The sequence below is a fragment of the Flectobacillus sp. BAB-3569 genome, assembly GCF_002270355.1.
In the GTDB taxonomy this organism is placed as follows: domain Bacteria; phylum Bacteroidota; class Bacteroidia; order Cytophagales; family Spirosomataceae; genus Flectobacillus; species Flectobacillus roseus.
Map to the genome: position 1 here is coordinate 230,687 of NZ_NJFZ01000017.1, position 50,252 is coordinate 280,938.

The window sequence follows — 50,252 nt, forward strand, 5'->3', positions numbered from 1 at the left end:
GGCGTTTTTAGAAACTCTAATTGAGCGCTTGAGTGATGGAACGAATGAGTGATTATTTTTAATAGATATTTTGAAATAATCACTCATCCACTCAATCACAACTCACTCAACTTGGCATGACTCATGTCGTACCGTTACGATTATGAAACAAAAAGCTATTTTGACAAATAGACTTTATCTATTAATTCTTGGTATTCAGATTCGGCATTGGCAGAAACCGTAATTCCTCCTCCGCTTTTAAAAAGCATTCCTTGTGGGGTATTCTCGATAAAGCGTATCATGACAGAACTATCCAAATTTTGCCCATCAAATATCCCAAAAACGCCTGTGTAATATCCTCTGTCGTACCCTTCTGCCTCCTTGATAATCTCTAGAGTTTGGGGTTTGGGCGCCCCTGTGATAGAGCCCGCAGGAAGCATTTTAAATAGTAATGAACCTATTTGTTGCGCATAATTCTCTGGCAATTTTCCACAAATTTCTGAACTCACTTGCAACAAATTGCCTTCGTTGGTAGCAACTCTATCGATATATCTAAACCGCTCTACCCATACTTTTTCGGCTATAATACTAATATCATTTCTGATTAAATCCACAATCGTAGCGTGTTCCGCCAACTCCTTTTTGTTCTCCAAAATAGTTTTTTCAGCATCAGGAATATTAGCAGAGATAGTCCCTTTCATCGGATGAGAGGAGATGATGCCAGACTTAATCTGAACAAAAGTTTCGGGAGAAAATAAGACAAATTGATTTTTGAATAACAATTGATAAGTGGCTTCACTTCGTTCAAATATCTCTCTCAAGGATAAATTTACCCGAATAGGAGTCGGTTTAGTGAGGTTTACAAGAAAACTATCTCCTCGCTTCAAATGATTTTGTACAAGTGTAAATGAATGTTGATATTCCTCAAAACTTATTGGATATTTCTCAAAAACTACCTCAGTGCTTTCGGAAGTTTTTTGCTTAAAATGATAATTCGTTTTATCTCCAATTTTGTAGAATATTTGGTGCTGTGCAACCTCCTCCAAAGGAATCACCAAGGGCTTTTGCATCAGGTAATCAATCACAAAAAAGAAAGGTTTTTGTGATTGACCTAACTGATTCATTCGCTCTATAGCAACCAAAGCAGCAGGAAGAATTGAATGTTTTTTATAACTCATGTTTGAGACTGACTGATGAAGAAAAACAGGGAACTTAGAAATCATTTTAATCAAAACACAAAAATGCAATTCTTTTCTCCCTGTTTATGTAAAAAATCACCCCTCAAGAAAGGCTCTTGAGGGGTGTGAGAACTTATATTGTTAAAAAGCTTATGCGTTTACAAAAGTTTTACTTTTTTCTATCGCGTTTGCCAAACCACTCACGTCAGAACCTCCCGCAGTTGCAAAGAATGGTTGGCCACCGCCCCCACCTTTCACTTCTTTGGCCAATTCACGAATGATTTGTCCAGCGTTTAAGCCTTTATCTGCTACCAAATTATCCGCAATCATTACTGCTAATTGAGGTTTACCAGCAACTTCGGCACCCAAAACGCAATACAAATCACCCACTTTTGCTTTTAATTCATAAGCCAATTGTTTCAAGGCATCAGCCGAACCAACTTCTACGACCTCAGTAATAGCGTTGATGCTACCGTAAGAAACGATTTTGTTCAACAAACGTTCTTTCGTTGCTTGAAGTTTTTCTTGTTCAAAAACCTCGATTTTCTTCGCTAAAGCATTTTTCTCTTCCAACAATGAAGCTACTGCTTTTACTAGGTCTTTTGGCGCTTTCAACAATTGATTCAATTGGTCAAGAATAGCCTCTTGTTCACGAAGAATTTCGAATGCTTTTTCTGACGTAACCGCCTCAATACGACGAACACCCGTTGCTACCGAAGTTTCAGTGACAATCTTAAACAAACCAATATTACCTGTTGCAGGTACGTGTGTACCTCCACAAAGTTCTACCGAATAGTTTTTATCAAAAGTAATAACACGAACGAAATCACCGTATTTTTCACCAAACAATGCCATAGCACCACGTGAAGTTGCTTCAGAGATAGGAACGTTGCGTTCTTCTACCAAAGGAATATTTTCACGGATTTTTTGGTTCACAATCTCCTCAACCTGAGCAATTTCTTCGTCAGTAACTTTCTGGAAGTGAGAGAAGTCAAAACGTAAAATTTCGTTATTTACTAGTGAACCTTTTTGGTTTACATGACTACCCAAGACTTGCTTAAGCGCAGCCTGCATCAAGTGCGTAGAAGTGTGGTTGTTGTTAGTCAACTTTCTACGTGCTAAATCGATACTTGCTTTTACTGGTTCGTCAGAAACCAAAGATTCAAAACGCTTGTCGCTGATAAAATGCACGATAAGGTCGTTTTCTTTTTTGGTATCCACCACTTCAATTGCAACCCCTCCAAAACTGATGGTACCTTTATCTCCAACCTGACCACCTGATTCAGCATAGAAAGGCGTTTTGTCCAACACCACTTTGTACTGTGTTCCTTGTTTGTTTTGAACTTTTTGGTATTTTACTACAGAAGAAACCGTTTCGAATTCGTCATAACCCACGAATTCAATTTTGTCAACTTCTTGCAAAATCACCCAGTCCTCAGCAGAAGTCGAAGCATCCTTTCGTGAACGCTCTTTTTGTGCTTGAAGGGCAGCTTTGTATCCTTCTTCGTCGATTGACAAACCATTTTCACGAGCGATAAGGGCTGTCAAGTCAACAGGAAAACCGAAGGTATCATTCAACTCAAACACTTGCTCGCCATTAATAACTGTTTGATTATTAGCTTTTAAATCAACCGTGATTTTATCTAATAATTTCAAACCATTTTCAAGCGTACGCAAGAAAGAGTTTTCTTCTTCTAAAATAACTTTTGCCACAAAATCTTGTTGAGAAATCAATTCTGGGAAAACACCGTCGAATTGCTCTGACAACAATGGTACAATTGAGTGTAAAAACGGCTCACGGAAACCTAAATAAGTATAACCGTAACGCACCGCACGACGCAAAATACGACGAATTACATAGCCCGCTTTGTTATTTGAAGGCAATTGACCGTCAGCAATCGCAAAGGCAATAGCACGGATGTGGTCAGCAATAACACGAAGTGAAATATCCGTCCACTTGTCTTGACCGTATACCTTACCAGCTTTGTCTGCGATAAGTTTGATGGTACCTTGGAAAACATCAGTATCGTAGTTGGATTGTTTGCCTTGGATAGCCATACACAAACGCTCAAAGCCCATCCCTGTATCTACGTGCTTCGATGGAAGTGGCACCAACGAACCATCAGCCATACGCTCAAACTGCATGAATACGTTGTTCCAGATTTCAACAACCTGAGGATGATCTGCGTTTACCAACTCTTTCCCAGATTTGGATGCAACCTCATCAGCATCACGCAAGTCGATATGGATTTCTGAACATGGACCACATGGACCAGTCTCGCCCATTTCCCAGAAATTATCTTTTTTATTTCCTAAAATGATACGTTCCTCTCCAACGATAGCCTTCCAAATATCCCATGCTTCTTGATCGAATGGTACGCCATCTTTTTCGTCACCTTGAAATACCGAAACATAGATACGGTCTTTCGGCAACTTGTATACTTCTGTCAATAACTCCCAAGACCAAGCCAAGGCTTCTTTTTTGAAATAGTCGCCAAATGACCAGTTACCCAACATCTCAAACATAGTGTGGTGATAGGTATCAAAACCTACATCTTCGAGGTCATTGTGTTTTCCTGAAACTCTCAAACATTTTTGGGTATCTGCAATACGCTTTGAGGGCGGAGTTCCGTTACCTAAGAAAAAATCTTTGAACTGAGCCATACCCGAGTTGTTGAACATCAAGGTTGGGTCATTTTTGGCTACTAATGGAGCTGAAGGAACAATTAAGTGACCTTTCGATGCAAAAAAGTCCAAGAACTGTTTTCTAATTTCTCTGGAAGTCATTGGTAATTATATGGTTATGTTTAGGGCTAGAATGACTGACAAATGTCATTCCTCACACTAAATATTTTTTTGTACTAAATAGATTCCTGATTTTTCGATAAAAATTTTATCTTTGCTTAAAATCATTTTTTGCAAAATTAGTTGTTTTCAGGCTCAAGAACGATAATGTTGAAAAATCATTTTAGCTAATTATCGCAACTTACCACTCAATACCATTATTAATAGCTAATTATCAAACACTTAGCCTTCAACTAAAAACCAACACCCTCATAGTTTTGTAATAAAATTTTTACTTTGGATTGGGAGAACACATACTATTTTGAGTATAAGGTCCTAGGTTTCTCTCGATTTTTGAATATTATGCAGCAGAATCTAACTAAACGTTATTATTCCATATCAGAGGTAGCAATCATGTTTAACGTAAATATTTCAAAATTACGTTACTGGCAAGAGCAATTCCCAACGATAAATCCTAAGCGTGATCGAGCTGGGGATAGAAAATACACACAAGATGATATTAACCAAATACGTGAAATTTTCATTTTGATAGAGGAAGAAGGTCACACTATTGAAGGAGCCAAAAATGCCTTAGAAAAAAGGAGAGCTCGTAAAAATGCCAATCAGGAGGTAGTAAGAACTTTGGTTGGATTGCGTGATTTTCTAAAAAAAGTACGAGACTCCCTCGAACAGGGAGATGATAGTTCATTGTAATATCCCTAGAGTAACATTCACACACCTGAAAATCTACACTTGAAAGCTCGGTTCGAGTTATTTAATCTTTTTCTATACCATCATTATGCAATTTACCTCAGAAAAGGTATATCAGGTAGGGTTATCACTTATTCCAAAAATCGGTGACATTTTAATTAAACAGTTAGTAAGCTACTGTGGCTCAGCTGAAAATGTATTCAAAGCTCCCAAAAGTAAACTTCTTAAAATTCCCAATATCGGGGAAGTACTTGCTCAAAATATCGTTCAACAAAAGGTACTAACGCTTGCTGAGGCTGTTGTAAAACAAGCTGAGAAGGAAAAAGTACATATTCTTTTTTATTTAGATACCGACTACCCTCGAAGATTAAAATCTCTTTACGATGCGCCTTGCATTTTGTATTATAAAGGCAATCCAGAGGTATTAAACCCTCAACGAAGCATCGCCATTGTAGGAACTCGTCAAATGACCGATTACGGGCGTGTGGTCACAGAGCAGATTGTTGCACAACTCAAAACCTTCAAATGTGTCTGCATCAGTGGATTGGCGTATGGCATTGACATTTGCGCACATAAAGCCAGTGTACAATATCAAATTCCAACGATTGGTGTGATGGCGAATGGAATAGACAAGGTATATCCTAGTCAGCACAAGCAAACTGCCATACAAATGCAGCAATTAGGAGGAGTTATGTCTGAACACCACTTTGGTGTAATTCCAGAAGCGCCATATTTTCCTAGAAGAAATAGAATCATTGCAGGTATGTCAGATGCCACGATTGTGGTAGAAGCCGCCATCAAAGGCGGGGCACTGATCACAGCTGAGTTTGCCAATAATTATCATCGTGATGTTTTTGCTGTGCCGGGACAGCTCGGCAAGAGTCATTCAGAAGGGTGTAATTTGCTTATCAGGAAAAATAAGGCGCAGATCTATACGCAGGTAGAAGACATTGTGGAGTCCTTAAATTGGGACTTGGTACAGACCAATGAGTCCTTAGCCAAGGCTATTGATTTTTCTGGATTAAGTACAGAAGAGAGTCAAATTTTGGCATTACTTCACCAAAAAGGGCCATTACATATTGATGAGCTTAGTTGGCAATCTCAAATTGTAATGGCTCGTTTGGCTTCTCTCCTTTTACATTTAGAGTTTCAAGGATTGGTAAAAGCATTACCGGGGAAAAAGTTCTGTTTGGCTTAGGCTGCCTCTTGGGTTGGAGCAATAGCCAGTTCAAAAACTGCTCCCCCATCATTTTCTACTTTGTACTGACCAGAAACTTGCTTACTCAATGAAATAATAAGTTGCTTTCCAAAAGAACGGCGACCTTTACTATTCCATTTGTCCATATCGATACCTGCGCCATTGTCTTTTACTTTTAAATAGATACCGCCTTCTGTTTTGAACTTGATTTCTAAGGTTGGATCAGGTACTTGTTGATAGGCATATTTAAAAGAGTTAGTCACCAATTCATTCAAAATCAATCCAATAGGAATCGCTAAATCCACATCAATTTCAGTTTGTTCTATATCTAGTAACAGATTGAAATTTTGGCGAGAGTATCCATAGCTTTCCATTATATTTTCAACCAAATCAGTAATGTACTCCTTGATATTCAACGCTGTAGTATGACTAGTCTGATATAATTTTTGGTGAATCAAAGACATAGCCTCTACCCTTTTCTGACCAGTTTGCACAGCCTTTATGGCATCTTGGTCGGTAAGACCGTACGTTTGGAGATTGAGTAGACTTGCCACGATTGACAAATTATTCTTAACACGGTGATGCAGTTCTTTCATCATCAATACCAATTTGTCTGACTGTTCCTGAATTTTATAATTTTGACTCGTCAACAAATCGTTGTTTTGATGAATAATTCTGTTTTTACGAATTAGCAAGAATCCAGCGATAACCAGTACCGCAATTAAAACAAGGCCGAAAAAATAATATTTTGTTTAGCGGTGTTCTGAAAATTGAGCTCCTTAATTTGAGTCTCTTTCTCAATGGTTTTATTACGCTCTTCAAGTTCAACAACTTTCGACTTGATTTCTAAATTGGTGATACTGTCGTTTAGGACTACATGGTTTTTGTAAGCAAAATAAGCTTTATCCCATTTTTTTTCTCCTTCATATAGCTTTGCCAAAACATCATAGGCATCTGCTTGGAAGTATTTCCGTTCAGGGATATTATTAGCGTATTCAATTCCTTTTAGTGCGGAAGAAATACCTTCTTTATACGCTTTTTTGCCATTGTATGCCCAAGCAAGATTTATGTAAATAGCAGCTAAACTAAAAACATCTTTTTGAGTTATTTCAAGGCTTAAAGCTTCTTCATACATTTGAATCGCTTTATCAAATTGGCCTAAATTTTTGTAGTGGATGCCGATATTAATTAAACCTGTAAGATAATCATCCGACATCTCGGCTGACTTAAGATACTTCAACCCTGTAATACTCAAATCCAAAGCTTTTTGAGATTGACCTCTTTTATCGTAGATAATACTAAGGCTATTGTAGGAGTAAGCAATGAGTTTATCATTGTGTAAATCCTTTCCAATTTTCTGAGTTAACACATACATTCGTTCGGCTTCATCCAGTCTATTTTGACGTTCAAACACGTTGCCTAATTGAATATAGGTTGTTCCCACCCAGTATAGATTCCTTTGTTCTTGAAATCTGTGAAGCGCTTTATTGAAATGCTCTAAAGACTTTACATAATCCTCAAGCCCATAATTAGTTTGCCCTAACTTATAATGCAGATGTCCCAACAGGGTATCAGCTGAGTTTTCGGGAATGAGGTCGATAGCCTCCAATAATATTTCGCGTTTTACTTGGTCCTCAAGTTCGCCCTGCTTAGAGAATTGATATATAGCTAAAGCTCTTTTTTCATTTGCGGGTAATTTGTTCCACTTTTCACGGGCACTTTCTAAGCTTTGGGCCTTAGTATGAATCCCAAGGAAAAAAAGTAATAGGAACACAAATAGCGATTTTATATGATTCATGGTAAAATGTGTGTCAGCTTTATAATATTTCAAAATTTTAGACAATACTAAGTTAGTGGGCAAAATAGAATTTAATTTTTGTGCCCAGGGCATTCAGGTATCAGCTTTCGGCGGTGGGCTTTGTAAAAAAGCATGGCTGTGGTTAATAAAAACATTTTAACACTCAGTGCCTTGTGCCTGTTGCCTTGTCCCTAAACACATAACTTAAATCTTATTCTGCACTATTACTTAATTGTAATATTTAGACTTATACGATGATTACTTGCAAAAAGTATTCTTCAGAATGTGGTAACACATCCCTAAAAATAGACTTCTGAATTTGAGAAACCTATCCATTCTTATTCAACGGTACTTGATGAAGTAGTATAAATTTAAACTATAGTATATCTTTAGTTAGTGTGCTAAATAGAATTTAAGTTATGTGTTTAGATACTAGGCAACAGGCACAAGACAAAGAGTGTTAAAATGTTTTTTAATAACTACAGCCATGCTTTTTTCCAAAGCCCATCGCCGAAAGCCCAAAGCACAATTTTAAATTTTATTTTCCCACTAACTTAACTATGTTGAATTATGAAAGCAATTTTGGTAGAAGCGGTTTGGGTAAAAATTATTAGAGAATGTAGAAGGCGGAGATATTTTCAAATAGATTTTTATCCTGTATAAGTTTAGATATTTTTTTATAAGTAAAAGGAAAGATTAAATTAATAGTATATCTGAGGCAAAATCTGACTATAACCTTTTGATTATGAATATCTTCAAATAACCAATATACTGTTAACCAATAACGTTTTCCTACTTAAAGCAAACGGTCGATAAAACTATCGACCGTTTATAGTTGAGCTGACTAAAAGAAGTCAAGCTCCATTAATTATATGCTCCAGTTAGCAGGGTCATGACGCCACTCTTGAAGAGTTATCATTTGACTTTCTGTAACATAGTTTTTCTTTTTAGCTTCCTCCAACAAGGTTTCGTAATCGCTCAAAGTATAAAACTTCAAGCCTTTTTCTGCAAAGTTTTGAGTTGCGACATTAAAACCATAGGTAAAAATAGCGACCATACCCAATACATTAGCACCAGCCTCGCGTAATGCTTCAGCAGCCTTTAATGAACTACCACCTGTAGACACCAAATCCTCCACTAATACTACTTTCTGACCAGCTTTGATTTCACCTTCGATTTGGTTGCCCATACCATGTTTTTTCGGCTCAGGGCGTACATAGCAAAATGGCAAGTCTAAGAAATCAGCTACCAAAGCACCTTGCGCAATACCTGCTGTAGCTACACCTGCGATGATATCAACCTCTGGCCAGTATGCTTTAACAGCAGCAGCCAAGCCGTCACGGATTGCAGTACGTACCTTTGCGTGAGAAAGAGTAATACGGTTATCACAATAAATAGGAGAATTCCAGCCAGAAGCCCATTTGAAAGGCTTGTCAGGGCTTAATCTTACGGCTTTTACGTCTAGTAGCATCGAGGCCACAGATTGTGCAAGTGTTGCGTGTGTCATTGGATTACTGAATTTGTATAGGGCGATGAGATTTCTTTGTCTGTTTTGAGATTGTATTCAAGCAAAGAAGGTTAATTTGGTTGTCGATTTTCAACTTTTATGCAAAAATAGGAAGAGTCGGGCATGTTTTACTAACAAAAATGTAATTTTGCTTTTACAATGCAACAATATGGGTGGCTCAACACGTGCCAAACATTGCCAAATATTTAAAGATATCTATTCAATAAGATGATCATTTTCATTGACGACAGACCTATCAAAGTGATAAGTCAAAAAAAAGCTAAGTCTCTGACAACCACAGATTTTGAACACTTGATAGACGCAAAACTTGAAAGTATTCGTCCTGAGAAATTGCATGGCCATGTCTTGATATTAAACGTAATTTTACCAACAATCAATAAACTTTTTTCAATTTTAAAAGAACACGATTTACCACACTTTCAATCTATCACATTGGTAACAGCCGATAGAGATTTGACAGAAGAGCAAATTAAAGCACAATATAAGGTGATTAAAGCGGCAGGTGGCGTAGTTAGAAATGAAAAAGGAGATTTATTATTGATGTATCGTCTCAAAAAATGGGATTTACCCAAAGGTAAACTCGACAAAGGCGAAAAATCCAAAAATGGTGCGGTACGCGAAGTAGAGGAGGAATGTAATGTAAAAGTACGTTTGGAAGAAAAAATCTGTACCACTTTTCATACTTATACTTACAAAAACGAGCACATCCTCAAACAAACTAAATGGTATTCAATGGAGATTGTGGATGCTTCTAAAATGAAACCACAAATTGAAGAGGATATCGAAAAATTAGAATGGATGGATCGTAAACAAGTACACACAGCCTTGATTAACTCTTATTCATCGATTCGCTATGTCGTAAAAAGATATTTTTACGAGGGTGAAGACAAATGGGAAATATAGGAAGTGATGAGTTGTGAGTTTAGAGTGATTTGTTCTCTAAACTCATCACTCCAAACTCACAACTCATCACTCCAAATTCACAACTCATCACTTAAACACTCTTCAAAGCTTGCTCAATATCTGCTTTAATATCGTCGATATGTTCAATTCCTACAGATAAACGTAGTGAAGTTGGTTCTACGCCAGCAGCTAATTGTTCGGCCTCTGACAATTGCGAGTGTGTAGTCGAAGCTGGGTGAATAATCAGGGTTTTTGAATCGCCAACATTCGCCAAATGACTAATCAATTGAAGGCTATTCACAAACTTTTCTGCACGCGCTTTATCGCCTTTCAGTTTGAATGACAAAACACCACCAAAACTACGATTTAAGTATTTTTTGCCAGTTCGTGATAAGGGCTACTTTCAAGTCCTAAATAATTTACACCTTCTACTTCAGGATGCGACAACAGCCATTCAGCTAGTTTTTGTGCATTTTCCCCAATTCTCTCTACACGCAAAGACAAAGTCTCTAAGCCTTGCAACAATAAGAAAGAGTTAAAAGGACTTTGTGAAGGACCCCAATCGCGCAAACCTTCTACCCTAGCACGAATGATATATTGAATATTACCGAATGGTCCACCGATGCCGAAAACATCGTTCAAAACCAAGCCATGGTATGACGGCGAAGGCTCTGTAAATTGTGGAAATTTACCATTACCCCAGTTAAAAGTTCCCCCATCAACAATCACTCCACCCATCGTAGTACCATGTCCTCCAATCCATTTGGTAGCAGACTCAACCACCACGTGAGCACCATGTTTGAGCGGTTGGGCAATAGCACCTCCTGCACCAAAAGTATTGTCTACGATTAATGGAATTTCGTATTTGTTCGCCAAAGCAGCAAATGCTTCAAAATCGGGAACACTAAAACTTGGGTTTCCGATGGTTTCCAAATAAATCAATTTGGTACGGTCATCAATCAATTTTTCAAAGCTCGATACGTCGTCGCCATTGGCGAAGCGAGCCTCTACACCAATATTCTTGAAAGAATTTTTGAATTGATTATAGGTTCCGCCGTACAAGAATGAGGTAGTTACAAAGTTATCTCCCGCCGTAGTTATGTTGTTAATTGCCAAGAACTGCGCCGCATGCCCCGAACTAACTGCCAAGGCTGCCACTCCTCCTTCCAACGCTGCAATTCTTTTCTCGAATACGTCATTGGTTGGGTTCATAATACGAGTGTAGATGTTACCAAACTCCTTCAAGGCAAAAAGATTAGCTCCATGTTCAGCACTATTAAAAGAATAAGAAGTTGTTTGATAAATAGGTACTGCTCTTGAATTAGTTGTTGGGTCTACTTGCTGACCAGCGTGCAATTGAAGGGTTTCGAATTTCATGTTAAAGAGTTTTTAAGGGCAAAGCCAATAGGTTTCTGTTTTAGAAGTAATTGGTACAACAATACATCTACTGCATTGCCATGGTTTTGTTTCTTTTTTTAATACGTTTTTTCTAAAAGAATAATCACAATCAAATATACCTAAATATTTATTAAACTACAAAAACTATAGATTAAATTATTCCCAAAAACCATTGTAATCAAAAAAGGACAAAATTTAGCTAATCGGTAATTATTACCATTAAAACTACATTTCACACCACATATATTTCTTTTTTAACTTCTACCTTTGACATCATCAAACGAAGCCAATGTGAGTATGTCAGATAAAAAAATAAATTTCCCCATTTTAGATATTTGCACTTTATCCGAAACGAGAGATGAAGATTTTTTGGTGAGTAAATTTGGTGCCTATTTGGAGCGACACAAAAATCTTCATCATGCGCACCGACATAGTTTTTATCATTTGGTTTTCTTTACACAAGGTGCTGGCTTTCACACGATAGATTTTAGCAATTTTGATGTAAAACCCTACCAAATCTATTTTATGATACCAGGGCAGGTGCATAGTTGGAGTTTTGAAGGATCTATAGATGGTTATGTGGTCAATTTTTCAGAAGAATTTTTCCAGTCATTTTTATTGAAAGCAGAATATTTAGCTAATTTTTCATTTTTCAATAATATTGCACAAGACAGTGTCATCAATTTGAGTTTTCCGCTCAATCAGAAGGTAAAAGGCTTTTTTGAAGAAATCCTTGAACAGGCACAACAAAAGCAACCTTTTGCCCATGACATGATAAAAAGTTTGTTGATACAAATGTTTATTGCCATAGACCAGCAAACCATTACTGAGAAGCCCAAAAATATTCCGCAGTTTAACTACACCTTGCTAAAGAATTTTCAAAAGTTGATTGAAAAACATCATACTACCCTAAAATTACCGATGGAGTACGCAGAATTATTATATATTACTCCTAATCATTTGAACGCCCTTTGTAAGGAGCATTTGGGTATGCAAGCAGGTGAAGTGATTCGTAATAGAATTGTATTGGAAGCAAAAAGATTATTGGTCAACAAAAACACGAGTATCTCAGAAATTGCCTATTATCTCAATTTTGCGGACAATTCATATTTCTCTAAGTTTTTCAAAAAACACGTTGGAGTAAGTCCTGAGGAGTTTAGAAAGAAGATTTAAGTTTTTTGTCGAAGGAATAAGGCAACAGGCACAAGGCAAAGAGTGTTAAATCGTTTTTTAGTAACAATAGATATAGTTTTGCAGAAAGCTGAAAGCCGTAAGCTTTATAATTTAATTTTGCCAATCAACTTATTATTTTCTGCCTAATGCCTTCGGCATACAGCTTATAGCATATTATCAAAATTTTGTTTCATATAAATATTTTTAGTCATGAACGAATATCAAAATATAAAACTCGATGTTGAAAGAAGTAAAACTCGTGCGATGATAGAAATGCGTTGTCCGCAATGTCGTCAAGGAAAAATGTTTAAGTACTCTAACTGGCGAATAGATAAATTTGACGAGATGCACGACAATTGTCCTGTTTGTGGACTACATTTTGAGGTAGAACCTGGCTTCTGGTATGGTGCCATGTTTGTGAGTTACGGTTTTTCGATAGCGATTTTGGCCATCATGGGAATCGTGATTTATTGGGGTTTCAACGACCCATCGGTTTTAGGTTATATTATCCCTATTCCGATTGTATCCTTGATTGCTGTGCCATTCAATTTTAGAATGTCGAGAAGCGTATTTTTACATCTCTTTGGTTTTGTCAAATACAAACCAGAGCAAAATGCCTAGAAATCTTTTCTCTTGTTATATAAAAATGAATCCTCAAACAATTGAGTGAATGAGTGATTATGTGAAAATTTGTTTTCAATCAGTAGAGACGCAATGATTGCGTCTCAAGCCAAGTGAAATCTAGCATGATAGCATCAAAAAAGCGGTCGAAAAATAATTTTTCGTACCGCTTTTTATTGAAATTTATAAAGTCATCCAAGTCTCAAAATGCTGAATGAATCATGTTTGAGGGTTCTAAGTTTTAAAACTTTTGAAAAATGAGTCCAAGACTAAGTCTTGAACTAGGATTACTTTACCTCTACATATTTCAAAGGTAAATTCCAGCCTTCAATGGAAATTTGAGTTGGTTGAGTACCTGTTTTTGCTTCTAAAACGATCTTCTTGGTCGTATTTGGTGTAATAGAAACATAGTTATCATCATAGAAAGTTGGCAAGATACGCTCTTTAGTTTGGGTATTTACCAAGGAAACTCGATTGAAGAATGCTATAGTTTTTTCGTCTTTGTTCGTCAGACTCACTTCTATTTTATCTCCTGAAATACGCTTGGCAATAACTTCCAAATTGGCAGATGACATAGTTTGTAAACCAGAATATTTACCTTCAGCATTCGGATACCAATAGAAGTTATCACTTACCAGCTTCTGATTTTCGTCCAATAATTGTAGTGACAGAAACGAACCATCTTTTGCTCCTAACTCATCCAAGATGTTTTTGACTGATAAAATCTTCTTAATGGATGTCGCCTCGATGTAGGTAAATACTTTGGTGATAAGTTTGGAATTACCTTTAGTGTCATAAGCTGTAGCCACCAGCATCAAATTTCGTTTGGCAGTAAAATCATTATTCACCATCATCAACATGCCATCAATTGGATTTGCCATGATATGCACCAATTCACTACCGCTACGCAATCCATACAAACAAGCATTTGGGTCAAGATAATAGTCATACATTTGTCCACGCATGGCAGTCCAAGGGTTTTGGGTTTTCCAAATAATAACTCCTGTGTACCAATCCCACTGATGAGCACTAAAACCTTCCATCAAACCACGATACTGGTCGTAGTTGACTAGCTGTGCCTTCAAACCAAAATCTTTAATGTCCTTTGGCTTACCGTAAGGGTCGATAAACTGATTGTAGCCCACACCCGTGTAAGTATGGTATGTCCAAACGGTATCTGGCTTTGTGCCTAAGTTATGGTATGGCACTTTTAAATTTTCTTCTGGAATAAATCTTTTCAATGATTCATAGTCCCCTGTCCCTACCGAACCTACTTCAGAGTTGAATGGGAAAGTGCGCTGTTGCCAGAATACCTCCAAAGGTTGTATTCCATAAGGGCCGTCGCCGTTACCACCAAGAAAGTTGTAAGACATGGCATCTGAGTTTGAATAGTCTACAAACCAACGAGTTCCGTCTAGCTCAGGTAAAATTTTATCTCGCAATGGTACCAAAATATCTTCAGGCGGCGTAATTTCGTTGCCTCCACACCACATTGCTAAAGAAGGGAAATTGCGTACCATTTTAATCATATCTGCTGCCGACTCCAAAAACAAAGGATGATTGTCTGGGTATTTACGACGAGTCCATTGGTCTTCTTTTTTCATAGGGTCAATCCAGCGACCGTTGCAGTCGCCCGACATCCAGAAATCTTGGAATACCAACAAACCATATTTATCACAAGCTTCATAAAACTCAGGACGCTCTACCAATGCCCCACCCCAAATACGAATCAAATTCAGGTTCATATCTCTGTGGTAGCGAATTTCGGCGTCATAACGTTCCTTCGAAAAACGTAACATCGCGTCAGAGATAATCCAGTTACCACCTTTGATAAAAATCTTTTGACCATTTACGGCAATCTGACGGCTTTGGGTAGTAGTATTCCATGAGGTTTGAATTTCACGAATACCCACTTGTAGTTTCTCAAAATCTGAAACTTTTTGACCGTTTGGCGTAAAACTAAACTCAGCATCATACAAATTCTGAGGACCATAACCCGCTGGCCACCACAACTTAGGATTGCTTACAATCAAGTCTTTGATTTTGTAGGTTTTGCTCGATTTGGCTGGTAATGTTAGTTTTTCGGAGACGGTTTGTCCATTAATTTTAAAAGTCAATAATCCTGAAACTGGGCTATCGCTGGTGTTTTCCAAATCTGCGGTGGTTCTCACCGTAGCTGGTTGTTGCGTACCTTCTGGTGTACGAACACCTGATACGAGAGTGATGACATGCGGATCTTTGAGGTTGACTAAGCCTGTTTTTTCAATCTGAACTTTGTCCCAAATACCTGTATTTCGGTCACGAATCGGGCGAATCCAATCCCACCCTGCGGTGTATTGTATGGCTACATTTTTGGCAATAGTTCCATCGCCACCTTGTCCACCATTTGGATTGCCAGGGGAGTTAGAAGGATATACAATGACTGCCAAGCGGTTTTTGCCATTGTTTGCCAACAAACCCGTAATATCAAATGCTTTGCGCAAAAACATTCCTTCAAAAGGCTCTTTATTGACTTTCTGACCATTGACGAAGATTTCGCAAGAGTAGTTGATTCCTCTAAATTTCAACCACACTTTTTCTCCTGATGCAGGCTTTTTTTCCTCAAAATCCTTTACAAACCAATAAGTATAATACTCCTTCCCGACATGATAAACATCAGGAATTTTCTCATTATTGAGTCCATAAAATGGATCAGGAATTTCTTTGTTGGCTAATTGAGTCGTCAAAACCGTACCCGGAACTACCGCAGGTTTCCAAGTAGAAAGGTCAAATTGAGGACTAGAAATCTGCGTACCCGAAGCCTGAATAGTGTTTGCTTTGGTACATTTCCAACCTTGATTTAGCTCATAACTTTGTTGCGCCATAGCTGGCAAAAAGCCAACTGAAAGCAAACAAGTCTTAAGCGCAAGTTTCATTTTTTGTTTGAAAGAATACATAAATTTAGATTTAAGAAAATTGGGAATTATTGAGAGAGAAACCCTTCCCTTTGCTCGGTGGGCATTTTTCTCAGTATTATTTTTATATTAAATATACCTAAAAAAAGCTTAGACATCGACGGAAAGGAAGTATTTCAAATATAGGTAATCAAGAAAAGTAATTAACCTGAATTGTCTGGAAAATCTATACTTAGGATAATTATTAATGTTAACACATGACACTTTTTATCCGAAAAAATGAAACCTTGTTTCCTCAAAAATCACTCAATTCTATAATCATGAAACGTATTATATCACTCCTCAGCGCTGGTATTCTTTTGAGCAATATTTCTTTATTGGCTCAAACGCAAAAGCTTCGCTGTGAATATTTAGAAAATCCCTTAGGAATAGACCAAACAGCACCACGATTTACTTGGGAGTTTACCACTAAGCAAAACCCAGTCTCTGTCAAAATTTGTGTCGACACCGATTCGCTAGCATTGGTAAAAGGTCGTAATAATACATGGATATCGGATAACATCTCCTCATCCCAACAGTTAGCCACTTATGCAGGCAAACCTTTACAATCTTTCCAAAAATATTATTGGAAATTGGTCGACAAAAACAATCAAACACTGAGTTCAATTGCGAGTTTTGAAATGGGCTTGCTTCAGCCATCCGACTGGAAAGGTGCATGGATAACTGATGGGCAAGGAAAAGAGGAAAAAAATGCGCCCTATTTTAGAAAAGCCTTCGAAGCAAAAAAAGAAATTGCCTCTGCCCGTGCGTATATTGCAGTGGGAGGTTTGTATGAGTTAAGCATCAATGGACAACGAGTAGGCAATCACCGCCTCGACCCGATGTACACCCGTTTTGACAGACGTACTTTGTATGTCGCTTATGATGTTACGAAGCACTTACAACATGGGAAAAATGCCATAGGTGTTTTATTAGGCAATGGCTGGTATAATCACCAATCTACAGCGGTTTGGTTTTTTGATAAAGCTCCTTGGCGCAACCGCCCTACCTTCTGTTTGGATTTACGCATTCAATACAAAGATGGCTCTGTAGAAACCATTCGTTCTGGCAAAGATTGGAAAACAGCTGAAAGTCCTGTTACATTTAATAGTATTTACACAGCAGAGCACTATGATGCACGACTCGAAAAAACAGGATGGAACCTTCCCAACTATGATGACAAAACATGGAAAGATGTCATTTATCGTGCCGCTCCTTCTACACATATTGTAGCACAAGCGCTTCATCCGATTAGGCATACGAACGAAATTTTATGTAAAACATTAAAAGCATTTTCAAAACAAAACTATGTTTTTGATTTAGGCGAAAATATTTCGGGCGTTTCCTCGATAACCGTAAAAGGTAATGCAGGAACTGTGATTAGATTAAAACACGGTGAAAGATTATTACCAGACGGACACGTTGACCAATCTAATATTGATGTGCATTATCGCCCAACCGACGATAAAGACCCTTTTCAAACTGATATTTTTATTTTGAGTGGAAAAGGCGAAGAAACCTTTACCCCAAAATTCAATTACAAAGGTTTTCAATATGTGGAAGTCAACAGTTCTGAACCGATTGAGCTTGTGCAAAATAGTGTAAAAGGCTATTTTATGCACTCAGATGTACCTGCTATTGGAAAAATTACAAGTTCAAATCCAACCTTGAATAAAATGTGGGCTGCTACCAATCGCTCCTATTTGTCTAATCTTTTTGGCTACCCAACCGACTGTCCTCAAAGAGAAAAAAACGGTTGGACAGGCGACGCCCATATTGCCAACGAAACAGGTCTATATAATTTTGACGGTATTACTATTTATGAAAAATGGCTTGCCGACCACCGTGACGAACAACAGCCCAATGGCGTACTTCCATCAATTATTCCGACTGGTGGCTGGGGTTATGAATGGGGCAACGGACCAGATTGGACAAGTACAATCGCCATTATTCCTTGGAATATCTATTTGTTTTATGGAGATAGCAAACTGTTAAAAGATTCTTATGAGCCCATCAAACGATATGTGGATCACATTACAGATATCAGCCCGAACGGGCTATGTACTTGGGGATTAGGCGATTGGGTTCCTGTAAAATCCAAAACACCTGTAGAATTAACCTCAACGGCATATTACTTTGTGGATGTAACAATCTTGACAAAGGCAGCCAAACTACTTGGAAACCAAGAAGATTACCTTAAATATTCAGCTTTAGCAGAAAAAATTAAAAAGGCATTTAATCAGAAATACCTGAAAGAGCAAACTGGCATTTATGGTGCAGGAGTACAAACAGAACTCAGTGTTCCACTTTATTGGGGCTTAGTTCCTGAAGGATTAAAATCAAAGGTAGCGAAAAACTTAGCTGATAGAGTTGCCCAAGACAATTATCACTTAGACGTAGGTTTGTTGGGAACAAAAGCTATTTTGAACGCATTAAGCGAAAATGGATATGCTTCTGTTGCTTACAAAGTTGCTTCACAAGAAAGTTACCCATCATGGGGCTGGTGGATTGTGAATGGTGCTACAAGTTTGTACGAAAACTGGCCTATTGACGCCAAATCGGATATTTCGATGAATCATATTATGTTTGGAGAAATTGGCGCGTGGCTATACAAAGGCTTAGCAGGAATTTTCCCAGACGAGCAAGGGGCTGGTTTTAAAAGCATTATTCTTAAACCCAATTTTGTTGAAGGTTTAGCAACATTCTCAGCGGATTTCGAATCCCCAAGAGGCTTGATTCACTCTGAATGGGAACAAAAAGGTAATACAGTAATTTATAAAATCGTAGTGCCACCAAATGCCTCCGCTAAAGTACAATTACCAGAGGGCTACAAAATCAAGACGATTAATCAAAAAGCCGTTGGAACGTCTCACACAAATATTTTCACTGCTGGTGTGTACGAATTAGGCATCGAAAAATAGAGCTCAGTAAAATTTAATAATAGACTTTATCACTGTTTATAACTAGTAGGTTTAATAAGTCATAATACTTACAGGAAACTCAGTCCATTTGGATAAGTAAACCGTAATAAAGTCTATCAAACTGTGCCAGTAGAAGTAAAATTTAACTATAAAGCATTAATTCATAATTAAACCTAAATACTTAAGTGCGACAGTAAACTTGAAACAAGTTTTTCTATCGCACTTGTAACCCGCAATATTCAGCTTACGTGCTCGCTAATCTCAATATACTACATGGGGTTAAATCTCACATATCTAATATAGCCACTTCCTTCATTCTTACCAGCGAGAGCCTCTGTTGTCAGTGGTATTTCGAGATCTTTTACATGATAGGGTTTATCTTCAACAGCACTTTCAAAACGAATTTTGTATGAGGTATTGATTTTATCGCTATCAATCTCTAAAACAACTACGCTTCGATCTCCTCCTGTTACAGAAGCGCCTGTGATGGCACTAAGATTAGTAGGTTTTTTGGAAAAAGCTTTGTGCCATTCTTTGAGGTCTGGATACCATTTTTTATCCGCACCAAGTATATATAAAGTTTTATTATAGACTCCTTTTGCGTCTACAATCGAAACTACTATGTAGGCGCCCTCTCCCATGTAATTTGTCATTTGAATCATACACTTGTATTTGGTAGTTTGGGCATGAACAGCAAAAGACAGGGATAGAAATGCCACCAATGTCAGGACAAGACCTCGTAATAATTTCATATCACTATTTTAAAAAATTAATAGAAATGTTTGATTTTGAAAGTGTTTCATTTTCTGAGGCCAAGTCAAAGGCAGTTTCTTTGAAATTAGTAGTTACCTCTTTTTGTGCTCCAATCGAAAGAAGATATTTCAAAATTCTGTCATCTTTCGCAGTCATTGCGGCTTTGTGTAATGCCGTAATTCCTTCATTATTTTTAGCGTTAATATCTATTCCTAATGCTTGTACACGCTTGAGTAAACCAATATCTGTTTTCAGAATTGCTAAGTGAAAGAGCGTATTACCATTTTTTTGAGGCGTATTTGCTTGGAGTCCTTTTTCTTGAAGAAGCAATAACTTTTGATCAAAGTCTTCTGGCTTTGGTCCGTTAGGGTTTTGACGACCTTCACCACTCGCATAGGACTGAATTAAATAAGAAAGTAGGTTTTCGCCATCCTTGTTAAGAACTTTTACTTCAGCTCCTTTATCAATTAAGAATTTAACGACTTCAGGAGAGTTACCTTTTACTGCAAGCGATAAAGCTGTTTCTCCACTTTGGTTAGCGAGGTTGATATTCTTCGTTTTTGAAACAATCAATTCTATGGTACTTAAATCTTTATTGCTACCTGCGGCGTTGATTAGTACGTTATTCCCTTCTTTATCAACTTTATTTACATCTACTCCTTTAGAGATAAAGTGTTCGATAATTTCTTTTTGGTTCGGCTTTCGTACAATAAAGTGGAGAACATTCTCTTCATTTTTTGATAGAATCGTTGGTTTAAGTTTTAATTCTTCAAGATACTTGTACACCTCAATGGTACTGGCAGGGCCTCTACGAGCACCTTGTGCGGCCAACAACATAGCGCTTTCGGGTGTAGAGATTCCTTTTTGAACCAAGGTCTTCATCACTTCGATGTTTCCACTACGTGCGGCATAACAGAACACATTGTTACCATTTTTGTCCACACTCTTAATGTCTAAACCTTTTGAAATCAAATAATTGGTTACAGTAAAATCTTTGTCGTTCCCTACTGCCAACAACAAAATATTTGCACCATCTCGGTTCACATCATTTTTTAAGCTGGCTCCAGCTTTGACACATAGCTCTATGATAGGAATACTGAGCTGACCTCCCATACTAGCAAAACCCAATGGAGTTACATCGTGAGCGTCGAGGGCATTGCCTTTAGCACCTTTTTCTATAAGTGCTGCTACAACTTCTTTATCTCCTTTATTGACAGCCCAGTGCAGATAAGTACGACCCTCGTGTGATGGACGGTTTACATCAAATCCTGGCTGAGACATTAAAAATTTAATGGTTTCGGCAGGTGCATTTGAATTGATAGCTAACACAATAGGATCCATATTCATCTGATTAGACTCCAATGGGTTATTCCCTTTTTGAATTTCAGCTTTCACAGCCTCAACCGAAGGCTGATTTTTCCAAAAATTTTGATTTAAAAGGTTGTTTGTACTGTTATTGCCACCTCTTTGGGCATTAGCTACCAGGCTCAATAGAACGATACAGCCTGTAATGAAAATTCTTTTCATAAAATAAAGTAAAATTATAAGTATTGCTTAAACCTGAGTTGTGAAATTGCATCCCGTCAGACAAATTATACGAGATGCTAAATTGATTAGTAGGCAAGTTTTCCAACAGCACCTACGCCATCAGCATTGATTACAAGACCAGCTTTTGCCGTAGCAGTTTTGGGATCTATTACATAGACAGTTGGAGGAGCAGTGGCAGTTGTAATAGGGAAATAAAGTTTACCTTTGTCTGCAAAAGGTATTCCGATTGCGGTAATTTGGTCTTTTGCAGGAAAGCCTGTAGTGAGCCACTTTACTGTTTTGTCGGTCATCTTTACAATTGCATACTGAGTGGCTGCCGTTGAGGTTGTGATAGTAAAATCATTATAAAACTCAAGTAAGAAGTAATCCTCTGAAATAGGCCATACTCTTCTGAATTTATAACCACCTGCTGCTTCCTGAATGTTGAAGTAATATGCGTTATCGAAAGAAGTAGCATTTTTATTGATTCTTAACGCACCTGCTGGCTTAGTAGTCTTTGCATCGTAAGAACCTGAGAAAACATATACGTTATCACTAGCATCTTTTGCAATTTGAGAATAGTATTGCGAGCGGAAACGTCCTGATGCGTAGCTAATGCGGTTATCTCTATAGATACGTTTCAAGGTTAAGTTTTCATCAAATGCTGCAACCCAAACACTATCTTGATGTACTGTAGCCGTTGCTCCTGCTTGATTTAATACAACGCCTGTTAGAAATTCTCCATTGCCAAAGTCAACTACGCCAGAAAACGTAGCAGTACCTCCGTTACCAGTAAAGTTCTCTGTTACGATCTCTTTCTGGGAAATAGCATTACTATTGTTAAGGTCAATAAAATTAAAAGTAGAACCTACTTTTCCGCTAGCTAGAGCAACACTCCCAACGCTTGTAATGACATAATTACTAAAGGGACCGTAAGAGGTAAAACGAGATGCAATCTGAAACTCATTGCCAACAGGTGCTAGTTGCCCAGTTGTATTTAAGCCAAAAGAAACTCCAACGCCAGGGTCACCTTGTGCATAATATAGCCCTACTGCAGCTTTACTTCCATTCATTACCCAAGCTGTATAAGTACGTGGTAATTCTACTCCATTGCCTACTACGGTGGTAGTACCACCAGTCAAACTATCAGGAGTTAATAAATAGGTCCCTGTACCAGCGGTAGCTGCAATAAAGAATTTGTTTTTTGCTTCTGGTACTGTGACAACATTCTCGTCTTCACCAACACAACTTATAAGACTTGTTGCCGAAAGAATGGATAAACTTGAAATACGGAGTATTTTTCTGAGTGATTTCATAAATAGATAATAATTGTTTTGTAACGATAATAGATATACGTAATAGTTCAAAGGCACTATTCCCAAAAAAATTAGCCATATCACCTCCTCTGTATCACGTGTAACAGAAATGGTTTTGATTATTTTTGTAAGTTATTTTTTACCAAAAAGTATCTTAGTTTTAGAGAAAAAGACCGCCCAGGCTTTTGTAAACTAAAATTGTCGTAGAGTAAAGCATCTGTAAAGTTGCGTGCTTCGAAGGCGATATTGTATCTACCATTTTTGAGCATATAGGTAGCATTAAAATCATGGTAGAGTTGTTGAGGCAGTGCATTTTTGGAGCTAGCACTTCCAAGGCTTTCCCAAATCAAAAAGAATTTGCCAACAAAATTCATTGTGTAGCCAAAGCTCAATTTATTGCCTTTTCCTCCTATGTTGTTGAGATAATAAGTAGCATCAGTATTCCCAAAGAAGTAGGGTACATTTGGCATTCTATCGTTGTAGGTCACACTCTGTTGAGTGGATGTTGGAGAAACATATAGCTCTTTGTTGCGAATATCTTGATAAGTAATATTAGCACCAATCGTTAATTTATTTTTGTAATAATATCTCAATTCGGCATCCATACCAATATTCCTAACTTTTCCATGATTTGAATAGCCAGCAGTACCATAACGCTGTTCCACAATGCGTCTGATATAATCACGTATATCTCTATAATATGCTCCACCATCAAAATAGAAAGAATGATTCTCGTCAAGCGCATAATTAAATCTGGCACCTAAATTATAGTTCATAGATTGCTCTGCATTCAAAGAGGAATTGCCTACCTCTAATATTTCATCACCAAACAATTCGCTTTCAGTTGGTAGTCTGTAGGCTTTTTCTACAGAAACCTTTAACTGGATTCCTTTTAAAAAATATGTACCAGCTAATCCATACCCAGAGGTTTGAAAGTTCTTAATTCTTTCTTCGTATACTGCTGTATTTGAATTTACTGAAACGTCCAATGGTCCAATCACCCTCTGACTATAGAACTTTGAAAACAACGTCGCATTCCATTTTTCTTTATACTGATAGCGATATGATAAGCCCAACACGTTTTTAAAACTATTACGTCGCATAGTATCGGCTGCTGAGGTGATATCTGCAACCGAGGCATTATCTGCGTTTCTACGATTGTACCCTGTTATGACATTACTCAAAGCAACAGCGTGATTTCCATTGATACTATAGTTAATATTAGTGGTGGTCGACATGTTTTTATTAAAGAATTTACCTAATGTATAAATAGATTCTCCTTTTGTGCGGGTAGTTCTGTATTCTCCGTACCAATTGTATTGGCGTGCTGCTGTATCAATATTTTGATTAAAGTTGATATTGTAATTTGCAGTAAAAGACAAATTTAGACCTTTTGTTAATAAATTCCTTTTTGAGTATGTTAACGATGGTAGAATAGTATTTCCTTTGCGCGACCGCATCCCGAAAACAATTTTCATAAGATTAGAATTTTGAATTTCGGCACGCTCCTGCCCTAGAGTAATTCCCAACAATAACTTATCTGCCCATGGTTTATTGACGAAACCCACTTTCGCTACCAAAGTTTCATTAGAATATCCATCATTGAATCTACTAACCCATTTTTCATCATTCGAAAAGTTGCCAGTTGCTAAATTTAGTACATTCGTTTTTACACGATAACTATTATCTGAATAGTTTTGGAAAGCGTTTAACTGTACTGTGAACCCATTTTTAGCTGTGTGACCTAACGATAAATTCGTTTTGTGCGTATTGAAGGATCCTATGGAGTAAGAGGCATCCAAGTAGGAGTTTGAACTCTGGTTGGTTACAATATTAATTACGCCTCCCATAGCATCAGCTCCAAACTCAATAGGTACTACTCCTTTATACACCTCAATTCTGTTGGCAAGGTTTACAGGAATGTTATTCAATTGAAATGCCGAACCAAAGCCTTCCATCGGTACGCCATCCATGAATATTTTGATATGATTACCTGTAAAACCATTTAATGAAATAGACATATTTGAGCCAACGCCCCCTGTCTCTCTAATTTTCACTCCGGATGCTTTGTCAAGTAAATGACCCAAATCTAATGTACTGTTAAAAAAGGCCTTCGCATCCAGAGCAACGACATTAAACGCCGTTTCCTTGAGTTCTTGAATTTGAGATTTCCCTTTTACCTGCACTTCATCTAATTCTTTTCCATCTTCCTGCTTCAAAATTACTTTCAAGGTATGCTTTTGTCCTTCTTTAACAAAAACATGATGATACTGCTTTTGATAGCCCATCATTGAGATTACAACAGTAAGATTTTTGTCTGGGACTTTCAAACTAAATTGCCCTTTTGAGTCTGACTCCTGTGCAATTGTTGTGTTTTTAACTATGATATATGCTCCATGAATCGGCTCTCCATCTTCATTCGTAACACTGCCAAACAAAACTCCTTTATGTTCTTGTCCGTAAGTGAGAAATGTAAATAATAGTAGTATGAATGTAAAAATATTTTTCATTATGTGTTTCAATATTATATACTTTATTTAGACTAATTACAAATAATTGTACAAAGCTATAACTCAAAATCTATTTAAAGTATCGGTAAAAGAACTGAAAGTATCGAAATTGGAAGTTTCTATATTAGAAATCTCCATCTATAATATAAATCTTTGATATTATTGTATATTTATTAGATTCATACTATCTGATAAATAGATTTTATTCATAATGATGATACTTCGGTAGTTCAAATATGCCTTTAGCATTAATGAGGGGAATAATTCTTACGTAATTTAGATTACTTCTCTACTTGTTCCTAAAATCAAATATGGCTGTATTGATACCTGTTTTGGGGTGTACCCATAATACTTTTTAAAAGCTACAATAAAATGTGAGGTACTTTTATAGCCCAATACAGCAGAAATTTGACTTATAGTTTCTTTTTTGGTGGTAATCAATTTTACAGCCTCAGCCATCCTCAATTTAATTATGTATCCATGAATAGTATCATCAAATAATACTTTGAACCCTTGCTTCAATTTTTGTTCGTTAATTGATACTTCCCTACTTAACTCCTTTATGGTAGGCGGATTAGTAAAATTTGTTGCTATTATTGATTTAGCCTTTTGAAGAATCAAAATGGTTTTTTGGTCAAGCGTATGCTTTTTTTGAGCTGCATGTTCTTGTTGTAGATGCATCAACAGAAGGATTTCTCGTAGTTTTAAATCAATAAATGGTTTTCTATATTTTATTTGTGTGCCTACTGATGTTTGATCAATGATTTGTGAGAGTATATTGAACGTGTAAGGATTAATCATTGTCTGGTTTTCATTAAGATTTATGAATTTCCCATTTTGTATATCCATAAAAAATGAATTATCGTGTGTCCAAGGTTCATCTTTAAGAAGATTTTTAAAGTAATCTTCAGACAAAATAATTGCTAGGTATCTGATATTTTCATCGGGTGTCATCTGAAAAGTGAAGTCGGATTCATTTTGATAATTGATTCTTACAACTCCCCTGTCCATTAAGAATGATTGATGATTCTCCTCTACAATTTTACTATTTCCTTTAAAAAAGAAGGATAGTAAGATATGATTGCCCTTTATCGTAAACAAGTCATTGACTCGTTTGATAAGATGTAGTTTTACATCGATAATGCATAAACCACTAGTTTGAATTATATTATTTTTTACACTGCCATAGTCTTCCAAATCAAGTGTGAATGTTTTTTCATCAAGTAAACTTGTGGGATTATACTTCTCTTCTAATTCAATTTGATAAATTGCGGAATTAGTTTCTTTCAAAATAGAATGTATTATCATAAACATATAGTCAAATCATCCAGTTAGATAATCTGATTCTCGTATTAGGTTGTATGTAATTTTGTACAAAGATATTTATATTTATTTAGACTAGTTATAAACAACAAGGTTGTTTAGTATTTTTTAGACCTTAAGGCAAAATATTTCGACGTTACAAACAAATTAGTCGGTTAAGGCAAATAGGTTTATTTTAGCATGTTTTAGATACTAAAAGAGAAAAGTTCATAATCAATATCTACTTTACGATAAAAATCCAGAAAACGAGCTATATTGGATTGGACATTAACCTCGGCATTTAACAATTTGGCTGTTTTAAAGAACTGAGTCACTTTGAACCAAAGCTCATATAGGAGCCAAGGAATTCTTTAAGTGAGGCATTTTTTACAATTTTGTTTTCCTTTAAAATTCTTCTAATTTCCGTTATTATTGTTTTTTCTTGTTCGCAAAACAACATTATAATGATTTTAGGCCTCTTTAATTTTTAGTAATATGTTTCTAACATATCTCTAGCAAGGCTTTAGAAAAATCTGCCCCTTATTCACCTCAATGGAATTAAAATAATCCCTAATTTTGTTCTATTCGTGCAAGTCTGCTAGGTGTGTTGTTTAGATTACCAATTATTATGAAGTTTCAAAAAGTTATTTTTAGTACTATATATCTACTTTTGTTAGGTCCTTGGCTACATGCGCAAATCAGATTTGAGGTGCATATTCCTGCTCAGGACCGTTCAAAAAATCTTCCTATTTTTATTGCTTGTAGCTTCAACAATTGGTCTCCGGGCGACCCTAATTTTCGATTAGAATCGATTGGAAATAATACATACGCCATTGACCTTCCTGATACGCTTTCTTATTTTGAATACAAATTTACCCAAGGCTATTGGACCCAAGTAGAAGGTGATTCGCAAGGACATAGCCGCCCCAATCGGGTATATGATCGATTGAAGGAACAAAACCCTCAACTTTTAAGCCTTCAAATCGAAGGATGGGAAGCCCGTCCTACCTATCGTTTTTACATCAAAAGCCTTCCTAAAAATACGCCTCAAGATGCGAGTATTTATATTTCTGGAAATTTCAATAATTGGGATCCGGGAAATGAAAGTTACAAACTTCAAAAGCAGTTTGATGGTACTTATCGGGTAACAGTTTCTACAGAATTAGAAAAACTGGAATACAAATTTACGAGAGGAAATTGGGAGACCGTTGAAGGTCAGGAAAACGGGAAAGCTTGTCCTAACCGTGCGCTGTATCGCAAAAGTGACTTCCGATTGGAAGAAATTCCAGTAGATATAAAAGGTTGGGAGGATCTTACGGGGACCTTCAATTTTTACTCAATATACGATTTACTCATTCTATTTTCGGCGTTTCAATGTATTCTGCTATTGGTTGCTATTCCAACTATGCAAGACTACAATCGCAAGGCTAATCAGTGGCTATTGCTTTCTATCGCCTTTACTGCTATTGTCCTGATTATGAAAACAATGACAGGCTACAGAGTTATAGCAGAACAATATAGTCGCCTGCTACTGATTCCTGATTTTGCCTTGTTTTTGTATGCCCCTTTATTCTATTTTTATTTACAAAAACTTCTTTTCAAAACACCTCAAATGCCTGTAAAATGGTGGTTACACTTTATTTTACCCATTTTTCAGGTATTGGTATATATGCCCTTCATGCTATTGGGTTCGAAAGAGTTACTCATTAAGTTATTGAATAAAGAGCAAGACCTTCATTTCGTTTCAGTGATTGCAGGAACAATTTCGTGGTTTGTCAATATATTTTACTGGTTTATCAACTGGAAATCGGTGGAGGGATATAACAAACAATATCCAAATCAAGCATCAAACGAGCAAAATACCGATTATTTACATACTGTGTTGATTCTTCAGGCGATATGCCTTGTATTATGGGCTTTTACGGGACTACTTATATTTGGCCAGCGATTTTTTGCGTGGGATACCGTTTTATTGGCAGACAAAAGTATCGATATTATTTGGTTGGCATTTTCGGCTATTCCCTATTTCTTGGGATATTTTGCCATTCACCAACCTGAGATTTTCAAAATCGTCAAAACTAGTCTTACTCAGGTCAATATTTTGCCTAATAAGGCATCAAATGATACGCCATCGGTATTGTCTAAATTACCAGAAATTTCACCCGAAATAATACCTCAAACAGACGAAACTCCAGTACAAGACATTGAGAAAGATGCCAATCATGAGCAACTAATTGCTAGTTGGAAGGAAAAAATTGATGAGTTTATGAACTCAGAAAAGCCCTATACCAATGTAGGACTTACCCTAAATGAGTTGGCGGGAATGCTAAAAATCACACCACATTTGCTTTCGAAGGTAATTAATGAAGCGTATCAAAAAAACTTTTTTGACTTTATCAATTCCTACAGAATTGAGGAATTTAAAATTCGTTTTGAAGATCCTCGCAACAGACAATTCACCATGTTGGCTATTGCATTTGATGTAGGTTTTAATTCGAAAACCGCCTTCAATCGTGCCTTCAAAAAAATGACCTCCCAAAGCCCAAGAGAATATTTCTTTGACTCTCGTGTGGAGGAATAATTTAATTATGGTTTGTCTCAAGTAATTGCACAAAATTAGATGTAAGTGCTAGGCTATAGGCATTAGGCAAATATTTTTAACATCTTTATTAATAATCAAGGATATGCTTTTGCCCAAAGCTCATGGCTGAATGTTAAAAGCCCAATTATCAGCATTTCCATATTCTCTTCAATTGCCATTTGTACAATTCCATCACTTTCTTGGTTTAAGTGGATATCCATAAAGATATCCCGTACCTTTGCAGTCTTTTTCAGCTAAAAATGAGAAAAATCTATCAAAAATAAGTACCATTTTATAAAGTGGCATACCTAAATAGTTATACAAAAGATTGAAAAACAACAAGTTGACTTTTATTTTAAAATAAATCTTCAAAAAGTACAAAATACAGAAAGTGGGACGACTTGTGGTAGAGAAGCATAGTACTTTTGTAAGAAAATATTTGAAAATTTCTCACACTTAGAGAAGACACATTTTTATAAACTAAAACTATTTCTCTCTTTTTGAGAGTAATGTACCAATTAATTATTATGAATTTTATTTACTTCCTCAACACTATTTCCCCAAGGATTCAACATCTTTTTGGGCGATTACATTTTCGAATTACACTTCATCTTTCCATATTTTTTCATTCCCTATCCCGAATGAAAAGCTTTCATTTTATAAGGTAAAATCTCAAAAAACCAGAACTATTGACTGGCTTTTGAGATAGTCCAAATTCAATCCAATTATATTTTTCGGTAATGACGGAGTCGGCAAAAGTGGTTTTGCTGATAGCTCCTTGATTACCTTTTTTAAACCAATAATCCATTAACCAATTTCAATTTTATGTTTCAACAGAACTACGGAGAAGAATTAAAAAATTCTCGTTCGGAAGCTAGATTTTCTTTCGGTAAGAAACTCTGGCTATTGATGATGTTTAGCTGGGTGAGCGTAGCAGCTTTTGCTCAAAACAAGGTGACGGGTACTGTAAAAGATGCCAAAGATGGTTCGCCACTTCCGGGGGTGACTATCCAAGTAAAAGGCCAGACAAAAGGTACTCAAACAACAGGTGATGGTAAATACCAAATCAATGTCGCTGATAACACGGTATTGGTATTTAGTTTCATCGGAAAAGCAACTAAAGAAGTAACAGTAGGTAGCCAGACTGTAATCGACGTAAACCTTGACGATGATGTAAAAACATTGGGAGAGGTTGTGGTAATTGGTTATGGTTCGCAAAAGAAAAAGGACTTGACAGGTTCTGTTGCGGCGATTAACTCAGAAGATTTTAACAAAGGTAACATTGCTTCGCCTGATCAATTGGTTGTAGGTAAAGTAGCAGGGGTTCAAATTACGTCAAACGGTGGTGCGCCAGGTGCTGGTAGTACAATCCGTATTCGTGGAGGTGCATCTTTGAATGCCAACAACGACCCACTTATCGTAATTGACGGTGTGCCTTTGGACAACTCAGGTATCTCTGGTGCGCCAAGTGCCTTGAGTTTAATTAACCCGAACGACATTGAGTCGATGAACATTTTGAAAGATGCTTCGGCAACGGCTATTTATGGTTCACGTGCTTCAAACGGGGTAATTTTGATTACCACTAAAAAAGGAAGTAAAAACGGTGGCTTGAAAGTAAATTTCAGTTCGCAGGCTTCATTGGCGCAAAGCACAGGTTTTACAAAAGTGCTTTCGGCTGACCAATTCCGCACAATGATTAATGAAAAAGGTACGGCTGCTCAAATCGCTGTTTTGGGTCAAGCTAATACCAACTGGCAAGAACAAATTTATCGTAATGCCTTAAGTACCGATAATAACTTAAGCGTTTCGGGTTCTTTGAAAAGTATTCCTTTCCGTGTATCGGTAGGCTATACTAACCAAGATGGTATCCTGAAAACTTCAAACATGGGTCGTACTTCTGCCTCTATCGGCATTTCTCCTACCCTTTTGAATAATCACTTGAAAATTGATGTAAACTTAAAAGGTTCGAACGTTGACAATACTTTTGCTAACACAGGTGCTATTGGCGCTGCTATTGCATTTGACCCAACTCAACCTGTATATTCAGGCAATAACAACTACGGTGGCTATTGGGAATGGTTGAACTCAGACGGAAAACCTAATACGATTGCACCACGCAACCCTGTGGGTTTATTGAACCAAACGAGCGATAAAAGTACTGTTCAACGTAGTATTGGTAATATTCAGTTGGATTACAAATTCCATTTCTTGCCAGAATTGCGTGCCAATGTAAACGCAGGTTATGATGTGAGTAAAAGTGACGGAACAAGATTTGTTCCTGCAACAGCGGCGGCTAACTTTAGCACAGCAGGTGAGAAAACGGTTTATACTCAAAATAAGACCAACAAATTGTTTGACTTTTATTTGAACTATGCCAAAGAATTAAAAGAAATCAAAAGTAGAATTGATGTAATGGCTGGTTACGAATATCAAGATTTCATGACTGAAAGTACTAATATCAGAACCAACGCGGAAGGGTCAACGACTTATACTAACAGCCCATATCAAACACAAAATACCTTGGTATCATTCTTCGGTCGTATGAACTACACTTTTGATGAGGCGTATTTATTGACTTTTACTGTTCGTAGAGACGGTTCTTCGAGATTTAGCCCAGACAACCGTTGGGGAACATTCCCTTCTGCTGCATTTGCGTGGAAATTGAATGAAATGTCTTTCTTGAAAAACTCAAATACCATTTCTGAATTGAAATTACGTGTGGGTTATGGTATTACTGGTCAGCAAGATATTGGTCAAAACTATGCGTATTTGCCAAGATATACAGCTTCATTAGACAATGCGCAGTACCAATTAGGTAATACTTTCTATACAACATTACGTGCAGAAGGTTATGACGCCAATATCAAATGGGAACAAACAGCAACCTCTAATGCAGGTATTGACTTTGCTTTCAAAAAAGCAAGACTATCGGGTAGCATAGACTATTACTACAAAAATACAACCAACTTGTTGAACGTAATTCCTGTAGCAGTAGGTACAAACTTGACAAACCAATTGTTGACAAACGTTGGTTCAATGGAAAACCAAGGGGTTGAATTAGCCTTAAACTACAACCCAATTCATACCGATAAATTTGACTGGAATGTGGCTTTCAACGCTACATACAATGTTAACAAAATTACAAAATTGACCAACAACAACGACCCTTCTTACCAAGGTGTATTAGTTGGCGGTATTGCAGGTGGTGTAGGTAGTACAATCCAAATCCACTCAGTTGGTTATCCTGCTTATTCATTCTACGTATTACAACAAGCTTATGATGCAAACGGTAAGCCTATCGAAGGAGTTTATGTTGATAGAAACGGTGACGGAATTATCAACGTTGATGACCAATATCGTTACAAAAACCCAGCGCCAAAAGTATTCTTAGGTTTCAACTCCCAAATGACTTATGACAACTGGAGCTTTGGCTTTGTGTTGAGAGGTAACATTGGCAATTACGTTTACAACAACGTAAAATCTTCGAACGGAGCCTATATAAACTTCCAAGGTTCGAACGGATACATCGCCAACCTTTCACCAAGTGTATTCGATTCTCAATTTGCGAAAAACCAGTTTTTCTCAGATTACTATATGGAAAATGCTTCATTCGTAAGAATGGAAAACATCACGTTGGGTTATACATTCAAGAAATTCTTGGGTAACAAAGTAAATATGCGCTTGAATGCCACAGCACAAAACGTATTTACAGTTACCAAATACACAGGCTTGAACCCAGAAGTTTCGGGTGGTATCGACAACAACGTGTATCCAGTGCCACGTACCTATTCATTAGGTTTAAACCTTGGTTTTTAATGATTGAAGGCTCCTAATGAGCAACAACATCAATTAAAAATTTCCTTTTACTCAGGTATTATTAAGAATACAAAGAAATGAAAACAAGATTTTTCAAAAATATAGCACTCTTTGGAGGATTAGCAGCCAGTTTGTTGGCAAGCTCTTGTACGGGTGATCTCGACAGAACTCCTTTTATTGAAGTAACATCGGCTACTGTGTACAACAACCCAGCAGCCTACAAACAAGCCGCTGCAAAATTATATGCAGGATTGGCACTAACAGGTCAAGAAGGGCCTGCTGGTAAACCTGATTTGGGCGGAATCGACGAAGGTTTTTCTAGCTATTTGCGTCAGTATTGGCAATTACAAGAACTTCCGACTGACGAAGCTGTGATTGCTTGGGGCGATGCTGGTTTGCCAGAAATGAACACCATGCAATGGTCTTCAAACAACCCATTCGTAAGAGGTTTGTACAACCGTATTTTCTACCAAATTGCAGCTTGCAACGAATATATCCGTGAAGCAAGTGATGCCAAATTGAGTAGCCGTGGTATTACAGGAACTAACTTAACAGACGTAAAATACCTCCGCACAGAAGCTCGTTTCTTGCGTGCATTAAGCTACTGGCATGCACTGGATACGTTCGGAGGAAATGTTCCTTTCGTAACTGAGGCTGATGCAATTGGCTCTACTTTGCCAAAACAAACAAATGCATCTGCTTTGTTTACTTATATCGAAACAGAATTAAAGGCTATCGAACCAGACATGATGGATGCTCGTAAAAATGAGTATGCTCGCGCCGATAAAGCTGCTGTTTGGATGCTATTAGCCAAATTGTATTTGAATGCTGAAGCAGCTGGCGTTGGAGCAAAATATGCTGACGCTGCGACTTATGCGAAAAAGGTAATTGATGCAGGTTATAGCTTAGAGGCGAAATACACAAATCTTTTCAGAACTGACAACAACAATTCAAAAGAGATTGTATTCCCTGTGGCTTTTGATGGCGTTCATACAAAAACTTGGGGTGGTATGACATTCCTTGTTCATGCTCCAGTAGGAGGTTCTATGTCGGCAGCATCGTTTGGTATCGATGGTGGTTGGGGTGGTTTGCGTACGACAAAAGCTTTTGTAAGTCTTTTTGCTGACCCTTCTGGTAAAACTGATACTCGTGCGATGTTCTACACAGACGGACAAAAATTGGAAATTGAAGATTTGACTCAATTCTCGAATGGTTATGCTATTTCGAAATGGAAAAATATCTCTTCAACAGGAGCTCAAGGTTCTGACATTGTACACCCAGACACCGACTTCCCTATGTTCCGTTTGGCGGATGCGTATTTGATTTATGCTGAAGCAGCGGCTCGCGGTGCTGGCGATCGTACATTGGCGCTACAATATGTTAATGCACTTCGTACACGTGCCTACGGCAATACGAATGGAAACATTACGGCTGCACAATTAACGGCTGACTTTATTTTGGACGAGCGTGCTCGTGAATTATACTGGGAAGGTTCTCGTCGTACGGACTTGATTCGTTTTAACAAATACACTTCAGCTACCTATGTTTGGCCTTGGAAAGGTGGCGTAAAAGACGGTAAATCAGTAAGTGATTTCTATAAAATTTACCCAATTCCTTCAACTGACCTAACGGCTAATCCAAACTTGAAGCAAAATACAGGATACTAAGGAGTGAAGAGTTTTGAGTGTGGAGTTTTGAGTTTTTGATATTTTCAAGGCTCCACACTCAAAAATATCAAAGCTTCATAATTAAGTAAGAGGAAAGATTGAAGGAATAAACATAATTCAAAATTTGGCATTCGGCTTTCAGCTATTAGCATTCGGCAAAATATCCCCTATGAATTTAAAAAAGTTTTTTTGCTTAATGTCTAATAATATCCTTCTGATAATGAGTGCATTCTGATAACTGATATACTTTTAACCAATAACTTCCTTTTATTATCCTGATCAAAGTCAACTTTAACATAATTGGACTCAGAAATGAAAAAGATATTTAGTACTTCTTTAATCGTTATGGCTTCTCTATTTGTTTTCACTTCTTGTGAAAAAGAGGAAGACAAAGCCATCTTGAATACGAACGCTGTGCCTTCGATTCAACTTTCAGCAAACACGGTGGTGTTGACCAAAGACAATGCTGACAAAGATGCTGTAACCCTTTCTTGGCCAAAACCAGATTATGGTTTTTCTGCAGCGGCATCTTATACAATTTTGATCGATAAAAAAGGTGGTACTTTCGTAGCTCCAGTGTCTATCACAACGAATACAGCACTTACGAAAACCTTCAAAACGTCGGAATTAAATGCTATTTTGATTAAGTTAGGCTTAGTCGCTGGAACTGCTGGAGATATCGATATCCGTGTGGTTTCTAATGTGGGTGATAATACTTCAAAAACGTCTTTCACTTCGCCAACAATTTCCTTGAAAGCAACCCCGTATTTGGATAAGCTTGATTTAACTACTATTTGGGGTGTAGTTGGAAGTGGTGCCGTTAATGGTTGGAATGGTCCAGATATGCCTTTCTACAAGACTGACAAAACCGATGAAATCGTAGCATATGTTACTTTATTAGATGGCGAAATCAAATTCCGTAGCAACAACAAATGGGATGTAAACTACGGTGATGATGGTGCTAATGGTACGTTGGAAGCTGGTGGGGCAAACATCAAAGTAACAGCGGGTACATACAAAATCACGTTCAATACAGCCTCTTTAACTTATACAATCGAGAAATATTCTTGGGGATTGGTGGGTAGTGCAACACCTAGCGGTTGGAATGCACCAGATGTTCCTTTAACTTATGACCCGACTACTGACACATGGAAAGCAACAGCTTTCTTAAAAGCTGGAGAAATCAAGGTACGTAAAAACGAAGATTGGGGTGTAAACTACGGTGGCACTGCTGGAACATTGGTACTTGGTGGCGATAATATTGCGGTTACTGAAGGAAATTACAATATTACCATCGACTTCAAGAAAATGAAATTTACGGTTGAAGCTACTAAGCCTTGGGGTGTTGTAGGTGATGCTGCTCCAAATGGTTGGAACGGTCCAGATGTAAAATTCCGTCCTGATTTTTATACTGAAAACGTTTTTGTAATCGACAATGTAAAGTTAGGTACTGGCGAAATCAAGTTTCGTTACAACGACGCATGGGCACTTAACTATGGCGACGATAGCGCTGATGGTACTCTCGAAGCTGGTAGTGCCAATATCAAAGTAACTGCTGGTAATTACCAAATCATTCTTGATTTGTCTAATACTAGCAAGCCTAAATACACATTGACCAAAAAGTAATTTTTACACTGTCAATATAACAAAAAGCAAAGTGGTTTAGCACAATAAATCACTTTGTCTTTTTGCCCTCGCATATTCCCCCCATACCTTTCATGAAAAAGCTATTTTTATTGGGCATTATTTTGCTCAGTACCTTCAATCCTTTTGCCCAAACCAAAACCCCAGAAGTATGCTATGAGATTTTTGTACGCTCATTTGCAGACTCTAATGGCGATGGAATTGGTGACATCAATGGGATTACATCAAAGTTAGATTACCTAAAGTCGCTTGGAGTTGATGCGCTATGGTTAACACCTGTCAGCAAATCTCCTTCCTACCATAAATATGACGTGGTAGATTACAAATCAATCGACCCTGAATTTGGTACGATTGAGGACTATAAAAAACTAATCGCAGAGGCACACAAACGTAAAATCAAGATTATCAAAGACTTTGTCATCAATCATACAAGCGATAAACATCCTTGGTTTTTGGAAGCAAAGAAAGGAAAATCAAACCCTTATCGTGACTATTACGTTTGGATGACGCCCAAAATGATTGACTCATTGGGTATTGCTACTCGCGAGCAAGCAGGTGGTTCTTGGGAAGTTACGCCTTGGCATTTTGCTCATAAAGACGACACTGAAAAGTACTATGCTTTGTTTTGGGGTGGTATGCCAGACTTGAACTATGATAATCCTAAAGTTCGTAAAGAAGTTTACGAGGCGGCAAAATATTGGTTAAAAGAAGTAGGTGTTGATGGCTTTCGTTTGGATGCAGCCAAGCATATCTATCCAGATTGGGAAGCAGAGAAAAGCCATGCTTTTTGGCAGGAGTTCAGAAAAGAAATGACTTCTGTAAAGCCCGACGTATATATTGTAGGTGAGGTTTGGACTTCAGCAGACAAAGTTGCGCCATACTTCAAAGGGTTGCCAGCTAACTTTCACATTGATGAAGGATTTGCGATTCAAAAAGTGGTAAAAGAAGGTAAAGATGATAATTTGATTCAAAAAATCTTGTCTGACTACCAAGCATTCGGCTCTCAAAATCCAGATTTCATCGACGCCACCATTATTGATAACCATGACCAAGACCGTATTGGTACAGTGATGAACGACGATGTCAACAAAATGAAAGTAGCGGCTCAATTGCTTCTTTCCTTACCAGGACAACCATACATTTATTATGGCGAAGAACTAGGGATGTTAGGCAAAAAACCTGATGAAAATATCAGAGAGCCATTCCTTTGGGAAAAAGAGGCTAGTGACAAGGCTCGTACCAAATGGATGAAACCTGTTTTTACCACTGAAAAAACAGTTCGTCCACTTTCGGAGCAAAGCAAAGATCCAAATTCTGTTTTTAGTACTTACAAAAACCTGATTGCTTTCCGCAAAAGTCAACCAGCGATGCGTCAAGTAATTCGTCCGAATTTACAAGAAAGTGCTATCAAACAAGAGGGGATTTTGGCTTTTGTCAGAAATCATCCTTCAGGCAACTTATTGGTGATTCATAACCTTACAGGCAAAGCTCAGGATATTCAATTGCCATCATCAGAACAAAAATACAAAGCTATTGTATTTACGACTTCAGGCAAAAAAGGAGCATTAAACTCCGTAAAAGTTGCAGTTCCAGCGTTTGGAATGGTAGTTTTGAAATAGTCTTTTGCCCCCAAAAACATAAAATATAATTGGTACAAAAGGAATAGTTCGCACCTTATAAAAAGCCATCCAATTGGGTGGCTTTTTGCATTTTTCCAATAAACCCAAAAACTGTACTTCAAGCAACATTCTGTCGTGCTTGTAACATAGCACCTCTCCTATTTCATAGACAATGTTAAACCGAAAACGTTTACAAAAAAAAATCCTAAAAAATCTCAAAGTAAAGTTTGTTAGTTCTCCATAATTGTCACAACTTCCCTTAAGAACCTCTCAAAACCGTCTCCATGACCACAAAAATTGAGATTTAGTTTCGAAAAACATTTTCAAGAAAATATAACTTTTTTAAGAACCATGAGTATCCTCCAAATGTTTGATTTAACAGGAAAAGTAGCCCTAGTGACTGGCTGTAAAAAAGGTATTGGTAAAGCCATGGCTTTGGCTTTGGCAGAAGCTGGCGCTGATATCATTGGTGTTTCGGCATCTTTAGAATTAAGCGGTAGCCAAGTGGAACAAGAAGTAGTAGCTTTGGGACGTAATTTCAAAGCTTACCAAGCTGATTTTGGCAAACGTGATTCTTTGTACAGTTTTATCGAACAAGTAAAATCAGATTTTCCTGTCATTGATATTTTGGTGAACAATGCTGGTTCTATTTTGCGTAAACCTGCTGCAGAGCACCCTGACGAATACTGGGATGAAATCATCGAAATCAACCTTAATTCGCAGTTTGTTATCACACGCGAAATCGGTAAATCAATGGTTGAGCGTGGTAGTGGAAAAGTAATTTTTACTGCATCATTATTGACTTTCCAAGGTGGTATCAATGTGCCAGGATATGCTGCAAGTAAAGGCGCTATTGGCAGCTTGACCAAAGCATTCGCTAACGAATGGGCAAGCAAGGGCGTGAATGTAAATGCTATCGTGCCAGGATATATTGCTACAGACAATACCGAAGCACTTCGCAACGACCCAGAACGTTCGGCATCTATTTTGAGCCGTATCCCTGCCAACCGTTGGGGTACACCAGATGACTTTAAAGGTGCAACTTTATTCTTAGCTTCTCAAGCTTCTTCTTACGTACACGGAAGCACGCTTATCGTAGACGGCGGCTGGATGGGTAGATAATCAAGTCTGGAGTATTGAGTTTTGAGCGCTGAGTTTTGAAAAATTAAGTGTTGGAAAAATGAGTCATCTCTAATTGAGTGACTGAGTGATTGAGCGATTTAGTGATTATTTTTAATAGGTATTTCTGATTATTGGACAAAATTGAAGTTCCTAGTTCAAGACTTAGTCTTGGACTTACTTTTTAAACTGTTTAAAAAATTCAGTAACAAAGTCCAAACATCCGAATCACCCATTCTCGTTTTGTCCAGTAATCTGATGAATTTTACTAGTAAAATCTAGCATTATAGCATCAAAAAGCGGTCGGGAAATATTTTCCGACCGCTTTTTGATGAAAACTTGGAGAATAATCCCAATCTTAAAATTCGGGACGACTCATGTTTTAACATAATCACACAATTCCATGCTCAAAACTCAACATTCAGCATTACATTTCCTCCTCCTCGCCTGCCAAACTCCATATCATGGCATAACAAAAAGCTACAAAAAGACCATATTCCACTACAAACATCCACGTAATACGATAAGTCATCGACCGCAATACATACTCCACAAGAGAGAAAGGTTGTGCGATGATATCCCATGAGTTCCAACGTTCAATTCTTCCCAAATAGATACCATAGCCACTTAAAGCAATGGAAGTGATCAACGCAATCCAACTTATCTTTTTGGAAGTATATTTCGCCCACAACTGTTTAATCCAATACATAGAAATCATTCCTGCGAATAAAGCTGACATGGCGTATCCGAAGAAAGTTAACTGTTCGTGCCAATACAAGCCCGAATCATATTGTGGAAATAAGTGTACAAAATCAGTAATGATATACGGTGCATTTGGAAAAAATGCCAGCCAGATAATACTTGAAATCACTAATTTAGATAATGTTACTTTCCCTTGATCAGACTGTCGCTGCAACCAAACCACACAAAAAAGTGGTACCCATGCCAAGAACAAATTCCAGTTAATGCCCCACATATATAAATCAGAATAAACCACTACCCTTGTAGCAAAAAGCAATACGGCAAAGCCAGACATTAGCATCAAGGAGAGAATAACTCTCTCCTTGCGTTTTGAAATGAATAATTTTCCAAACATAAATTAAAAGCACTTTGAATTACAAAGTTTAGATTTAAAAAAATAGAGCGTGTAAAAACTAGATACTAGGCTTGCTCAGTCCTTGAAAAAGGGAATAAAATCGAGCAAAAGTCAAGTGTCTATTCATGAGAACTAAATTGTATTTTATGCTTTAGGCTATATGCTAAGGGCATTAGGTGAAATTTTTTTATTCAATTTTAGGCAAAAACAAAAGACAATTCACAACTCACAATTCAGCATTAATATATTACCCAAATAAGTAGAATATGAAAAGGGTGTGTTAGTTTCCAGCAAAAGGGGTTCCAAAAATACCTACTGCCAATTCTGCCCAAATCAAGAAAAAGATGATAAATAGAACAGCTCCAGCAATAAACCGCGTTTTGAAAGTTTTAAATTTTCTTAGTAAAAGTTCAAGCGTAACGCCAGTACCACTCAATAAAACACCTGCCACAATAAAGTCAAATACCGACCATTGAACTTCATCGGTAAACTGCATGGCAATCAGAGGAATCAGTAAAATCGATAAAAATCCTCCCAAAATTAAGGCTAATCTCCTCGTTGGAGTCAGCTCAAATACATGATTATCTTCCATAAGTGATTGATTTTAAATATATTAAATTAAAATTTTGTAAGTAGTTCAAAATTAATGATATGTCCGTGTTGTATTGTAGAGGAACCCTATTATTATGAGTAAAATCTAATGACTGATTCCCTATTAACGAATAACTTTTTACTTACTTCAACACTCTTCACTCAAAACTCAGCATTTACTTCATTCCTTTCACCAATTCTTCGAGGGCTGCCAAATGGCTCTGAAATGCTTCTCTCCCCTCTTGAGTTACCTGAAAGGCTGTATTTGGCTTTTTTCCAATAAAACTTTTGCGTACTATTACGAACTGCTCTTTTTCTAAAGCAGCAATATGTGAAGCCAAGTTTCCGTCTGTTAGTGCCAAAGTTTCTTTGAGTTCACCAAAATCAACCCAGTCGTTTACCATTAATATTGACATTATCCCTAACCGAATTCGACTCTCAAAAGCTTTATTTAACTGTGTTATAAAGTTCTTCATTCTATCCTTCTATCCTAGTTTTCGTACTTACGATAGAGCAAAATTCCATACAAAATATGTAAAACCCCAAATCCAAAAGCCCAAAAGAACAATCCTATGTAATAATCATTCAGAAAACCCGAAATAATTCCTAAGACCACTTCAGCAATTCCTAGGTATCGGATGTCATTATAGGTATACTTCGAAGCATTAATTAAAGCTAATCCGTAAAATAACAAGGTGGCTGAATCTATCAAATGTGGTGCATTTTGCAATAAAATGATGCAAAATAATCCCCCTGCCACCAAGGGTAGCATTAGATTCGCTAGTAATCTTTTAGAAGCTGTATTCCAGAGAGTTTGCCTATTTTTCTTTACTCTTTTGTAGGTTAGGACAAAAGCAGCAACTAAGGTCAAAACTAAAGTTGATACCCCAATTTTCACTAAATCTGACAACAGAGCTTGATTCTCAAGCAATCGATTATAGCTTCCGTTATAATCTCTTGAAATGCGAAAATAGGCCAAACCTGAAGCAATTAGACCAAACGTTCCTGCAAAAACGCCACTGAGTCCACTTAGCGATAAAAATCTGGTGGAGCGCTCCATCATAGCTCTAATTTCTGCAATGTCTTCTAAATGTTGATTCATATCTAATTTTTAAAAGTACTTTGTGATACAAAGTTTGTAATTAAAAAAGATTTTCCAAAATTTCGGTTTAATATTTTTCTAAAAATGGAGAGATTTTTGTTAGTAGAGACTAAAATTGATACTTTCGAGCTACCAAATCTTGTATTTGTTTGCCCAAACCCTTACCTATATCATGACGATCAAGCAAATTTTCATCCTTACAATTTTGCTCACTACAAGCAATATGATGTTGGCACAAACGCCAAAAAGTAAAAAAGTAGTTACCCAATTTTTTGTAAAAGCAATCGATGAACAAACAAAAGAAGAGTTACCCGTAGAACTTGACATTAAGCTATATAAAGCTAAAAAGACGTATCAAGGCAAAAATGAGCCGTTTTTGAGTCCTTTTATGTTTTTGCTTTATGAATCCGATACGGTAGAAGTTAAAAGTAAAGTTGACGGCTACTATTCCTACACCGAATTGTTGATAGCGTCTTGCGATACCTGCCCTATCTATCAGCATACGGTAACAATGGAAAAAAGGAAACCACTTTTTGAAAATGCTAAAGTAAACGACATCGTAAAATTAGACAAAATCTACTTCGACCAGAGTAGTTTCATTCTAAGAAGTGATTCCTATCCACAACTCGAGGAACTTTATAAAGCACTAGAAACCAATCCCAAACTTCGTATTGAAATCTCGGGACATACCGACAACGTGGGAAATGCCAAGTTAAACCAATTACTATCCGAAAACAGAGCTAGAGTAATCCATAATTATTTGGTTGGCAAAGGTATTGACTCCAAAAGATTAAAATTTGCAGGTTACGGACAAACCAAACCAGTATCGCCTAATGATACGGAAGAAAACAAATCCAAAAACCGACGAGTCGAATGTTTGGTGCTAGCAAATTAGACAGATGTCGGTATTCATGAAAATCTCTAGTTAACCATAAAATAAACTAAATGTATTTTATGCGATTGTATAACTGATTATTCATAAATTGAAAAGACAATTATTCACCTAAATTTTATGGCATGAAAAAATTAACAACCCTCCTATGCACTTTATTTCTTGTCTCATTTTCTTTATTCGGGAGTACTAATTCTTACTCATCCGAGCAAGATTGGGAGGAAAATATACTTGGAACTTGGGTTATCCCCAATAACCCATATCGAATTGCCATAATTTTCATGAGAGATGGAAGCTTTATGTTTGTTGATTATAATGATGTTAGAAAAAAAAGAGAGCTTTTGCAGGGGACGTTCGAGTTACTAGATAATGGTAAAATCGACCTACTGTTTTATGATAGAAGTAAACTAAGTTTTCGATACAAACTAAAAGCTGGTAAAGCAACAATTCAGAATTATAATGGTAAATACACTTTTGAGAAAACTAAAGTTAACTTCAAGGCGTATGTAGAAGGTGATGAGGATTTATTCAATCCCGAAAAAAAGGGTAGTCCAGTAAAGAAATCTCAAAATTCGAATATCAAAAAAACATAATAGAAAAGGAGCTTTAAATTAGCTCCTTTTTTGTGAAAGACTATTTCGGTAATCATAAATAATTTCGCACCAATCCCGTTTTTTCTACCTCCATTAGAATACCAAGCCACATAATTAAAATTCAAAATAATCCTATTATATTGCAAAATACTATCAACAGATATTTTTCGGTATTTTTTGCTATTTATGAAAACTCTTAAAAATCTTATTGCCTTTTTCTGCTGTTATTTACTGAAAAGTATTTGTAAAGCAGGTACAAGGTTCGGAGGAAGGTGATAGCGGAGAGTTTTCTTCCAAAATTTACAGTATTAACATTCAAAACAAAGACTACTATTTAGTAATCACCAATAGTATTTTTTCCAATCGTGATGCTCGTCAATCAGTGATAGCTTTCGTCATCAACAACAATCAACTTGTTCAAGTCCCCATATTCAAAACCAAAACTAAGCTTTTAAGCAGAATTGATGTTGATTTTGATTTTTTCTCAGTCGTTGACAGACCCGAACGTCCTATCGAACTAATTACCTTCAATAGCAAGCAGGATACCCTTTCTATTCCTGTGGTCGACAAAGATGGTAAAGTGACCAAACGTAATATTCTCTATGTCTTTAACGGTACTGTCCTAGAGTTTAGAGGCATCAAATAACTCAGCTTTTGAAATTATTTTTACTTGACAATCATTATCTCATAATATCAAATCTTTCCAACTAAACATATCTCCACTATGGGAAACAACCTAAGTAGTAACGGTGGATACCGTTATCTAGCAGCAAACCCGAATGCAGAGGAATTCAAACCTTCAAAGCGCTCAAAGAAAAATCTTCCATCTAAAGTAGACCTCCGTAAATACATGACCAAGGTAGAAAACCAAAAGTCATTGAGTAGTTGTACGGCAAATGCTACCGCTGGCGCTTATGAGTATCTTGCAAAACGTCATTTAAAAAATCGTCAATTTGAAGTAAGTCGTCTATTCGTATATTACAATGCTCGATTAAGAGCCAGCAATGTTATCAAAGATGAGGGTAGCCATATCCAGTATGCTGTCGAAAGCTTACACAAGCTTGGCGCATGTACAGAAGATGTATGGCCTTATGAATTGAAAAAAGTAAATAACAAACCCAATACAACTAGTTATGATGAGGCTAGTTATTTTAAAGTACAAAAATCAAAATATGTACCTACAGACCTAAAATCATGGAAACAAGCATTGGCTGAAGGGTATCCGATTATTTTTGGCATTGCACTTTTCGAAGGGTTTGATAATTGTCAAAAATATGGAGGAGTGGTACCTATGCCTTCGCCAGATGAAGCTTCTCGCGCTGCTCACGGATTACACGCTATGCTTTGTGTAGGGTACTCTGAGGCTGACGAAATGTTCATTGTTCGTAATTCTTGGGGTGAAGAATGGGGAGATAAAGGATATTGCTATATGCCATACCAGTATGTAATCAATGAAAAATTTAACCTAGGAGATAGCTGGATTATCAAACGTACTGACCCTATTCCTGATTTTGAAGACACTTGGGTAAATGATAAAAAGTCAATTATTGCTAAAAGTGGAGCTGCAAATGCTGCAAGTCTGCCCGTTTATTCGGCTGATGACTACGAAGACTTTGATGTTTGGACCATTTTCGAAGATGAATTAGTGGACGAATATGATGAGGTAGGCTGCGATGAATACGAAGAGCTTGAATACATAGAAAGCGAACTTGACGAGGAGGAGGAGTACGACGAGGATGAGGAAGAAGAGGAGGATGATGAGGAAGAATACGACGAAGAGGAGGAAGAGGAAGAGTCTGAAGACGAGGAAGAATACGACGAAGAGGAGGAAGAGGAAGAGTCTGAAGACGAGGAAGAATATGACGAAGAGGAGGAAGAAGAAGAGTCCGAAGACGAGGAAGAATATGACGAAGAGGAGGAAGAAGAAGAGTCCGAAGACGAGGAAGAATATGACGAAGAGGAGGAAGAAGAAGAGTCCGAAGAAGAAGAATCCGAGGAGGAAGAATCTGGCGAAGAGGAAGAGGAGGAAGAATAGATCGATCATCCAAACTTAGTTACAAGGAAATTTCATTTTCAAGACAGGGTGCGACTTAAATCGCATCCTGAGGTATTCATTAAAAAGCGGTCGAAAATCAATTGTAGACCGCTTTTTTTTATACTAATTTGTTTGGTTAGACGCAAAACACATACACCTACCAATAAAGCTTATTATTCATCTTCATCTTTTCGAGCCTCTACGCGGGTAAGTAGACTCTCTTTCAAACTATTAAAATCTGACAAAATAAACAATACTGTCAAAAATGAGATAGTTAATTCCAACATTGATAATATTTTGGCAAGCACTGAACTTGGCAATAAATTACCGTAACCAAAAAACGTAAATTGTTGTAAACTGAAAAACAAAAACTCAAACAACAATCTTGGGTTGGAGTAATTTACGGGCATTCCTTCATAATTAGCGGGATTGATAAGATATAATCCAAAAAAGTCAAATGTAAATGAAAGAATGAATACAGAAATATTCATACAAGCAAATACGATGAACTTATGAAATGGAGCATCTTTTATGGTTACATCTATGATTTTTTGGTATCCTACCCAGACGAAATAAATCGTTTTTGAAAAACACAATAGAACCAATACCAATGTCGACATTATCGGGCTTACACCTTCTATTTCGTCAATATAAAAAAGCCAAATCGCTGAGATAACCACGATCATACATCTCGCAAAGATTCCTAATACACTCTGATTATTGGGATTGAGTAGCTTTATTCCATTCATTTTACTGCCAAACTTATATGCATCAATATGTCCGCAAATGTAGATTAATTCATAAGATTATTCAATTGGGAATCAAGGGTGTTGAATTGATTTTGTAAAATATTAGCTTCACAACCCCATAAAAAGATAAAAACAAAATTTTATTATTGTATTTTTCATCATTGAATTCAGTAAGTAATTGGATGATTTTTCAATAGAACTGCCCTTTATAAATCTGAATAATTACCTAAACTATTTGTTAAAACTGGTACATTTCTTCTTAGAAACTTACCGATATTATTTTTATCTGCGACACAACATGAAAAATAATTTATCAATCGATATACTCTCGGCCACCATCAACAGCGTTGCAGAGAGTTTTGTACTCATTGCGCCCGACCACAAGGTATTAATCTGCAATACCTCAATGGTCAAAACGCTAGAAATATTTTTTGGAAAAGAAATCCACATAGGAGATGATTACCGAGATTTTGTGTTGGAACCCTTGAAGGATATCTACTTTTCGGCATTTGAAAACGCGATTCAAGGTGAATCTACTACCATACAAAAAGAAACTTCGACGGGAGAAATACATTTATGGTTTGAGTATAAGGCCAACCCAGTTTATGACGATGCTAAAAAGCTAATTGGTGTTGCCATTTATGCGAAAAATATAGATGAACAGAAAAAAGCAGAATTAGCCATCGAGTATCTTAAAACTACCTACGAATCCCTTCTCAACAATATCTCCGACAGTATTTGCTTGCTTGATAGCAATTTTAAACTAATTCAATTCAACACCCATTTTAAGAAAAGTATCCTCCGCAACATAGGCAAAGAAATCAACCTTGGTGACGATTTTAGGGAATTTTTGTTCCCACAAGAAACAGATGCTTTTTATACCCAGTTCAATAGTGCTATTTCAGGAAAAACAGTAGAAGACGAAATATGTGTTCATAATATACATGGAGAGACTATCTGGATTTTAAGTAAAATGTATCCTGTTCATGACAAAAATCAAACGATTATAGGTGTCTGTTTGGTGGCTATCAATATCAGCGCCAAAAAGAAAATGGAATTGTCGTTAATCGAAAATGAACAGCGTTTTCGGAAAATTATCGAAACAGCGCCTGTACCAATTGTGATTGTCAATAAAAGTATGAAAATTCAGCTCGTAAACCCCGAAACCGAGAAAATTTTCAATTATGAGTCAAAGGAACTTCTTGGCCAAGATATAAATATTCTTATTCCACCTCGATTTCATGCCAATCATGCTCAATACCAGCAGCAATATATTCAAGCACCCAAAATGTACCGAATGGGTATTGGTCGATTTACCCCTGCTATCACCAAGGATGGTATTGAGAAAATTGTAGAAGTAAGTCTCAATTCTTTTAAAGTAAATGATGAAACGTTTATCTTAGCCATTATCCAAGATGTCACTAAGCGAATTGAGCACGAAAACAAACTCGAAAATCAAGTGGAAACCCTTGAAAAAATCGCTTGGCAACAATCCCACGAAATGCGAAAACCAGTTGCCAATATCCTCGGGTTAGTCCAGCTTATTGAATATGATAAAGCCTATAACCCACTGCTAATCAACCAGCTTCACCAGACTACTAAGGAATTGGACGATGTTATTCATAAAATTGTGAATCTTACACATCTCAACAGATAAAAATCAGAGGTCTGTGTGAGTTTCGTATTGTGATTCACACAGATATTTTGGTATCTTCATTTCGAATTATGACGATACTAACCCACCATTCCCTATCGTGCTTGAAAAATACTATATCTTCGCCCTTTTGGCATTATTTGCAGAAATCATTGGAACGGTTTCAGGCTTTGGGTCCTCTATCCTATTTGTGCCTGTAGCCTCCTTATTTTTTGATTTCAAGACCGTTCTTGGCATTACAGCCGTCTTTCATGTTTTTAGCAACGTCTCAAAAATTACTCTATTCCGAAAAGGTATCAACAAAGAAATAGCCCTTAAATTAGGTATTCCAGCGGTGATATTTGTGATGATTGGAGCGTGGATGACGACCTTTTTACCCACAAAGTCCATGGAGCTGGCAATGAATATTGTGCTGGTGGGCTTGTCGTTATATTTGCTTTACAATTTCAATAAAACCCTCAAACAAACCGATGGCAACCTATATCTTGGAGGAATCATGTCGGGCTTGTTGGCAGGTTTGGTCGGCACAGGTGGCGCAATCAGAGGTATCACTTTAGCGGCATTTCAACTTCCCAAAGAAATATTCATTGCCACCTCCGCGCTAATTGATTTGGGAGTAGATAGCAGTCGGGCGGTGGTTTATGTAAGTAACGGCTATTTTGACCGACAATACATGGTGTTAATTCCATTTCTAATCGTCATCAGTATTTTGGGAAGTTATATCGGAAAAGTAATTTTAAAATATACTTCCGAAACGGTATTTAGGTATATCGTTTTATCTATCGTAATCCTCACCTCTATTTTTCAAACTATCAAGTATTTCATTAATTAATCAAACCTTAGCCAGCTATGAAAACAATGCCCATCGCCATTATCGGAGCAGGCCCTTCTGGATTATCTATCGCAAGAGCCCTAGCTAATGCTCAGCTTCCATTTGTTATTTATGAAAAGCACCGCAATACAGGTGGTTTATGGGATATCGAAAATGAAGGTTCGCCCATGTACGAATCAGCGCATTTTATTTCATCAAAAACCCTTTCAGGATTTCCTGATTTCCAAATGCCTGATGATTATCCCGACTATCCTACTCGCAAACAGTTATGCGCTTATATACAGGCATTTGCCAAACATTTTGATTTAGAAAAACATATTATTTTCAATACTAAAATTGAAAAAGTAGAGAAATACGAGGACGGTTGGAGGTTGACAACTACACAAGGAGAAAGTTATTTTCATCAGGAACTTATCTGTGCCAATGGGACGCTTTGGCAACCCAATATTGCCCAATATCGTGGTACCTTTTCAGGAATAATTCGTCATTCAAATACCTTCAAAAAGTCTACTGAGTTTCTCAATAAAAGAGTATTGGTTGTTGGAGGTGGCAACTCTGGAGTAGATATTGCTTGTGAAGCGGCTAGTTTTGCTGACGAAGCCTATTTGAGTATGAGACGTGGCTATTATTTTATTCCGAAACACGTTTTTGGTGTGCCATCAGATGTATTTTCTCATGGCGGCCCCAAACTTCCCTTAAAAGTCAATCAATGGATTTTTAAAAAACTCCTAAAAATTGTGGTAGGCGACCAAACCAAATTTGGACTTCCCAAACCCGACCATGAACTGTTTGAATCACATCCTTTGATGAACTCACAAATCATGCACCATACCTCCCATGGCAATTTGGGTATCAAACCAGACATTGATTATTTTGATGGGAAAAAAGTCTATTTCAAAGATGGGAGTTCTATTGAAGTGGATGAAATAATTTTGGCAACAGGCTATCATTACACTATTCCCTTTGCTGAGGAGTTTTTTGACTGGAAAGACCATCGTCCACAATTATATATGAATCTATTTAATCCAAAACATGACAATATCTATGTCATGGGTTTTGTAGAAACCAACTCGGCGGCTTATGACATATTTACAGAATTAGCAACTTTGCTAGCTAACTACCTAAAAGACAAAATCGAATCCCCAGAAAAAGCAAAGGCTTTTAGAAACAAAATCATTTCTGAAACCCTTGATTTAACAGGTGGCATCAACCTCGTTGCCTCCGAACGCCATACTGGATATGTTGACAGCGATACGATCAAAGCGAAGCTTAAACAAATAAAGAAACAAATGGGCTGGAATAACTAGTAAAACTGAGTTTTGTTAAAATTTGTATTCTACCAGTAGAGACGCAATGATTGTATCTTAAGCCATTCATATCTAGCATAGTAACAACAGAAAACATGAGTCATCCCGAATTTTTCGGGATGACTTTTAAAAAAGAAACCTCCTTGTTTACTTTGTGAATTACGACAAACACAAACAAACAGGAGGTTTCTATGCATAAAGCATTTCTACAAAATAATGACATAAAATCGAGTAAGTCAAGACTCTCTCATTTACTTCTTCATAAACTTGATCTTTATCTTGCTGACGTCCAGTTATCGTTAGATTCTGTTCTGGATAAGCGTTTAGTTCGTACTTTTTACGATTTAATAGTTGCCATTTTATTGCATCGACACAACTCTATGGGCTTATTGCTTAGTGAGTTAGGTGGCTATATTTGCGGT

Annotated in this window: 35 protein-coding genes and 2 pseudogenes; 20 read left to right on the forward strand and 17 right to left on the reverse strand. The window is 37.1% G+C overall.

Going from position 1 to position 50,252, the window contains the following annotated elements:
- Nucleotides 1–155: 155 nt before the first annotated feature.
- Together BWI92_RS17005 and alaS are read right to left on the reverse strand one after the other, a co-directional pair.
- Nucleotides 156–1,157: an aminodeoxychorismate synthase component I gene (locus BWI92_RS17005; RefSeq protein WP_095164623.1), complete on the reverse strand. Its 1,002-nt coding sequence runs from the start codon at nucleotides 1,155–1,157 to the stop codon at nucleotides 156–158.
- Between the two features lie 150 nt (nucleotides 1,158–1,307).
- Nucleotides 1,308–3,944, reverse strand: coding sequence for an alanine--tRNA ligase (alaS, locus tag BWI92_RS17010; protein ID WP_095164625.1), 2,637 nt, complete (start codon nucleotides 3,942–3,944; stop codon nucleotides 1,308–1,310).
- Nucleotides 3,945–4,304: 360 nt separating this feature from the next.
- On the opposite strand from alaS, the gene BWI92_RS17015 reads away from it, so the two are divergent.
- On the forward strand, nucleotides 4,305–4,655 hold the full coding sequence (locus BWI92_RS17015) for a MerR family transcriptional regulator (protein ID WP_095164627.1): 351 nt from the start codon (nucleotides 4,305–4,307) through the stop codon (nucleotides 4,653–4,655).
- Nucleotides 4,656–4,740: 85 nt separating this feature from the next.
- Nucleotides 4,741–5,850, forward strand: coding sequence for a DNA-processing protein DprA (gene dprA, locus BWI92_RS17020; protein WP_095164629.1), 1,110 nt, complete (start codon nucleotides 4,741–4,743; stop codon nucleotides 5,848–5,850).
- Here the strand turns inward: dprA and BWI92_RS17025 are convergent.
- From BWI92_RS17025 to pyrE, 3 genes are all read right to left on the reverse strand, one after another.
- Nucleotides 5,847–6,503 (reverse strand): sensor histidine kinase, encoded by a 657-nt coding sequence (locus BWI92_RS17025; RefSeq protein WP_141234819.1) that lies wholly within the window; start codon nucleotides 6,501–6,503, stop codon nucleotides 5,847–5,849. The genes dprA and BWI92_RS17025 overlap by 4 nt on opposite strands.
- 68 nt (nucleotides 6,504–6,571) lie before the next feature.
- Nucleotides 6,572–7,681, reverse strand: coding sequence for a tetratricopeptide repeat protein (locus BWI92_RS17030; RefSeq protein WP_176464464.1), 1,110 nt, complete (start codon nucleotides 7,679–7,681; stop codon nucleotides 6,572–6,574).
- An 835-nt stretch (nucleotides 7,682–8,516) separates the two neighbouring features.
- Nucleotides 8,517–9,155, reverse strand: coding sequence for an orotate phosphoribosyltransferase (pyrE, locus tag BWI92_RS17035; RefSeq protein ID WP_095164634.1), 639 nt, complete (start codon nucleotides 9,153–9,155; stop codon nucleotides 8,517–8,519).
- Between the two features lie 228 nt (nucleotides 9,156–9,383).
- Here pyrE and BWI92_RS17040 point away from each other — a divergent pair, with 228 nt between their 5' ends.
- Nucleotides 9,384–10,079: an NUDIX hydrolase gene (locus tag BWI92_RS17040; protein ID WP_095164636.1), complete on the forward strand. Its 696-nt coding sequence runs from the start codon at nucleotides 9,384–9,386 to the stop codon at nucleotides 10,077–10,079.
- Nucleotides 10,080–10,170: 91 nt separating this feature from the next.
- On the opposite strand, the pseudogene BWI92_RS17045 reads toward BWI92_RS17040, so the two are convergent.
- Nucleotides 10,171–11,456 (reverse strand): annotated as a pseudogene (locus tag BWI92_RS17045) (O-acetylhomoserine aminocarboxypropyltransferase/cysteine synthase family protein).
- 318 nt (nucleotides 11,457–11,774) lie between these two features.
- On the opposite strand from BWI92_RS17045, the gene BWI92_RS17050 reads away from it, so the two are divergent.
- On the forward strand, nucleotides 11,775–12,650 hold the full coding sequence (locus tag BWI92_RS17050; protein ID WP_095164638.1) for an AraC family transcriptional regulator: 876 nt from the start codon (nucleotides 11,775–11,777) through the stop codon (nucleotides 12,648–12,650).
- Nucleotides 12,651–12,860: 210 nt separating this feature from the next.
- Complete coding sequence (locus BWI92_RS17055) at nucleotides 12,861–13,271, forward strand: DUF983 domain-containing protein (protein WP_095164641.1); 411 nt, start codon at nucleotides 12,861–12,863, stop codon at nucleotides 13,269–13,271.
- A 287-nt stretch (nucleotides 13,272–13,558) separates the two neighbouring features.
- Here BWI92_RS17055 and BWI92_RS17060 read toward each other — a convergent pair whose 3' ends face one another.
- Complete coding sequence (locus tag BWI92_RS17060; protein ID WP_217903430.1) at nucleotides 13,559–16,186, reverse strand: glycosyl hydrolase 2 galactose-binding domain-containing protein; 2,628 nt, start codon at nucleotides 16,184–16,186, stop codon at nucleotides 13,559–13,561.
- A 299-nt stretch (nucleotides 16,187–16,485) separates the two neighbouring features.
- On the opposite strand from BWI92_RS17060, the gene BWI92_RS17065 reads away from it, so the two are divergent.
- The gene (locus BWI92_RS17065) at nucleotides 16,486–19,125 is read left to right on the forward strand and encodes an alpha-L-rhamnosidase (RefSeq protein WP_095164732.1); all 2,640 of its coding nucleotides are present in this window, start codon (nucleotides 16,486–16,488) and stop codon (nucleotides 19,123–19,125) included.
- 269 nt (nucleotides 19,126–19,394) lie between these two features.
- Here the strand turns inward: BWI92_RS17065 and BWI92_RS17070 are convergent, their stop codons facing one another.
- The 5 genes from BWI92_RS17070 to BWI92_RS17090 all read right to left on the reverse strand — a co-directional run bounded on the left by BWI92_RS17070 (nucleotide 19,395) and on the right by BWI92_RS17090 (nucleotide 26,521).
- Nucleotides 19,395–19,877 (reverse strand): DUF2271 domain-containing protein, encoded by a 483-nt coding sequence (locus BWI92_RS17070; protein WP_217903431.1) that lies wholly within the window; start codon nucleotides 19,875–19,877, stop codon nucleotides 19,395–19,397.
- Between the two features lie 4 nt (nucleotides 19,878–19,881).
- Nucleotides 19,882–21,405, reverse strand: coding sequence for an ankyrin repeat domain-containing protein (locus BWI92_RS17075; protein WP_095164645.1), 1,524 nt, complete (start codon nucleotides 21,403–21,405; stop codon nucleotides 19,882–19,884).
- Nucleotides 21,406–21,491: 86 nt separating this feature from the next.
- Nucleotides 21,492–22,721 carry a DUF4374 domain-containing protein gene (locus tag BWI92_RS17080; protein WP_095164656.1) on the reverse strand — a complete coding sequence of 410 codons (1,230 nt, stop codon included), beginning with the start codon at nucleotides 22,719–22,721 and terminating at the stop codon, nucleotides 21,492–21,494.
- Between the two features lie 119 nt (nucleotides 22,722–22,840).
- Complete coding sequence (locus tag BWI92_RS17085) at nucleotides 22,841–25,231, reverse strand: TonB-dependent receptor (RefSeq protein WP_095164657.1); 2,391 nt, start codon at nucleotides 25,229–25,231, stop codon at nucleotides 22,841–22,843.
- A 276-nt stretch (nucleotides 25,232–25,507) separates the two neighbouring features.
- Nucleotides 25,508–26,521 (reverse strand): helix-turn-helix transcriptional regulator, encoded by a 1,014-nt coding sequence (locus tag BWI92_RS17090; protein ID WP_176464465.1) that lies wholly within the window; start codon nucleotides 26,519–26,521, stop codon nucleotides 25,508–25,510.
- Between the two features lie 640 nt (nucleotides 26,522–27,161).
- Here BWI92_RS17090 and BWI92_RS17095 point away from each other — a divergent pair.
- The 6 genes from BWI92_RS17095 to BWI92_RS17120 all read left to right on the forward strand — a co-directional run bounded on the left by BWI92_RS17095 (nucleotide 27,162) and on the right by BWI92_RS17120 (nucleotide 38,982).
- Complete coding sequence (locus BWI92_RS17095; protein WP_095164659.1) at nucleotides 27,162–29,114, forward strand: helix-turn-helix domain-containing protein; 1,953 nt, start codon at nucleotides 27,162–27,164, stop codon at nucleotides 29,112–29,114.
- 825 nt (nucleotides 29,115–29,939) lie between these two features.
- Entirely contained in the window at nucleotides 29,940–32,930 is a 2,991-nt protein-coding gene (locus tag BWI92_RS17100) for a TonB-dependent receptor (RefSeq protein WP_095164660.1), read from the forward strand.
- A gap of 77 nt (nucleotides 32,931–33,007) precedes the next feature.
- Complete coding sequence (locus BWI92_RS17105; protein ID WP_095164662.1) at nucleotides 33,008–34,597, forward strand: RagB/SusD family nutrient uptake outer membrane protein; 1,590 nt, start codon at nucleotides 33,008–33,010, stop codon at nucleotides 34,595–34,597.
- Between the two features lie 312 nt (nucleotides 34,598–34,909).
- Nucleotides 34,910–36,223, forward strand: coding sequence for a SusE domain-containing protein (locus tag BWI92_RS17110; RefSeq protein WP_095164664.1), 1,314 nt, complete (start codon nucleotides 34,910–34,912; stop codon nucleotides 36,221–36,223).
- Nucleotides 36,224–36,315: 92 nt separating this feature from the next.
- The gene (locus tag BWI92_RS17115; RefSeq protein WP_095164666.1) at nucleotides 36,316–37,860 is read left to right on the forward strand and encodes an alpha-amylase family glycosyl hydrolase; all 1,545 of its coding nucleotides are present in this window, start codon (nucleotides 36,316–36,318) and stop codon (nucleotides 37,858–37,860) included.
- 357 nt (nucleotides 37,861–38,217) lie between these two features.
- On the forward strand, nucleotides 38,218–38,982 hold the full coding sequence (locus BWI92_RS17120; protein WP_176464466.1) for an SDR family oxidoreductase: 765 nt from the start codon (nucleotides 38,218–38,220) through the stop codon (nucleotides 38,980–38,982).
- Nucleotides 38,983–39,406: 424 nt separating this feature from the next.
- On the opposite strand, the gene BWI92_RS17125 is transcribed toward BWI92_RS17120, so the two are convergent.
- The 4 genes from BWI92_RS17125 to BWI92_RS17140 form a co-directional block, all read right to left on the reverse strand.
- Nucleotides 39,407–40,075, reverse strand: a complete 669-nt coding sequence (locus tag BWI92_RS17125; RefSeq protein WP_095164668.1) for a DUF1361 domain-containing protein — start codon at nucleotides 40,073–40,075, stop codon at nucleotides 39,407–39,409.
- 280 nt (nucleotides 40,076–40,355) lie between these two features.
- Complete coding sequence (locus tag BWI92_RS17130; RefSeq protein WP_095164670.1) at nucleotides 40,356–40,667, reverse strand: hypothetical protein; 312 nt, start codon at nucleotides 40,665–40,667, stop codon at nucleotides 40,356–40,358.
- A 175-nt stretch (nucleotides 40,668–40,842) separates the two neighbouring features.
- Nucleotides 40,843–41,142 (reverse strand): transcriptional regulator, encoded by a 300-nt coding sequence (locus BWI92_RS17135; RefSeq protein ID WP_095164672.1) that lies wholly within the window; start codon nucleotides 41,140–41,142, stop codon nucleotides 40,843–40,845.
- 14 nt (nucleotides 41,143–41,156) lie between these two features.
- Nucleotides 41,157–41,768, reverse strand: coding sequence for a hypothetical protein (locus BWI92_RS17140; RefSeq protein ID WP_095164674.1), 612 nt, complete (start codon nucleotides 41,766–41,768; stop codon nucleotides 41,157–41,159).
- Nucleotides 41,769–41,940: 172 nt separating this feature from the next.
- On the opposite strand from BWI92_RS17140, the gene BWI92_RS17145 reads away from it, so the two are divergent.
- The 4 genes from BWI92_RS17145 to BWI92_RS17160 all read left to right on the forward strand — a co-directional run bounded on the left by BWI92_RS17145 (nucleotide 41,941) and on the right by BWI92_RS17160 (nucleotide 45,288).
- Complete coding sequence (locus BWI92_RS17145; RefSeq protein ID WP_095164676.1) at nucleotides 41,941–42,663, forward strand: OmpA family protein; 723 nt, start codon at nucleotides 41,941–41,943, stop codon at nucleotides 42,661–42,663.
- Between the two features lie 122 nt (nucleotides 42,664–42,785).
- Nucleotides 42,786–43,253, forward strand: coding sequence for a hypothetical protein (locus BWI92_RS17150; RefSeq protein WP_095164679.1), 468 nt, complete (start codon nucleotides 42,786–42,788; stop codon nucleotides 43,251–43,253).
- A gap of 382 nt (nucleotides 43,254–43,635) precedes the next feature.
- Nucleotides 43,636–43,899 carry a hypothetical protein gene (locus BWI92_RS17155; protein ID WP_095164681.1) on the forward strand — a complete coding sequence of 88 codons (264 nt, stop codon included), beginning with the start codon at nucleotides 43,636–43,638 and terminating at the stop codon, nucleotides 43,897–43,899.
- Nucleotides 43,900–43,977: 78 nt separating this feature from the next.
- On the forward strand, nucleotides 43,978–45,288 hold the full coding sequence (locus BWI92_RS17160) for a C1 family peptidase (protein WP_095164683.1): 1,311 nt from the start codon (nucleotides 43,978–43,980) through the stop codon (nucleotides 45,286–45,288).
- Between the two features lie 173 nt (nucleotides 45,289–45,461).
- Here BWI92_RS17160 and BWI92_RS17165 read toward each other — a convergent pair whose 3' ends face one another.
- Nucleotides 45,462–46,037, reverse strand: coding sequence for a hypothetical protein (locus BWI92_RS17165; protein ID WP_141234820.1), 576 nt, complete (start codon nucleotides 46,035–46,037; stop codon nucleotides 45,462–45,464).
- A 298-nt stretch (nucleotides 46,038–46,335) separates the two neighbouring features.
- On the opposite strand from BWI92_RS17165, the gene BWI92_RS17170 reads away from it, so the two are divergent.
- The 4 genes and pseudogenes from BWI92_RS17170 to BWI92_RS27770 form a co-directional block, all read left to right on the forward strand.
- Nucleotides 46,336–47,694, forward strand: a complete 1,359-nt coding sequence (locus BWI92_RS17170; protein ID WP_095164709.1) for a PAS domain S-box protein — start codon at nucleotides 46,336–46,338, stop codon at nucleotides 47,692–47,694.
- A gap of 97 nt (nucleotides 47,695–47,791) precedes the next feature.
- Entirely contained in the window at nucleotides 47,792–48,523 is a 732-nt protein-coding gene (locus tag BWI92_RS17175) for a sulfite exporter TauE/SafE family protein (RefSeq protein ID WP_095164711.1), read from the forward strand.
- 17 nt (nucleotides 48,524–48,540) lie between these two features.
- Entirely contained in the window at nucleotides 48,541–49,830 is a 1,290-nt protein-coding gene (locus tag BWI92_RS17180; RefSeq protein WP_095164713.1) for an NAD(P)/FAD-dependent oxidoreductase, read from the forward strand.
- 191 nt (nucleotides 49,831–50,021) lie between these two features.
- Nucleotides 50,022–50,252: pseudogene (locus BWI92_RS27770) on the forward strand (hypothetical protein); the annotation flags it as partial.

Coding starts and splice junctions, on each gene's coding strand:
- BWI92_RS17005 (WP_095164623.1), bottom strand. CDS start 1,157: ATGAGTTATAAAAAACATTCAATTCTTCCTGCTGCTTTGGTTGCTATA.
- alaS (WP_095164625.1), bottom strand. CDS start 3,944: ATGACTTCCAGAGAAATTAGAAAACAGTTCTTGGACTTTTTTGCATCG.
- BWI92_RS17015 (WP_095164627.1), top strand. CDS start 4,305: ATGCAGCAGAATCTAACTAAACGTTATTATTCCATATCAGAGGTAGCA.
- dprA (WP_095164629.1), top strand. CDS start 4,741: ATGCAATTTACCTCAGAAAAGGTATATCAGGTAGGGTTATCACTTATT.
- pyrE (WP_095164634.1), bottom strand. CDS start 9,155: ATGACACACGCAACACTTGCACAATCTGTGGCCTCGATGCTACTAGAC.
- BWI92_RS17040 (WP_095164636.1), top strand. CDS start 9,384: ATGATCATTTTCATTGACGACAGACCTATCAAAGTGATAAGTCAAAAA.
- BWI92_RS17050 (WP_095164638.1), top strand. CDS start 11,775: ATGTCAGATAAAAAAATAAATTTCCCCATTTTAGATATTTGCACTTTA.
- BWI92_RS17055 (WP_095164641.1), top strand. CDS start 12,861: ATGAACGAATATCAAAATATAAAACTCGATGTTGAAAGAAGTAAAACT.
- BWI92_RS17060 (WP_217903430.1), bottom strand. CDS start 16,186: ATGAAACTTGCGCTTAAGACTTGTTTGCTTTCAGTTGGCTTTTTGCCA.
- BWI92_RS17065 (WP_095164732.1), top strand. CDS start 16,486: ATGAAACGTATTATATCACTCCTCAGCGCTGGTATTCTTTTGAGCAAT.
- BWI92_RS17070 (WP_217903431.1), bottom strand. CDS start 19,877: ATGAAATTATTACGAGGTCTTGTCCTGACATTGGTGGCATTTCTATCC.
- BWI92_RS17075 (WP_095164645.1), bottom strand. CDS start 21,405: ATGAAAAGAATTTTCATTACAGGCTGTATCGTTCTATTGAGCCTGGTA.
- BWI92_RS17080 (WP_095164656.1), bottom strand. CDS start 22,721: ATGAAATCACTCAGAAAAATACTCCGTATTTCAAGTTTATCCATTCTT.
- BWI92_RS17085 (WP_095164657.1), bottom strand. CDS start 25,231: ATGAAAAATATTTTTACATTCATACTACTATTATTTACATTTCTCACT.
- BWI92_RS17095 (WP_095164659.1), top strand. CDS start 27,162: ATGAAGTTTCAAAAAGTTATTTTTAGTACTATATATCTACTTTTGTTA.
- BWI92_RS17100 (WP_095164660.1), top strand. CDS start 29,940: ATGTTTCAACAGAACTACGGAGAAGAATTAAAAAATTCTCGTTCGGAA.
- BWI92_RS17105 (WP_095164662.1), top strand. CDS start 33,008: ATGAAAACAAGATTTTTCAAAAATATAGCACTCTTTGGAGGATTAGCA.
- BWI92_RS17110 (WP_095164664.1), top strand. CDS start 34,910: ATGAAAAAGATATTTAGTACTTCTTTAATCGTTATGGCTTCTCTATTT.
- BWI92_RS17115 (WP_095164666.1), top strand. CDS start 36,316: ATGAAAAAGCTATTTTTATTGGGCATTATTTTGCTCAGTACCTTCAAT.
- BWI92_RS17125 (WP_095164668.1), bottom strand. CDS start 40,075: ATGTTTGGAAAATTATTCATTTCAAAACGCAAGGAGAGAGTTATTCTC.
- BWI92_RS17130 (WP_095164670.1), bottom strand. CDS start 40,667: ATGGAAGATAATCATGTATTTGAGCTGACTCCAACGAGGAGATTAGCC.
- BWI92_RS17135 (WP_095164672.1), bottom strand. CDS start 41,142: ATGAAGAACTTTATAACACAGTTAAATAAAGCTTTTGAGAGTCGAATT.
- BWI92_RS17140 (WP_095164674.1), bottom strand. CDS start 41,768: ATGAATCAACATTTAGAAGACATTGCAGAAATTAGAGCTATGATGGAG.
- BWI92_RS17145 (WP_095164676.1), top strand. CDS start 41,941: ATGACGATCAAGCAAATTTTCATCCTTACAATTTTGCTCACTACAAGC.
- BWI92_RS17150 (WP_095164679.1), top strand. CDS start 42,786: ATGAAAAAATTAACAACCCTCCTATGCACTTTATTTCTTGTCTCATTT.
- BWI92_RS17160 (WP_095164683.1), top strand. CDS start 43,978: ATGGGAAACAACCTAAGTAGTAACGGTGGATACCGTTATCTAGCAGCA.
- BWI92_RS17165 (WP_141234820.1), bottom strand. CDS start 46,037: ATGAATGGAATAAAGCTACTCAATCCCAATAATCAGAGTGTATTAGGA.
- BWI92_RS17170 (WP_095164709.1), top strand. CDS start 46,336: ATGAAAAATAATTTATCAATCGATATACTCTCGGCCACCATCAACAGC.
- BWI92_RS17180 (WP_095164713.1), top strand. CDS start 48,541: ATGAAAACAATGCCCATCGCCATTATCGGAGCAGGCCCTTCTGGATTA.